We start from the raw sequence: 55,165 nt of genomic DNA on the forward strand, positions 1-55,165 counted from the left end.
GAAGGCGCGTTGCTCACCGTGCTGATCGTGTTCCTGTTCCTGAACTCGTGGCGCTCCACGGTCATCACAGGGCTGACGCTGCCGATCGCGCTGATCGGCACCTTCCTGTTCATGTACGCCTTCGGCTTCTCCATCAACATGGTCACGCTGATGGCCCTGTCGCTGTGCGTCGGCCTGCTGATCGACGATGCGATCGTGGTGCGCGAGAACATCGTGCGCCACGTGCAGATGGGCAAGGGCTCCTACCAGGCCGCGATGGACGGCACGCAGGAGATCGGCCTGGCGGTGCTGGCGACCACCTTCTCGATCGTGGCGGTGTTCCTGCCGATCGGCTTCATGGGCGGCATCATCGGCAAGTTCTTCCACGAGTTCGGCGTGACCATCGTGGCGGCGGTGCTGATCTCGATGTTCGTGAGCTTCACGCTCGACCCGATGCTCTCCTCGGTGTGGCACGACCCGGAAATTGCGGCGCATGCCCGGCACAGGGCGCCCAGGACCTTCTACGAGCGCACGATCGGCCGCGTGACGGGCCTGTTCGACACGGCCACCGAGCGGCTCGCGGACACCTACCAGGCGATCCTGCGCTGGGCGCTGGCGCACAAGCTGGTCACCGTGCTGGGCGGCCTGGCCGTCTTCGTCGCCAGCGTCTTCATGGTGCCGCTGCTCGGCACCGAGTTCGTGCCCAAGGCCGATTTCTCGGAGACGAGCCTGAACTTCTACACGCCCGTGGGCTCCTCGCTGGAACTCACCGAGGCCAAGACACGGCAGGTGGAGAGCATCATCCGCGAGTTCCCGGAGGTGCGCTACACGCTGTCGACGATCAACACGGCCAACGCCGGCAAGATCTACGCCTCGGTGTACGTGCGCATGGTGGACCGCAAGGACCGCAGCCGCAGCGTCGACCAGATGGCCAACGTGCTGCGCGAGCGCCTCAAGCAGGTGCCCGGCATCACGGTCACGCACGCGGGCCTGCTCGACGCGGTGGGCGGCAACAAGCAGATCGAGTTCTCGCTGATGGGGCCGGACCTGCAGGAGCTGGAGCGGCTGTCGCGCCTCGTCACGCAACGCATCCGCGACGTGCCCGGCCTGGTGGACCTCGACTCCAGCGTCAAGCCGGACAAGCCGACGATCGCCATCGACGTCAAGCGCGATGCGGCCTCGGACCTCGGGCTGTCGATCGCCCAGATCGCCGGCTCGCTGCGCACGCTGGTCGCCGGCCAGACGGTGGGCAACTGGCGCGCCCCCGACGACCAGACCTACGACGTGAACGTGCGGCTCGCGCCCGACGCCCGCACGGCGCCGCAGGACCTGGAGCGCCTGCCCTTCGCCACCGGCACCAACGCGGACGGCAGCGCCCGCATCGTGCGGCTGAACCAGGTGGCCACCGTGCGCGAGGGCACCGGCCCCAACCAGATCAACCGGCGCGACCTGATGCGCGAGGTGGCCGTCAACGGCAACGCCTACGGCCGCGCCGCCGGCGACATCTCCGAGGACATCCGCAAGCGCCTGGACCAGATCGCCCTGCCCCCCGGCTACCGCTGGCAGTTCGGCGGCTCCACCAAGAACATGAAGGAGTCCTTCGGCTACGCGGTGTCCGCGCTGGCGATGGCGGTGATCTTCATCTACATGATCCTGGCCAGCCAGTTCCGCAGCTTCCTGCAGCCGCTGGCGCTCATGACCTCGCTGCCCCTCACGCTGATCGGCGTGGTGCTGGCGCTCATGACCTTCGGCTCCACGCTGTCGATCTTCTCGGTGATCGGCATCGTGATGCTGATGGGCCTGGTCACCAAGAACGCGATCCTGCTGGTGGACTTCGCGATCCGCCTGCGGGACCAGGGCATGCCGCGCAGCGAGGCGCTGCTGCAGGCCGCGCGCGTGCGGCTGCGCCCGATCCTGATGACGACGCTGGCCATGGTGTTCGGCATGGTGCCGCTCGCCTTCGCCCTCACCGAAGGCTCCGAGCAGCGCGCGCCCATGGGCCAGGCCGTGATCGGCGGGGTGATCACCTCCTCGCTGCTGACGCTGGTGGTCGTGCCCGTCGTCTATTGCTATCTGGATGACCTGGCTCAATGGTTGCGCCGCTCCCGCCGCCGTTCCGCCGGGGGTGGGCGGGCGGCCGCCGTGCCGGCTTCTAAAATCAGCGATTTGTCCTGACCGCCAGACGAGAGGAAGAGGAAACCCGCCATGACCGCGCCCGCCGACATCGAACAAGCCCGCTTCAACATGATCGAGCAGCAGATCCGCCCCTGGGACGTGCTGGACGTCGACGTCCTGGGCCTGCTGCACGAGGTGCGGCGCGAGGATTTCGTGCCCCTCGCGCACAAGGCGCTGGCCTTCGTCGACATGGAGATCCCGCTGCTGCCGGACACCGAGGAGGCCATGCGCAAGGGCTACAGCATGCTGCCGCCCAAGGTGGAAGCGCGCCTGCTGCAGGACGTGGCGCCCAAGGGCCACGAGAAGGTGCTGGAAATCGGCACCGGCTCGGGCTACATGGCCGCCCTGCTGGCCAGCCGGGCCCAGCGCGTGATCACGCTGGAACTGCACCCGGAACTCGCCCGCCTGGCGCGCGAGAACCTGCAGAAGGCCGGCATCCGCAACGTCGAAGTGCGTGAGGCCGACGGCGCGCGCGGCCTCGCCGCCGAAGGCCCGTTCGACGCGATCGTGCTGTCCGGGTCGGTGCACGAGGTGCCGCAGGTGCTGCTGCAGCAGCTGAAGGTGGGCGGCCGGCTGGCTGGCATCGTCGGCGATGCGCCCATGATGCGCACCACCATCATCCGGCGCACCGGCGAAGCCGAGTGGGAAACGAAGCAGCCGTGGGACTACGTCGCCCCGCGCCTGGCCAACTTCCCCGAAGCCTCGCGCTTCCACTTCTGACGCCGATGATCGAGCAGGTCCGCCCCGGCGACTGGGACGACTGGATGCGCTCGCAGAGCGCGCGGCCCCTCGTCCTCGACGTGCGGGAGCCATGGGAGCTGCGCACGGCCAGCGTGGCCCCGCAGGACTTCGACCTGCTCGCCATTCCCATGAACGAGATCCCCGGGCGGCTCGCCGAACTGCCGACGGACCGCCCCATCGCCTGCCTGTGCCACCACGGCGCGCGCAGCCAGCGCGTGGCGATGTTCCTGGCGCACCAGGGCTACAGCGATGTGGTGAATATCGCGGGCGGCATCGAGGCGTGGGCGCGCGACCGCGATCCTTCGGTGCCGCTCTACTGAGCTGTGTTACAAGGCGCTACAAGTCCAAGAGCAAGACCTGGAATAAGGACGGAGATCATGAAGCTGCTGCCCCTGTTGGTGGCCATGGGGCTCGCGCTGGCGGGCCCCGCGCGGGCGGAGGGACTGCTGGAGCTGTACGACGCCGCGCGCGCCTACGACGCCAGCTGGCAGTCGGCCAAGGCGCAGTACGACGCCAACGTGGCGCGCGGCGCGCAGGCCCGCGCCGGCATCCTGCCGCAGGCCGCGCTCTCGGCCGGCGTCACCCGCAGCCTGCTGGAAACCAACGTGAGCGGCGCGCCCGTGAACCCCGCGGTGGACCGCGGCTTCACGACGCAGCAGGCGACGCTGAGCGCCTCGCAGCCGCTCTATCGCCCGGCCAACCTCGCCACCTACCGCCAGGGCGAGCGGCAGATCGAGCTGGCCGAATACCAGCTCACCGCCGCCAGCCAGGACCTGATGATCCGCGTGAGCCAGGCGTACTTCGACGTGCTGGCGGCGCAGGACACGCTGGCCTTCGTGCGGGCGCAGAAGGCCGCCACGGCCGAACAGCTCGCCTCGGCCAAGCGCAACTTCGAGGTCGGCACCTCCACGATCACCGACACGCGCGAGGCGCAGGCCCGCTACGACCTGGTGCTGGCGCAGGAGATCGCCGCCGAGAACGACCTGCGCGTGAAGAGGATCGCGCTGGACACCCTGGTGGGCCGCAACGACGTGGAGCCGAGCCCGCTGGCCACGCCGCTGGCGGTGCCGCCGCCGCAGCCGCCCAACGCGGAAGCCTGGGTCGCGGCTTCGGAGCAGGCCAGCCCCGCGATCCTGCAGGCGCGCAAGGGCGTGGAGATCGCCGAACTCGAGACCGAGAAGGCCAAGGCGGGCAAGAAGCCCACCGTGGACCTCACCAGCAGCTACGGCATCACGCGCAATGCCGGCGGCAGTGCGACGCTGGCGCAGACCTCGCGCAACAACAACGCCAACGTGGGCGTGGCCTTCCAGTGGCCGCTATTCACGGGCTTCGCGGTGGAGAACCGCATCCGCGAAACCCTGGCGCTGGAGGACAAGGCCCGCTCCGACCTGGAGGCCACGCGCCGCCAGGTGGCGCAGGCCGTGCGCACGGCCTTCTTCGGCGTGCTGTCGGGGGAGAACCAGGTGCGCGCGCTGGAGTCCGCCGAGGCCTCGAGCCAGAGCGCGCTGGATGCCAACCGCCTGGGCTACCAGGTCGGCGTGCGCATCAACATCGACGTGCTGAACGCACAGAGCCAGCTGTTCCAGACCAAGCGCGACCTGGCGCAGGCGCGCTACAACGTGCTGCTGGGGCACCTGCGCTTGCGGCAGGCGAACGGGACGCTGCAGGCGGAGGACCTGGCGCGGCTGAATACGCTGCTGACGCGCTGACTTTGCCCCCGTAGGCTGGCGCTGGAGCGACAGCGAAAGCCCAGCGATGCGCGAGCGCTGGGCTTCGCGCGCTGGCGCGGCTCAGCGCCAGCCTACGAAATCAGCTTCAACACCGCCGCCGCCGTCTTCTCCGCCGCCCCCCGGTGCGCCGCGGCGAATTCCTCGCTCGCCTGGACCGCCTGCACGCGCGCATGCCGGTCGCGCACCAGTTCCACCGCCACCCGCACGCCCTCTTCCATCGAACCCACGCGCCGGGCCGCCCCCGCCTCCTGCGCCAGTTCCGCCGCCTCGCTGAAGTTGAACGTGTGCGGTCCCATCACCACCGGGCAGCCGCAGGCCGCCGCCTCGATCAGGTTCTGCCCGCCCAGGGGCGCGAAGCTGCCCCCGAGCAGCGCCGCATCGGCCAGCGCGTAGTACAGCGGCATCTCGCCCAGCGAGTCGCCGATCCACACCTGCGCCGGCGCCGGCGCGTCGTCCCAGGTGCTGCGGCGCGCCACCGTGAAGCCGGCCTGCGCCGCCAGCGCCGCGACCTCGTCGAAGCGCTGCGGATGGCGCGGCACCAGCAGCCACTGCACCTCGGGATGCGCGGCGATCGCCTGCAGGAACTGCGCTTCCTCGCCCTCGCGCGAACTGGCGAACATCACCACCGGCTGCGGCGAGGTGGAGCGCCAGTCGCGCCCCTGCGCCAGCTGCGCCGGATCCGGGCTGGCGTCGAACTTGAGGTTGCCGAACACGCCCTGCACCGTGGCGCCGGCCTCGGCGAGGCGGCGCGCATCGTTGCGCGTCTGCGCCCACACCGCGCGCAATGCGCCATAGGCCGGCCGCGACAGGCCGCCCAGCCGCCGTGCCTGCGACAGCGACTTGGGCGACAGGCGCGCGTTGGCGAGCGCCAGCGGGATCGCGCGCGCCTGGCATTCGGCGGCGATGTTGGGCCAGACCTCGGTCTCCATCAGGATGCCGGCGCTGGGACGGAAGTGGTCCAGGAAGCGCCGCACGGCGCGCGGCGTGTCCCAGGGCAGCCAGGCCTGCGCATCGCCTTCGCGCAGCAGCCGCTGGCCTTCGGCGCGGCCCGTCGCCGTGCCGTGCGTGAGCAGGATGCGCACCTCGGGCCGGGCGCGCCGCAGGGCCTCGACCAGGATCGCGGCGGCGCGCGTCTCGCCCAGCGAAACGGCGTGGATCCACAGGCGGCCCGGGTCGGTCGGCGCTTCGTAGCGGCCGAAGCGCTCCTCGACGTGCTCCAGGTAGCCCGGCTCGGCCACCCCCCGCCGGCGCAGCTTGCGGCGCAGCAGCGGCTGGGCGCCGATCAGCACCAGGGAGTACAGCGGCCGGATCATCCCGGGATTGTGACCGCCCGCCACGCCTCCCAGACCGCGTCCACCTCCGGTGCCGGCGCGGCGTAGACGCTGCGCTGGCGCACCGCATCGAGCGGGCCGGTGCGCCAGGCCGTGTCGAAGTTGTAGATCTGCACGTGCGGCAGGCCGAGCGCCACGGCAATGTGGCTCAGGCCGCTGTCGACGCCGATCGCGCCGGCGCAATGCGACATGCGCTCGGTGAGCGCGTCGAGCGACAGCCGCGGCCACACCTCGGCGCGCGCGCCCAGCGCCTGCGCGAGGCGCACGCTGCGCGCGCATTCCGCGTCGCTGCCGTGCGGCAGGCCCAGGCGATGGCCCTGTCCGATCAGCCGCCGACCCAGCGCGATCCAGTGCGGCTCCGGCCAGCACTTGTCCTCGCGCGAGCTGCCGTGCACCAGGACCACGGTGTCGTCGTGCCCGCGCCCCGCGGCCCCGAGCCCGAAGCGCGGCGGGCCCTGCACCTCGTAACCGAGCGCACTGGCGCACAGGGCGCGCGAACGCTGCACCGCATGCGATTGCGCCTCGACGGGAATGGCGACGTCCGCGACCCAGCGCGTCGGCGCCTCGTAGCTGGAGCCTTCGGTGCGGTTGGCCATCGCGTAGCGCCGGCCGCCGGGCGCCAGCTGCGCCATGTGCGCCACCAGCGCGGATTTCGTCAGGCCCTGCAGGTCGATCACCGCGTCGTAGCGCTCGCGGTGCAGGTCGTTGCGGAAGTCGCGCCACTCGTGGCGCGTGCTGTGCGCCAGCGGCGCCTTGCGCCAGCGGCGCAGGTCGCACGGGATGGGCCGCCGCACGCCCTCGCAGCGCGCGACCAGGGGGGCGAAGCCGCGCTCCACCACCCAGTCGATGCGCGCATCGGGCAGGGCCGCACGGATGTCCTGCACCGCCGGCATGGCATGCACGACGTCGCCGAGCGACGAGAGTTTGACGATGAGGATGTTCAAGGGGTAGTGGAGAACGTCATCCCGTGCGCTGCCCTCGTCATTCCCGCGCAGGCGGGAATCCAGGGCTTCCGGGACGGCGCCGCGCGCCGCCCTGGATCCCCGCCTGCGCGGGGATGACGGTCACGGCGCGGGGAGGACGGTCACGGCGCGGGACGGACGATCACGGCGCTGGAACGACGGCCAGGCGCCGATTATCTCAGTGCGCAGCCTCGGCGATCTGCGCCTCCGGTTTCACCGTGCGCAGCAGCGCCAGCATCTCGCCCTCGATGCGGTGCATCGCCTCCTGCGTGTGGCCCTCGAAGCGCAGCACCAGCACCGGCGTCGTGTTGGACGCGCGCACGAGGCCGAAGCCGTCCGGCCAGTCCACCCGCAGGCCGTCGATGGTGGACACCTGCGCGTTCGGGAAGCTCGCCTTCCTGACCAGCTCCGCGACGACGCGGTGCGGCTCGCCCTCCTCGCACTTCACGTTCAGCTCCGGCGTGGAAAAGCTCGTGGGCAGCGCGTTGAGCACGGCGCTCGGGTCCGGCGAGCGCGACAGGATCTCCAGCAGCCGGCAGCCGGCATAGGTGCCGTCGTCGAAGCCGTACCAGCGCTCCTTGAAGAAGATGTGGCCGCTCATCTCGCCGCCCAGCGGCGAGCCCACTTCCTTCATCTTCGCCTTGATCAGCGAGTGCCCGGTCTTGTACATCAGCGGCTTGCCGCCGGCCGCGGCGATCGCGGGCGCCAGCCGCTGCGTGCACTTGACGTCGAACAGGATCGTGCCGCCCGGCACGCGCGAGAGCACGTCCTGCGCGAACAGCATCATCTGCCGGTCCGGGTAGATGTTGTGGCCGTCGCGGGTGATGATGCCCAGGCGGTCGCCGTCGCCGTCGAAGGCGAGGCCCAGGTCGGCGCCCGTTTCCTTGAGCTTCGCGATCAGGTCGCGCAGGTTCTCCGGCTTGCTGGGGTCGGGGTGGTGGTTGGGGAAGTTGCCGTCCACCTCGCTGTACATCTCGATCACCTCGCAGCCGATCGCGCGGTAGATCTGCGGGGCGGAGGCACCGGCCACGCCGTTGCCGCAGTCGACGACGATCTTCAGCGGCCGCGCCAGCTTGATGTCCTTGGTGATGCGGTCGCGGTACGGGGCGAAGATGTTGACGTTGCGGATCGTGCCCTGCCGCGGCGCCCGGTCCCAGGTTTCGCCCTCGATCATCTGGCGCAGGGCCTGGATCTCGTCGCCGTAGATCGCCCGGCCGGCCAGCACCATCTTGAAGCCGTTGTAGTCCTTCGGGTTGTGGCTGCCGGTGACCTGGATGCCGCTCGTGGCGAGCGTGTTGGCGGCGAAGTACAGCATGGGCGTCGTCACCATGCCGACGTCGACCACGTCGACGCCGGCGGCGGTGAGGCCGCGCACGAGGGCGGCGGCGAGCGAGGGGCCGCTCAGGCGGCCGTCGCGTCCGACGGCGACGGCCTGCTCGCCTTCCTTGCGGGCGATGGTGCCGAAGGCGCGGCCGAGGGCTTCGGCCACCTCTTGCGTCAGCGTCGCCGGAACGATGCCGCGGACGTCATAGGCCTTGAAGATGCTGGGGCTGAGCTGCATGGATCTGCTTGCCTGTTGGGATCGGTGTCGGGGCATTCTAGGTGCGCGGCGCGCGGGAACATGTCCGAAAACGGCCAGTCCTGCCCGGGGCGCTGCGTATCATCGGCCGCATGACCCCCGTCGAGCCCGCCCTGCATCCGGACGCCTGCTACCTCGCGCTGAAGACGCGCGACGCGCGCTTCGACGGCTCGTTCTTCACCGGCGTGACCTCGACCGGCATCTACTGCCGCCCCGTGTGCAAGGTGCGCACGCCGCGGCGCGAGAACTGCCGCTTCTTCGCGCTGGCCGCGCAGGCCGAGAACGCCGGCTTCCGGCCCTGCCTGCGCTGCCGGCCCGAACTCGCGCCCCAGGGGCTGCGCTGGTCGCTCCACGACGCCAGCGCCGTGCTGGCCCAGCAGGCGGCACGCCTGCTCGACGAGCCGGAAGCCTGGGGCGTGGAGGCACCTTCGGTGGAAGGGCTGGCACGGCGGCTGGGCATCAGCGACCGGCACCTGCGGCGCATCTTCGACGCCCAGCTGGGCGTGTCGCCGCTGCAGTACCTGCAGACGCGCCGGCTGCTCAGCGCCAAGCAGCTGCTGGCGGATACGGCGCTGCCGATCACCGAGGTCGCGCTGGTGAGCGGCTTCGCCAGCGTGCGGCGCTTCAACGCCGTGTTCACGGCGCAGTACGGCATGAGCCCCAATGCGCTGCGGCGCGAGGGCGCGGCGGGCGAGGCGAGCTGCGCAGTGCGGCTCGGCCTGCGGCCGCCCTACGACGTCGATGCCATGCTGGGGTTCTTCCGCACCCGCGCCATCGAAGGCGTGGAGGCGGTCGGCGCGCGCCAGCTCGCGCGCACGCTGGCGCTGGACGCGAACGGCCGGCGCTGGGAAGGCTGGCTGAGCGCCGACTTCGACGAGACGCAGCCGCAGGTGGTGCTGCGCGTGAGCGAATCGCTGCACGGCGTGCTGCCGCTGCTGATCCGCCGGGTGCGCGCCGCGCTGGACCTCGACGCCGATCCGCACGCGATCAATGCGCGCCTGCACGGCAGCTTCCCGCTCGGCGACGGGCTGCGCGTGCCGGGGTCGCTGAGCGGCTACGAGCTGGCGATCCGCGCGGTGCTCGGCCAGCAGATCACCGTGGCCGCGGCGCGCACGCTGGCGCAGCGGCTGGTGCAGCGCTTCGGCGTGCCCATCGCCACGCCGCACCCGGGCCTGCACCGCCTGTTTCCCGCCCCGGAGGTGCTCGCCGCGGCCGAAGGCGATGCGCTGGGTCAGATCGGCATCGTGCGCCAGCGCCAGGCGGCGATCGTGGCGATCGCCCGCGGAGTGGCGGAAGGACGCCTGTCGCTGCACCCGGGCGCCGATGTGCCGGAGACCACCGCCGCATTGAAGGAGCTGCCCGGCATCGGCGACTGGACGGCGCAATACATCGCGATGCGGGCACTGCGCTGGCCCGATGCCTTCCCGGCCGGCGACGTGGCCCTGCACAAGGCCCTGGGCGTGCAGCAGAGCCGGCAGCCGGCGCGCGAAGCCGAGGCCGCGTCGCAGCAATGGAAACCCTGGCGCAGTTACGCCGTGGTGCGCGCGTGGAGCGCGCTGTCGCAAGGAGGATGAGATGAACGCCGTGATCGAGCGCGTGTGCGCGCAATACGAAAGCCCGCTGGGCACCATGCTGCTGGCCGCCACCGACCGCGGGCTGGCGGGCCTGTGGTTCCTCGGCCAGCGCCACGGCCCGGACAGCAGCGGCTGGCGCGAAGACCCGGCGCATCCGGTGCTGCGCGAAGCGATGGCGCAGCTGGCCGCCTGGTTCGCGGGCGAGCGCACCGGCTTCGAGCTGCCGCTGGACCTGCAGGCCGGCACGCCGTTCCAGCAGGACGTGTGGGCGGCGCTGCTCGCGATCCCGCATGGCGGCACCACGAGCTATGCGGAGCTCGCGCGCCGGCTGGGGCGCCCGAGCGCCGCCCGCGCGGTGGGCGCCGCGGTGGGCCGCAACCCGATCAGCATCGTGGTGCCCTGCCACCGCGTGGTGGGCAGCGGCGGCAGCCTCACGGGCTACGCGGGCGGGCTGGAGCGCAAGACGGCGCTGCTGAAATTCGAAGGGGCCAGGGCCTAGGGACGAGGGGCCAGGGACTGGCGTCCGGATAATGCGCCGCTCTTGCCGCTCCCATCCCTAACCCTAGCCCCTAGCCCCTAGCCCCTAGCCCCTTGGCCCGTCCCCGACCCCATGCCCTTCGCCTCCCTCATCGACTTCATCGCCCTGGCGGCGATCTGGGGCTCGTCCTTCCTGTTCATGCGCTTCGCGGTGGTGGAGTTCGGGGCCGTGCCGACGGCCGCCGTGCGCGTCACCATCGCGGCCGCCTTCCTGGTGCCGCTGATGCTGTGGAAGGGCCATGCGCGCGTGTTCCGGCGCCACTGGCTGGCGGTGTGCCTGGTGGGCGTGATCAACTCCGCGCTGCCGTTCGCGCTGTTCTCCTTCGCGCTGCTGGCGATCACGACGGGGCTGTCCGCGATCCTCAATGCCACGGTGCCGCTGTTCGGGGCGCTGGTGGCCTGGGCCTGGCTGAAGGACCGCCCCACGGGAACGCGCGTGCTGGGCCTCGCGATCGGCTTCCTCGGCGTCGCCCTGCTCGCGTGGGATGGCGCCAGCTTCAAGCCCAATGCCTCGGGCATCGCGCCCGCATGGGCGGTGCTCGCGTGCCTGCTGGCCACCGTGTGCTATGCGATCGCGGCGAGCGCGACCAAGCGCTACCTGGGCGGCATGCCGCCGCTGGTGACGGCCACGGGCAGCCAGGTAGGCGCCGCGGCGGCGCTGCTGCTGCCGGCCGCGTGGCTGTGGCCCGCGCACCTGCCCGGCACGCGCGCGTGGCTCGCGCTGGCCGTGCTGGGGCTGCTGTGCACCGGGGTGGCCTACGTGCTGTATTTCCGCCTGATCGAGCAGGCCGGGCCGGCGAAGGCGCTGGCCGTGACCTTCCTGGTGCCGGTGTTCGCGATCGTCTACGGGCTGCTGTTCCTGGGCGAGCACGTCACGCCGTGGATGCTGGCCTGCGGCGCGATCGTGGTGTGCGGCACGGCGCTGTCGACCGGCCTGGTGAAGCTGCCGGCGCCGCGCGTGCGCAAGCCCCTGAAGGACCTGTAGGCTGGCGGTGGAGCGCCAGCGAAACCCCAGCGTTGCTGGCGGTGGAGCGCCAGCGAAACCCCAGCGTTGCTGGCGGTGGAGCGCCAGCGAAACCCCAGCGTTGCTGGCGGTGGAGCGCCAGCGAAACCCGGCGTTGCTGGTGGTGGTGGAGGGCGCGCCAGAGAAAAGCGCTGGGGTTCGCTCCGCTCACCTGCGCCTTCGGCCCAGCCTACGACGCGAGCATCGCGAAATCAGGTGCCCGGCTAGAACCGCGGCAGGTCCATCAGCCGCCGTCCCGGCCGCTCCTCCGCGAGGGCGAGCGTCTCGGTGCCTTCGGGCAGCACGTCGACCTTCACCTCCGGCCCCATCTGCAGGGTGCCGCGTTCGGTGGGGAACAGGGTCACGACGGTGTCGCCTTCGACCAGCCGGTCGACCACTTCCACCAGGCGCGTGGGCGCGGGGCGCAGGTCCCAGTGTTCGAGGCTGGGATCGACCATGCCCATCATCACCTCGCTGACCTGGGTTCCTTCCAGGCGCACGGCAGTGATGCCGTACAGCACGGACGGCAGCGGCGACGCGTTCAGGCCCGCCAGCGGGATGCTGGTGCGCGAGGGCTCCATCGATTTCTCAACCATGCGGCTCATTCTGGGCACCCACTCAGGCGCCTCGATAAGCCGAGCGCGCGTGAAGGCGTGGGAGAGTGCCTACCGTTCTACACTGGCACGCTCCGATGGCCCCTGACGATGCTACCCCTTCCGGCCCCGCCGCGCTCACCCGCGCGCACGCACGGCGCCTGCGCGACATCTACCGTTCGGCAGGCTGGCCGATGCAGGATGCGCTGGAGATCGACTTGCTCGCCGCCGGCCTGCTGGAGCGTGTGCGCTCCGCCGCCGGACACGAGACGCTGCGCGTCACCGACGCGGGCGTGCAATGGCTGGCCACCGTGCTGGCCCGCAACCGCGCCGCCCTGTCGGCGCACGAGGCGCTGGTGCAGCGCGTCGCGCAGGAAATGGCGCGGGCCGGCCGGCTGGCGTGGACGGGCCTGAGCCTGCGCGCGCAGGTCGCCACCGGCGACGAGGCGAGGCCGCTGCGCTGGTGCGTGGCGCGACCCGACGTGTTCTCGATCCGCCACACGTCCGTGGAAAGCTACGTGGAACCGATCGTGCACGAGATCAAGGTGCGCCGCGCCGACCTGCTGGCCGACCTGCGGCTGCAAGCCAAGCGCGCGGCCTACCGCGACCTGGGCGAATGCTGGTACGTGCTGGGCGCCGACGCCCGCGGGCGCGCGATCGGCGAGCCGGAAGAAGTGCCGCCCGAGTGCGGGGTGATGCTGGCCGGCGCGCAGGGCCGGCTGGCGGTCGCGCGGCCGGCGCAGCGCCCGGCGCGCGCGGCCCTGCCCTTCGGCGTCTGGATGGCGCTGGCGAAGGCCACGCCGCTGCAGGGCCCGGACGACGACGCCCAGGGCCTGCTGGCCGCCTCGAACTGAACTACTGCTTCGGGTGCTCGGACTTGCCCTGTTCGGGCGTCTTCACGCGGCCCTTTTCCGGATCGATCGGAGCGGCCGTGGGCTCCGGGTTCGCCGGCTTGGGCTCCGGGGGCGCCGGCACCGGGGACGGCGCCGGCGCCTGGGCCGGTGCGCCTGGAGTCATTCCCGCTCCGGCTTGTGCAGCGGCCGCTCCTCGCGGGCGCCCTTGCGGTCCGTCACCGCGCTGGCACTGCCGTCGCTGCCGGGGATGTCGTCCTCGGCCGGGACGAACTCCGGCTCCTCGTGCTCGAGGCCGGGCGCGGGCGGGGTGATGCCGGAAGGCGTGCGGATGTAGGGCATGGAGACTCCTGCGGTTCGGGAATTCAGATCGTCGGCTTGTGCACGCCCGGGTCTTCCGGCTCGGCCTGCGGCAAGGCCTGGCCGAACTCGGGCTCCACGGGGAGCTGCGTCGGGTTGGACGGATCCTGGTCGGAACTGTCGTCGGACGAGGGGTCGGGCTCGACCGGATGGGTGGGCTGGGTGCTCGTGTTCATCGCATCAGAACGGGCTCTGGGTGCCGAGCGAAAGCTCGGGCGGCTGGCCGGGCTCGGCGGTCGGCGCGGCAGCGCCGTCGGCATCGCGCGGCGGCGGCGAAAAGCCGTCGTCCAGGCTTTCGAGCAAGGGCTCCCCCGTGCACAGGCTCGGGTCGACATCGTTGGGGATCATGCGAACCTCCTTGGCTCCATCGTGCGCGGGCGCGCGCGACGCGACCTTCGGAAGCGGGGCCGAGTGCCTGTAGTCGGGCACCGAAGCGCCCGTCAGTGCTTGTCGTCGACGGGGCGCTGGGCCTCGCGGCGCATCACGGCGCTCGGCTCGTGGGTGAACGGCAGCCGCGGCAGCCCGATCAGGGCCTGCAGGCGCGCATGCGCGCGGTCCATGTCGGCGCCGATCATGGCCAGGGCCACTTCGTGCGTGGGTTCGTTCTGCGCGATGCCCAGGTAGGCGTTGCGCAGGCGCTGGTAGTCCGCATCGGCGCGGGCCACTTCGTCCTGCAGCGCCACCACCTTGGCGTATTCGGCACGGCTGTAGCGCGTCGGGGGCTTGCGGATCTCGGCAGGCCGGCCCGGACGGTCGTCTTCGTTCGCGTGGGCCCTGGCGTGCGGCCCGTTGCTCTTGCTCATGCAAGGATGCTAGGAAGTACCGCACGCCCCGGCTGTAGGACGGGACGCGGTTTGCGTCCTGTTGCGCGCCCACGGCAGGGAAGAATTCACGCGTTGGCCCGCTCATGGCGTGCTCGGCACCCACTCGCTGACGGAGGGTTCCGTGATCCCGCCGAAGCTCAGCGCCTCGAAGTTCAGCGTGAAGAGGTTGCGGAACAGGTCGATCGTGAGCTTGCCGCTGTTCACGCCGGAGGTGGCCGCCAGCCAGGTGCCGGCAGGGTCGTAGATGTCGAGCGTGTAGAGGTTGTCGCCCTGCTTCACCCACAGCACGTAGATGTAGCCGACGGATTCCATGGCGACGTCCAGGAACCTGGCCCCGCGGCTGGCCTCGCGCAGCGGCATCGACGACGAACGCGTGCCCGGCGGCGTCGATGCGCCGAAGATCAACGCCGGATTGGCGCCTGTGTCGAACGCCTGGATGCGATTGTTGTCCTGTTCGAGCACCAGGATCGCGCCGGCGGGCGTCACGCACATGCAGGCCGGTCCGAGCAGCAGCCCGTCCCGCGTGCCTGGCCCCGAATACGCCTGGGCCAGCGGTGCGTTCGCGTCCGCCACCGGCACATCCAGCGGGTCCAGCACCTCCAGCTTCGCCAGCGCAGTGTTGAGGCTCACGAGCTTGCCCGTGGGGTGCACCAGGAACGCATCCGAGGAATGATTGAAGCGGCCCACGGCCTGCCCCGATGCGGGCAAGGCGATCGTCGGTGGCTGGTCGACGCCCGCGAAAGTGATCTGCCGCACGAGGCAGTCGCCGCCGGACGCATCGATGTAGAAGCCGCGGCCCGCGGTACTGGTGCGCTCGTACGCCACGCGCGCCGGCGTGGCGAAGCCGACGCCCGCGAAGCGGTAGCCATTCTGGGGCGACTGCGTGAACGAGAGGTTGGCGAACTGGTACAGCTGGCCCTGGTCACCGGTGACGGCGTCGCGCACGTTCGCGCTGAAGGACTTCCACGCGTAGCCGAGCGCGCCGAACGGCTCGCTGAGCGTGATGCCGACGAGTTCGCACAGGCCGCCCGCCGTGTTGTCGCACGCCGTGCGTACCACGGGAGCCACGTCGGTCGCCTGCCAGCGATGGGCGCCCCCGGCATCCAGCATGATCTTCTGCTTGTGCCCGTACACCGTGCTGCCGGTGAGCGGGACGAGCCGCTCCTCGATCGTGATCCCGCACGCATCGACGGTGTTCGCGATGGGGCCCGTCGACCCCGCGCCGGCGAGCCAGCCGTTGCGCGCGTAGAAGCTGACCGCGATGTTGACCTTGCCGCCGGCAGGCAGCGCCGGGAACACGTAGACCAGCGGCTCGGTCTGCGTGGTCGCCGGCATGGCGATCTCCCCGGAGTCCCAGGGCGCGCTGCCGTCGCACACCGCGAGCAGGCGATAGTGCGTCGCGGTCGCGGGGAAGCCGGCCACGTTGCGCGGGTCGTGCCGGATGGTGACGGCCATCGGGTGCGTGCCCTTCACCATGTGCCGGTAAGTCCAGGGGGAGTTGGCCACCTCCGAGCTGGTTTCGGCGATTTCCGCGGCAGTGCCCGCCGCCAGCACCGCCTGCAGCGCCAGCCCGACGCCGAAGGGCAGGAACGATGCGGCGGCGCCCTTGGCCTGCCCGTTCGCCAGCGCCGCCTTCAGCTCCGGGTACAACCACGTGGCTCCGCTCTTGAGCACGCTCACCAGCGGGCCGCAAAGGTTCTTGAAGGTGGCGGTGTCGTAGTAGGACCCGCCCAGAATGCTGTCGGCAATGGCAAGGACGAAGACCTGCGCCGTGGCGACCATGAGGTCGCGCGAGGCCGGCGCATTCACCTTCGTCTTGAACGCCTTGTACGCGGAACTGGCGGCCATCGCGAGGAACACGCCGGGGATGGCCAGGTCGAGCACCACGGTCATCACGGCGCCCGCGGCGATCGTCTTCGGCTCCGACGGGGTGCCGGCGCCGAGCCCCCCGGCCAGTACCTGGAAGGAAGAAGCGATCTCCGGCACCTCGACGGAGAACCACTGTTCGTCCTGCTTCAGGGGGATCCCGAGCAGCACGAACTCCGGGTTCACCATCCCCAGGAAGCACTCGTTCGGTCCCGAAAGTTCCCCCTTGTAGTTCAGCTGGATCGCGAGCGGCAGGTCCTTGAGCGCGATCGGCTTGCCGGCGCCATCGAGATAGCGGATGAACAGGCCCAGGTAGCGCACGAACCAGTTGCACACCCTGAACTTCACCGTCCGGCCGTCGGTGCGCACGCTGTCGACCTTGTAGCCGGTCGCGTTCGACGGGTCGGAGAGCGCCCAGCTGGCGGATGCGCCCGCGCCCAGGCCCGCGAGCAGCGCGTCCAGGCCGCCCGTAGGCACCCCGTTGTTCACGACCCAGAGCTTGCCGGCGAGCGCCGGGTTGTCGCTGTCCACGCCCAGGTCCGTGATGTTGGCGCCGAGCACCGGGTCGTTCTTCACCGCCCGCAGCACGCTGCGGATCGCCTCGCCGGTCAACGCCAGCGTTTGCGCGGAGTGTTGCGTGAAGTACCGCAGCTGGCCGTCGTCGTCGCGCTCGGGCTGCCCTGTTTCCGGGTCGATCACGGGCACCAGCGTCGCCCATCCGCCGCTCGTGGTCGCCGGGCCCTGCGCGATGAGCGAGCGCACGAGCTTGAGGAGGTGGACGTCGCGGCAGATGATCGCCTGCTGCACGTAGGCCAGGGTCGGGGCGTCGAACGAGCCCACCTCGGGATGGTGCGAGACGAGCGCCACGGCCTGGTCGAAGTAGTTGCGGTAGGCGTCGAAACGCGGATCCGTGCACAGGTCCGGCGCGTCGACAGCGGCAGCGGCGGCGGTACGCACGCCCAGCGCCGCGGTCAGCAGCGATTCGGTCCGGCGCCGCAGGGCCGCGTACTTCAGGGAACGCGGCGCGCGGCCGCATGCGACCAGCGCCTGCGTCACGCGCGCCGTGACCTTCGAGGGCACGTGATAGAACATCATGTGCATCGACCACTCGCCGGAGCTGTCGCCGGGGCGCACGCCCTTCACGTAGCACATCTGCAATTCCGTCGCCGGCAGCAGCGCGGTCACCACGTGGGTCGCGCCTTCGCTGCCGGCCGGCAGCGGGGCCCCGCCGGGCGCCGCGAATTCGGAGCGGCTGACGGGCGTCAGCGGATGCCGCGCGCCACCGGCCACCAGGAAGAAGTCGTGCGCGGGGTCGGCATTGGACAGGTCGAAGAAATGCGTGCGCAGTTCCAGCGCGTCGGTCGTGCCCTCGTCGCCGGACCCGCAGCCCGCGAGCCAGCTGCCCACGCCGAGCGCGAGCCCGGCGCCGGCGGTGCGCTGAAGGAAGCGCCTGCGCTGCAGGTCGAAAGCCAGGCCCGGTCCGTGTGTCATGGTTGCTCTCCCTGGTTCCAGCAGAGGTTCTCGGTGCCGAACAGGGGATCGCCGCACAGCGGAGCAGGCGCAAGGCAGGACGAGTTCGGCTGGTCGGAGCGCGCCGGATCCGTGGCGGTCCATGCGCCTTCCGTGCACGGTCCCGGGCTGAGGTCGGGACAGGTGTTGCTCTTGCCCGTGGGCGGCCGCAGGGCCCGCCTCTCGTAGCTGGCGGAGACGCAGGTATCGGCCACGGCGTCGGTGGGCGGCGCGCACGGGTCTCCCACCGTGAAGCCCGGGAACGCGAGGTACTTCCTGGGCAGCTTCGTCTGCATGCACTGGTTGTCGGTATCGCGATCGACGAAGGCGCCCTGGAAGGTGGCCCCGTCCAGGTTCGCGCCGTCGAACTGCGCGCCCTGCAGGAAGGCGTAGATGAAACTGGTCCGCTTCTTCAGGACGGAGCTGGTGCCGAACGTCGCGCTCCTGAACGAGGCGCCGAACAGCATCGCGCCGGAGAAGTCGGTGCCGTTGCCGGTGACGTGGTTCATGTCCACGTTGGCGAGATAGGCGCCATTGAAGGCGGTGTCGTCCAGGCTGGCCTCCTGGGCCGAGGCACACGTCGGCCGCCGCGCGCCGCTGCAGTCCGCCACGCAGGCGCCATCGGTGCTGCTGTAGAAGCTGCTGAAGGAGAGGATCGCGCCGTCGAGGTGGGCGCCGGCGAGGTTCGCGTTCTTCAGGTGCGCGCCCACGAGATCGGCTGCAGCCGCTCCCACCTGCGGCGCGGCGTTCAGGAAGGAGCGGCACAGGTTCGCCTGGTCGAGGTTCGCATTGCCGAAGTGCGCGCCGCTCAGCGTGGTGAAGCGCAGGTCGGCGCCGCTGAGGTCGGATCCGCCGAGGGAGGCGCCCGTGAGATTCGCGTGCGCGAGCTTCACGTTCTTCAGCCCGGTCTTGCGGCCGGAGAGGTCGATGCCCGCCAGGTTGCAGTATTCGCAGCTGTTGGTGGTCACGTCGATCTGGGTGGTCTGCGCCAGTGAGATGCCGGCGCCATCGAGCACGAACGGGATGCACCCGGACTGGTTGAACCTGGTGGTGGTGCCGCCCTTCGTCACCGTCGCGACGGTGTTGGGCCCCAGCTGCAGCGACAGCGTGGGTTCGAGGTACATCCCTTCGGTGAACGCGAAGTCCTCGACCGCAAAGTCCTTGAGGATGGTCGCGGGCCCCTGCTGCTTGAGGTTGCAGTCCTCGGTCTTCCAGAACAGCGCGGCTTCTCCGGCAGCGAGCGCCCAGTTGCCGTTGGCGTCCCGCGCGTGCGGCAGTCCGTTGGGGAAGAAGCGGGCGGCGAGTGCGAACCCGTCAAGGGCCAACGAACGCAGGCCGCCGTACGCATCCACCGGCGCGTCCATGTAGCGGCCCAGCGCCCCATCGTCGATCGGGGGCAGCGCCGTGCTCTCGGGGCGGGTGCCGAAGCCGGCGAAGCCGTAAGGCATGCAGATATCCTGGGTCGACCCGAAGCACAGCGATTCGTCCCGATACATGAACATGACGGGGTTGCCCGCGCCGGAGAACAGACCGACTTGCGACGCGTAGCCGTAGCCGGCCGTGCCCACCATCACCGGGCCCGGAGGCTTGCCGTGCACCATCCAGTACTGGGCAAGAGGCTCGTTCCTGCACGCGTAGGGCGGGCCGAGCACCCCATAGGACGCCGCGCGGAAATAGGCCGTCTCGCTCGGATAAGAGGTGGCGTGCCCCCCTGCGGATCGTGTGTAGCTCCCGAGCACCTGGGGTGCCGCGTCGAGCAGGCCGCGGCATTGCGGCGTGCCACCGCGGAGCACGGGGTTCAATGCGAGGAAGCCGCCGGGTCGCGTGTAGACGTCCCAGTTTCCGAACTGCTCCGGCGGCAGGTACAGGGCCCAGTACTCCGGGTACGCGTCGTCGTTCGCGAGCGTCGGCGGGCCGGCCGCCGCCTGCGCAGCCGCGGGGTGCACGAACACGGTCCGCGCCGCCCCGCTGCCGCCATACGCGTGCTGCAGGGTGTAGCGGCCGGCCGGCAGCTCGGCTTCCACGCAGGGGTCACCCGCCTTCAACTGCGCCTGTGTCGCGCCCTGCGCATCGAGCAGCCGGATCGTGTCCGCGCCGTCCTCCTGCCGTTCCATGCAGAAGCGGTACCGCTGCGCCTGCAACTGCAGCGGAAACGCCTGCACCGGTTCCTGCGGGCCGGTATGCAGCACCGCGTGATGGGTCGCATCGGCCACGAGGCCGGCGTTGGCACGGAAGTCGGCCATCGTCAGCGCCTTGAGCTCGCGCAGGTCCCGCGTGTCCGCGCCGGGCTGGAAGTCGTGCCCCCAGTGCCACGTGCTCCCCGCCAGCTGCAGCGGCACGTCGCCATAGACCTTCGCGCCGATGTGCAGCCTGTGGATCGTCAACGTGGCCGCGGCCGGCCGCCAGCCGGGGCCGAATCCGGCCGTGTCGCCGCCCAGCACGGCCTGCGGCGCCTCGCCGACCGCGGGCGCGCGAGCCGTCCCGGCGGATTGCAGCTGCCAGGCCCGGTCACCCGCGAGCCGCAGCCGCACGCGCTCGTACACGAGGTCCCCCACCTGCAAGGTGCCGATCGCGAGTTGTTCCTCCGAGGCGTCGTAGCGCAGGACCGCGAACTCCTGCGCGGCCGCGGACTCCGGCTCCGCTCCCCCCGTGCACGCCACGGCGGTGAACATCGCCGCAAGCAGCAGCAGGAACCGGCGCGCGGTCTGGACCAGCATCGACCTCCCCTTGCCCGAAATCTCCTTCGGGCCCATCGGTTCTAGTCCGCATTCCCGTGCCTGCAAGGAAGGCAGGGTGCGAACTTGCGCGCCATCAAGTTCGCGCCGCGATCGGCGTCGCCTCGGCGACTCGGGCGCGGCAGGCAGCGCTTTCCTTGATCTTTCGCCAGGCCGCGATCGCGCGCACCCCTGCGCGAAGGCATGCGACGCATCCGCGCGCGGGTCGCGCCCGGGCTCGCGCACGGGAGCACAATGAACGCGGAGGAATCCGCCGTGCCGGTGGGCCGTATCGAGGGCGAGGTGGGAACGATCGTGGCGAACTGCAAGCTGCCGCCGCAGCCCGATGCGGCGCTGCATGCGATCCTGTCGGAGCTGCTGGCGGGCACCGGTGCGATGGCCGGCCGCACGCCGGGCGCCGACCGCGCGCACGGCCTCGTCCAGGTCGCCGCGGCGGTCAACGACCATGGGCGCAGCTTCGAGCATCCCGGCTTCCGTCCCCCTCGCGCACGCCACTGAGCGGCCCCGGGCGCCGCGCGGGCGGTCCGCCGAGGCGCTGCTCAAGGCGCTGCCGCTGTTGCGCGCGATCGAGCCGGCGGCGCTGGCGCGGCTGGCCGCCGCCGCGCAGCGCCGGTCCCTGCGGGCCGGCGAGCGCGTGTTCAGCCGTGGCGACGATCCCACCGGCTTTTACGTCGTGGTGTACGGCCGCATCCGGCTGCTGGGGCGCGCGCGGCATGGCGAGCGCCTCGCCGGCACCGTCAACGCCGGCCAGAGCTTCGGCGAGCCGGTGCTGTTCCTCGAGCGGCCCGCGCTGGTCGATGCCGAAGCGGCGACCGACGCGCTGGTGCTGCACCTGCCGAAGGAGGCCGTGTTCGCCGAGCTGGAACGCAGCCCCCTGTTCGCGCGCCACCTCGTCGCCGGGCTGAGCGCGCGGGTGGAGGCGCTGGTGCAGGAACGCGAGGCGCACGATCGCCGCGACGGCCGCGCGCGGCTGGCCGATTACCTGGGGCGGCAGGCCGGCGGCGCGGCCGAACACAGCTTCGTGCTGCCGGCCACCAAGGCCGCCGTCGCGGCCCACCTGCACCTGACGCCCGAGCACTTCTCGCGCCTGCTGCACGGCATGGCGCAGGAAGGGCTGCTGCGGGTGGAGGGCCGGCGCATCACCGTGCTGCAGCCGCAACGCCTGGCCGCATCCGCGCGTTAACGCGCATCGACGCGGATCGGCGGCAGGCTAGCATTGCGGCCGATGTCCGTCGCCCCCCGCATCGCCCTGATCCACGCCACCCCGCTCGCCATGGAGCCGATCCAGGCGGCCTTCCAGCGGCAGTGGCCGCAGGTGCGGACCCTGAACCTGCTGGACGACAGCCTCTCGCACGACCGGGCGCAGGCCGGCCGGCTCACCGACGAACTGGTGCGCCGCTTCGAGGAGCTGGCCCGCTATGCGCAGCACGCCGGCGCCAGCGGGATCCTGTTCACCTGTTCCGCCTTCGGCCCCGCCATCGAGGCCGCCGGGCGCGCCACCGGCCTGCCGACGCTCAAGCCCAACGAAGCGATGTTCGAGCAGGCCCTCGCGCTGGCGCGCGGGTCGCGGCCGCTGCACCTCGGGCTGGTCGCCACCTTCCAGGCTTCGCTGCCTTCCATGACCGAGGAACTGCAGGACATGGCGCGCCGGCGCGGCATCGCCATCGACCTGCGCACGGTCTTCGTGCCCGAGGCGATGGACGACCTCGCGCAGGGCCGTCCCGCGGACCACCACCGCAAGATCGCGCAGGCCGCACGCGCGCTGGCGCATTGCGACGCCGTGATGCTCGCCCAGTTCTCGATGGCCGCGGCGCTTCCCATCGTGCAGGCGGAACTGCCCTGCCCCCTCTTCAGCAGCCCCGATTGCGCCGTGCGCGCGCTCATGCAGAGAATGTCGAATGCCCGATAACCGCATCCCCGTCGCCAAGGTGTGCCGCTTCGTCAACGCCGCGATGGAGCGGCTGGGCCTGCCGGCGGAGGACGCGCTCACCGTCGCCCAGCTCATGACCGAGGCCGAGGTGCAGGGCTCCGACGGCCACGGCGTGATCCGCCTCGTGCCGTATGCGCGGCGCATCCGCGCCGGCGGCGTCAACGTGCGGCCGCACATCCGCATCGTCAAGGAGAAGCCCGCCATGGCGCTCCTCGACGGCGACAACGGCATGGGCCACCTGGTGATGCAGAAGGCCACCCAGATCGCGATCGCCAAGGCCCGCCAGTGCGGCGTGGCGTGGGTCGGGGCCCGCAGCTCCAACCACGCGGGGCCCGCCTCGCTGTACGCGCGCATGGCGCTGGAACACGACCTGATCGGCATGTACTTCGCCGTCGGCAACGCCAACCACCTGCCGCCCTGGGGCGGGCTGGACATGCTGCTGTCCACCAACCCCATCGCCGTGGCCGTGCCGGCCGGCGACGAGCCCCCGGTGGTGCTGGACATGGCGACCACCGTGGCCGCCTACGGCAAGGTCAAGGCGAAGGCACAGCGCGGCGAGTCCATGCCGGAAGGCTGGATGATCGACCGCCAGGGCCAGCCGCTGACGGACCCGCGGCGCGCCGAGGAAGGCTTCCTGCTGCCCATCGGCGGCTACAAGGGCTACGGGCTCGCGCTGGTGATCGGCATGCTCGCGGGCACGCTCAACCAGGCGGCGATGGGCAGCGAGGTGATCGACTTCAACCACGACGACACCACGCCCACCAACACCGGCCAGGCGATCCTCGTGATCGACCCCGACGCCTTCGGCGAGGTCGACGCGTTCAAGGCCCGCGTGGACAAGCTGGTGCGCGAGATGCGCGCGAGCGAACGCCTGCCCGGCGTGGAGCGCATCTGGCTGCCGGGCGAGCAGAGCCACGAGAAACGCATCGTCAACGAACGCGACGGGCTCGCGCTGCCGCCCACGCTGCGCGCGCAGCTCGATGCGCTGGCGCGCGAACTCGCGATCCCGCCGCTCGCCGACATCTGAAGACTGCAAGAGGAGACCGCCATGCCGCACCCCACCCGCCGCTTCGCCCTCGCCCTGCTCGCGGGCCTCTGCGCAGCCCCCTGCGCGCAGGCGCAGGCGCCCTGGCCCGCCAAGCCGATCCGCATGATCGTGCCGCTGGCCGCCGGCAGCGCGGTGGACAACGCCGCGCGCATCGTGGCGCAGAAGATGGGGCAGAACCTCGGCCAGTCCATCGTGATCGACAACAAGCCCGGGGCGGCCGGCCTGATCGGCGCCGGCGAGGTCGCCAAGGCGGCGCCGGACGGCTACACGCTCGGCGGCTTCAACGACAGCATCATGACGATGCTGCCGAACATGAACGCGAAGATGCCCTGGGACATCGTGCGCGACTTCGAGCCGGTGTCGCTGGTGGCGACGGTCGAATGGGGCCTGGTGGTGCCCACCGACGCACACGAGAAGACGGCCGCCGACCTGATCGCGGCGGCGAAGAAGGCCCCGGGCCAGATCAACTACGGCTCCGGCGGCAACGGCAGCCCGCAGCACATCGCGATGGCGCTGTTCGCCTCGCAGTCCGGCGTGCAGATGAAGCACGTGCCCTACAAGGGGGCGACGCAGGCGGCGATGGGCGTGGCCGGCAAGGAGGTCGACACGGCCTTCCAGGGCATCGCCACCGTCACGTCGCTGATCAAGGCGGGCAAGGTGCGGCTGATCGGCGTGACGACGCCCAAGCGCATGCCGCAGTATCCCGACGTGCCGACCGTCTCCGAATCGGGCCTGGCGGGATTCGAGTTCAATTCCTGGTTCGCGATCATGGCGCCGGCGGGCACGCCGAAGGACATCGTGCAGCGCCTGTCCACCGAGGTCGCGAAGGCGCTGGCCGACCCGGAGGTGCGCGACAAGCTCAACGCGCAGGGCCTCACGCCGCGTGGCACCACGCCCGAGGACCTCGGCACCGCGATGAAGGCGCAGCTGGCGAAGTACGGCGCGCTGATCCGGCAGAACGGGATCACGGCGGACTGAAGCGCCCGGCGCGCCTTCAGAAGCTCGCGCGGTAGCTCACGCCGGCGGAAAGATCCGGGAAGCCGGGCGTGAAGGCCCGCCGGACATACGCCTGCCAGCGATGATCGCCCTGCGCCAGCGCGGTGTAGAGCGTCGCCTCGGGCAGCATGGCGTCGCCGCCCACGGCCTGGCGCCAGGAGGCGTAGCCGCCCGCCTCGATGCGCGCGCCGACCATCCGCCAGGCGCCCAGTTCACCCTGCCAGGCATTGCGGCCGGGATCGGTGCCGGGCAAGGTGCCGGCCCGGCGCCAGCCGACGTACCCGAACAGGTTCCAGTCGCCGGCCGGCCGGCGCAGCGAGACGCCCATGGACTGGCCGGCTGCGCCCATGTCCACGCCGCCCACCGCGAGGCCGCTGCCGGTCTGCAGGCGCAGGACCAGGTCCGCGGCGATGGCCCCGGGCGCCGCTTCGCGCAGAGGCACCACCAGCTTCAGGCGTGCCTCGCCGACGCCCTGGTCGGCGGCCCGGCTGCCCGGCACCGGCGGCGTCGCGACGTCGGCGAGCCCGGCGACGCGCCGCCACGGCAGCTCGAGGCGGGCCGCCCAGCCGTCGGCGCGGTAGCGCACGCCGAGCATGGACTCCCGCACCGGCACGCCGGAGGGATAGTCGAGGCCGCCGGTCGAGACCTCGCTCGTGACGTCCACGGCGAGGCGCTCGTCCACCGCCGGAGCGCCGGCGGCGGCAGCGCAGGCCCATCCGGCCGCGAGCAGGAACACGCCGGCGCCGCGCATGGTGGCCTCGCTCAGACCCCGCCCTTGCCGGCCGGGCGGCGCTTGCCGCCGTGGCTCGTCTCGGCGCGCGCGACCAGTTCGCCGCGGACGTCGTCGCTCAGGCGATGGCCCTTGGGATCGTCGCGGCCCTTGCCGCCGGACTCGGCTTCACGGGCAAACTTGTCGTCGCCCTGGGGCGCGGCGTGCGGGTCGCCGCCACGGCGGCCTTCGGAGGCTTCGCGGGCCATCTGGTCCTCGCCCTTGGGCGCGGCGTGCGGGTCGCCGCCACGGCGGCCTTCGGAGGCTTCGCGGGCCATCTTGTCCTCGCCCTGGGGCGCGGCGTGCGGGTCGCCACCGCGGCGGCCTTCGGAGGCTTCGCGGGCCATCTTGTCCTCGCCCTGCGGCGCGGCGTGCGGGTCGCCGCCACGGCGGCCTTCGGAGGCTTCGCGGGCCATCTTGTCCTCGCCCTGGGGCGCGGCGTGCGGGTCGCCGCCACGGCGGCCTTCGGAGGCTTCGCGGGCCATCTTGTCCTCGCCCTGCGGCGCGGCGTGCGGGTCGCCGCCACGGCGGCCTTCGGAGGCTTCGCGGGCCATCTGGTCCTCGCCCTTCGGCGCGGCATGCGGGTCGCCGCCACGGCGGCCTTCGGAGGCCTCGCGGGCCATCTGGTCCTCGCCCTGCGGCGCGGCGTGCGGATCGCCGCCACGGCGGCCTTCGGAGGCCTCGCGGGCCATCTGGTCCTCGCCCTGCGGCGCGGCGTGCGGATCGCCGCCGCGGCGGCCTTCGGAGGCCTCGCGGGCGAGCAGTTGGAGCGCGACCGGCGCGATACTCGCCTGGCGCTCGAGCTGCGACGGCACGGGGGTGGCCAGAGCAGCGGTCGATAGCACGGCAGCGCAAACGGCGGAGAGGGAGAACAGGGTCTTCATGGATGGGCCTCGATGGTGTGTGGGGTTTGCTAGCGGTGCTGTTGCACTCGCTCCCTCTCCATTGCGACTCCCGTGCCATGCCCCTTTATGCCTATTAGTTCTCATTTGCACGGGTGCGCGGCCCGAAGGTGCGGGTGTGCGCCCCCAGGCCGGCACTTCCGCGTGGGGCTCTACACCCCCCGATTCCGTATCAACACCCTACGGTGTAACGCCGATGGCTCGACGGATGGCCGCCCGCGCCAGCAGCCGCGTGGAGTCGAGCGTGGGCAGCGGCGAGTTGCCGTCGTCGAGGATCAGCGGCAGTTCGGTGCACCCCAGCACCACCGCATCGCAGCCCTGCGATTGCATGCGGCGGATCACGCCCTGCAGGTAGCTGACCTGCTGCGGGCGCTGCACGCCGCGCACCAGCTCGTCCATGATGAGGCGGCCGAGCTCGTCGCGCTCCTCGCCGGTGGGCCGCAGCCATGCCAGGCCCTGCAGCTCGAACTGCTCGGGATAGACCTCGCTGTCCACCAGCCAGTGCGTGCCCAGGATGCCGATGCGGCGATGGCCGCGCGCCGCCGCCTCGCGGGCGACGACCTCCGCGATGTGCAGCCACGGCAGGGGCGAGCGCGGCGCCACCCGCGCGAAGGCCTGGTGGATGGTGTTGTCGGGACAGATCAGGAAGTCGGCGCCGCAGCGCGCGAGCTTGTGCGCCGACTCCAGCATGAGGTACGCGAGGCCCTCGGTGTCGCGCGCATCGAGGCACTCGACATAGCGATGCAGCGAGGGCGTGTGCATCGAGACTTCCGGATGGCGGTGCGCGCCGAGCGCGGCGGGCGCCTCGCCGCAGATCGTGCGATAGCACAGCGCCGCGCCTTCGGCGGAGCAGGCGACGATTCCGATGTGCTGCGGCATGCCGGCCTCCGTGGGAGGAGTCATGGTGCCACAGCAGCGCGCCGCGCGCGACGCGGAGCACGCCCTCCTGCGCCACTCGCCTGCAGCACGCCGAACCCACGAAACCAGCGGCGGGCTGCATGCGCATGGCGCAGGAGGTCATGACCAGTCGAAGCCCGGATGCGCCTCTGGTGGACGTTGCGGGCTGCAAGCCGAGGGGAGGAACCGTGCCGCGGCGGTTTCCGCCTGCGGCACACGGCGCGGAACTGCGCGCGTCACCATCCTCTGCAGCTTGCGTGCCAGCGCGTGGACGGCCCATTTCGGCGCTCCGGAGCGTCGCATTCGTGGAGAATCTCACGCCCGCGCGGCGCGGCTGGGTGTGCTCACCCAGGCAGGGTGCGCGCTGGCGCACACCCAGGTTGTATCAAGGCATTTCAGCGCTCGTTGCGCTGCAGTCCGTGCTTGGCCATGCGATAGCGCAGCGTGTCGCGCGTGACCTGCAGCGCGCGCGCGGCGAGGCTCACGTTCCAGCCGTGCGCCTCCAGCGCCTGCAGCAGGTGCTCGCGCTCCACCGAGTCGAGCGGCGCCACCGACGGCGCGCGGGTGGAGATCGGGGGCGGCGGCACCACGGTGCGCACGGGCGCGGCCGGCATCGGTGCCTCGGGCGCGGACAGGCCGAGGTCCTCCGGCAGCAGCACCGGGCCGCGCTGCATCAGCACCGCCCGCTCCAGGCAGTTGCGCAGTTCGCGCACGTTGCCCGGCCACGGATACCTGCGCAGCGCCGCCGCGGTGGCGGGCTCCAGCTTCAGCGGCGGGCGCGCGTAGCGCGTGGCCAGCCGCTGCAGGAACTCCTGCGCCAGCAGCAGCACGTCGTCGCCGCGCTCGCGCAGCGGCGCGATGCGCACCTGGAACACGCTCAGGCGGTAGACCAGGTCGCTGCGGAAGCGGCCGGCCCGGGCCTCGGCCGCGAGGTCGCGGTTGGTCGCGGCCACGATCCGCACGTTGATCCTGCGGTCGTGCACGGAGCCGATCGGGCGCACCTTGTAGTCTTCCAGCACCCGCAGCAGCTTGCCCTGCAGCGACAGTTCGAGCTCGCCGATCTCGTCGAGGAACAGCGTGCCGCCGTCGGCCGCCTCGATCAGGCCCACCTTGCGCGCGTGCGCATCGGTGAAGGCGCCCTTCTCGTGGCCGAACAGTTCGTCCTCCATCAGGTTCGCCGGCAGGGCCGCGCAGTTCACCTCGATGAAGGGGCCGCTGGCGCGCGGGCTGGCGAGGTGGCAGGCGCGCGCCACGAGTTCCTTGCCGGTGCCCGTCTCGCCCTGCACCAGCACCGGCGGCGCCGGCGAGTTGTCCGTCGGCTCGGAAGCCGCCACGGCCTGGATCATCTCGCGCAGCTGGCGCATCTGCGGGCAGTCGCCGATCAGCGCGTGCACGCTCGCATGCTGGTTGTCGCGCTCCTGGTAGTAGCGCAGCATCGTGCGGCCGGCGCGCTCGCGCACCGCGCGCTGCACGACCTCGTCGAGCGAAGCCAGCGACAGCGGCTTGGTCAGCAGGTCCATCGAGCCGGCCTTCATCGCCTCCACCGCGAGGTTGATGGTGCCGTGGCCGGTGATCATCACGATGCGGATCTCGTCGTCCATGCGCCGCAATTCGCGGATCACTTCGAGGCCGTTGAACCCGGGCAGCTGGAAGTCGACGATCACCACGTCGGGGCGCAGCTCGCGCGCGGTTTCCACGCCCGTCTCGCCGTCGTGCACGACGGCCACGGTGTGGCCCTGGCGCTCGAAGTAGCGCGCGATGTTCTTGGCCAGGACCAGTTCGTCCTCGATGACCAGCAGTTGTGCCATGACTTCAGCTTCCTTCCCTGGGGGCGACCGGCAGCGTGATCGTCACGCGCGTGCCCGCGCCGTTGCGCGAGAATAGGTCGATCGTGCCGCCCCACTGGGCCAGCGTGCGGCGCGCCAGCGCCAGCCCGATGCCCAGCCCGCCGCTCTTGGTGCTGAAGAACGGGCGGAACAGCGCCTGCCGCACCTCCTCGCTCACGCCGGTTCCCTTGTCGTCCACCGTGATGTGCAGCTGGCCCTCCTGTTCCTGCCAGCCGACCGCCAGCGGGCCGCCGCGCGGCATCGCCTCGATCGCGTTGGCGAGCACGCTCAGGAGGATCTGCCGCAGCATGGGCGCATGCGCCAGCACTTCCGGCGCCTCGCCCCCCTGCAGCTGCCACGCCACGCGCTGGCGGGTCATTTCCGGCTGCAGCTCCTGCAGGCAGTCGCGCCACATCGGCGTGGTCGCCACCGGCGCGAGCGGCAGCTGGCTGGCGTGCGAGACGCGCACCAGCTCCGTGATCCAGCGGTTGGCCCGGTCCACGGACTGGATGATGTCCTCGCGGTGCTCCGCCTGGTCGGCCTGGTGGGCGGGGCTGCCGTCCATCATTTCGGCCGCCGTGCGGATCGAGGCGAGCGGATTGCGCAGGTTGTGCGCCACCGCGCCGGCCAGTTCCACCGCGCTGGAGAGCGCCTGCGATTCCGACAGCTTCTTCTGCTGCTCGCGCATGATCCGGTCGGCCCGCCCGACCACGCCGTTGAGCGCGAGGAACAGCACCACCGCGGAACCCGCGCAGGCGACCCAGAGCTGCAGCACGGCCTCGCGGATCGCCGCACTGAGCTGCACGGGCACCTTGTACAGCTCGATCACGCCCAGCACCTGCGGCGACTTGTCGTCGGCGAGGATCGGGATGTAGCTCTCGACGTAGTAATGGGTCTGCTGCGACAGGCCCTGGTGCTCCAGCTTGTCGTGCTGGCTGCCCAGGGTGCCGCTGTGCACGACGAGGTCGCCGTGCAGGGCCTCCTGCAGTTCGGGGTTGTCGGCGTCGCGCCGGCCGATCAGGTCGCGGTCGGTGGACCAGAGCATGGTGCCGTCGGCGCCGAAGGCGTTGGCCCGCACCGGCTCGGTCATGGAGGACAGGTGCTCCATCGAGCCGAGGAAGCGCTGGCGCAGTTCGTCGTCGCGCGGGCTGCGCAGGAAGTCGGCGGACCGGTCCGTCGACAGCAGGTTGCGGATGAACTCCATGCTCACCTCGCCCTCGCGCCGCAGCATGCGCTCGGTGAGCATGTCCGACAGCAGCCAGCCCAGGCCCAGCGCGATGCCGACGATCACGATCAGGCTCGTGACGGCGAAGCGGCGGCGCAGGCTGAAGCCGGCCGTGTACGGCATGGTGGCGGAAAGCACGTCCCCGGTCCCCTGGATGAATCCCTTGCGGGCATTGTGCAGAAGCCCCTGCGGCCGCGCCAGCCGGGGAACTCCCGGGGCCGCCGAACGGCGCCGGGCCAGGGTTTCAGCCCCGTCGCCGGGGCCGGTTCACGCCGGCAGGTCCTTGCGCTCGCCCAGCACTTCGGGCTCGTACGCGTGCAGGGACGGCAGGCCGCCCGTGTGCAGGAACAGCACGTTCTCGTCGGGTGCGAAGGCACCCTCGCGCGCCAGGCCGATCAGGCCCGCCATGATCTTGCCGGTGTAGACCGGGTCCAGCGGGATGCCTTCGGTGCGCGCCAGCAGTTGCACGGCCTCCACCATGCGGGCGTTGGGCACCGAGTACTTCGGCTGCCAGTAGCCGCCGACGCACTGGACGTCCTCGGGCCGGACTTTCAGGCCGACCCCCAGCAGGTCCAGCACCGCCTGGGCTTCCTTGAGCACCAGCGGCTGCTGGTCGGCCGGGTCGCGGCTGACGCCGATACCGGTGATCGGGATGCGGATGTTGTTGCCCAGGAAGCCCGCCACGAGGCCGCCGTGCGTGCCGGAGCTGCCGGAGCCGACCACGATGCGGTCGATGCGCACGCCCTGCTCGAACAGCTGCTGCTGCAGTTCCTGGGCGCAGGCCACGTAGCCCAGGCCGCCGATGGCGTTGGAGCCGCCGCCGGGAATGATGTAGGCCTTGCGACCGAGCGCAGCGACCTCCCCGGCCACCTGCTGCATCGCCGCGGCCATGTTGCTGCCGCCGGGAACCACGGTGATGGCCTCGACGCCCAGCAGGCGGAACATGAAGTTGTTGCCGCTGGCGTCCTCGCGGTAGCTGTCCGGCACGCGCTCCTCGATCACGAAGCGGCACTTGAGGCCTTCCCTGACGGCGGCGGAGAGCGCGATGCGGCAGTGGTTGGACTGCGGCGCGCCGCAGGTCACCAGGGTGTCGGCGCCTTGCGCGAGCGCGTCGGCGACGAGGAACTCCAGCTTGCGCGTCTTGTTCCCGCCGGGGAACAGCCCCAGCATGTCATCGCGCTTGATCCACACCCGCGGCCCCTTGCCGCCGGGGCAGCTGGCGGCGAGCGCCCGGGTGAAATGGGGCAGGAATTCGAGCGGCGTCTCGAACGGCGTATACCGCCGACGGGGAAAGCGTGACAGGTCCATGGCGGAAGATGGTAGTGCATCCGCAGTGGCGGCCTGTTCGAGCCGCGTGTGGAACAGCCGGACGCAGAGGACGCAGAGGACGCAAAGGGTACGCAGAGGACGCGAAAGAACATCCAGAAAATTGTTCTGGTAATCCTTTTTGCGTCCTCTGCGTACCCTTCGCGTCCTCTGCGTCCGGAAGTCCTGTCTTCGGCTGTTTACGCCGCCTTCAGCTTCGCGATCAGCGGCAGGATCTCGTCCTTCAGCGCTTCGGGCGTGATCGGGCCGATCTGCTTGTGGCGGATGACGCCGTTCTTGTCGATGATGAAGGTCTCCGGCACGCCGTACACGCCGAAGTCGATGCCGACGCGGCCGTCGAGGTCGTACGCCGACAGCATGTACGGGTTGCCCTGCTGCTCCAGCATCTTCAGGGCGTCCTCGCGCTTGTCCTTGTAGTTCAGGCCGATCAGCGGCACGGTGTTGGATTTCGCGATCTCGACCAGCAGCGGATGCTCCACCCGGCACGCCACGCACCACGAGGCATAGACGTTCAGCATCCAGACCTGGCCCTTCATGTCCTGCGGCGAGAAGGTCTTGTCCGCGGACACCACCTGCGGCACGCGGAACTGCGGCGCCGGCTTGTCGATGAAGGTGGACGGCAGCTTGCGCGGGTCGCGCGTGAGGCCGATGCCCAGGAAGATCGCGATCACCAGGAAGATCGCGAGCGGGATGAGGTGCTTGACTTTCATTGCTGTTGCTGGAGCGTCGAGGGGCTCAGGTGCTTCGTCTGCGCATCGACCTTCTTGGCCTGGTCGATCGCGTGCTGCGCCTCGGCCGGCATGTAGTTCTCGTCGTGCTTGGCCAGCACCTCGGTGGCCACGAACTTGCCGGAGGCGTCCATCTTGCCCTGCACCACCGCGCCCTTGCCTTCCTTGAACAGGTCGGGCAGCAGGCCGGTGTAGGCGACGTTGACGTCCTTGACGGTGTCCGTCACGACGAAGTAGGCGGTGAGGTTCTCGCGCTTGAGCGAGCCTTCCTTGACCAGCCCGCCGATGCGGAAGGCGCGGCCTTCCGGCGCCTTGCCCGCGAGCACCTCGGTGGGCGTCACGTACAGGGCGATGTTGCTGTTGAGCGCGTTGAGCACCAGCGCCGCGGCGGTGCCGACGGCAGCGACGCCGGCCAGGACGATCGCGCCCCTCTTCTTCCAGTTTTTCATGCCAGTTCCCGGTCCATCTTTTCCGCCCGCGCACGCCGCCGCAGGCTGCGGAGGATCGCTTCGGTGCGCTTCCTCAGCGCCACCTGCTCCCATACCAGCGCCACGGCACACACGCCGAGGCTGCCCCACACATAGAGGCCGTAGCCTCCCATGTGCCAGAAATCGCTCATCGAGTTCCAGATCATGCCGTGGCCTCCGGCAGGCGCAACACCCAGTCGGTGTGCGCTTCGCGTTCGAGGATGATCGCGCGCAGGCGGATCAGCGCGGCGGCGATCGAGTACATCCAGAAGCACAGGGCCATCAGCAACATACCCCAAAGCATCGTCTGTGCCATCGAAGGGGCCTTGGTCATGGAGACCGAGGAGCCCTGGTGCAGCGTGTTCCACCACTTCACCGAGAAGTAGATGATCGGCACGTTCACCACGCCGACGAGCGCCAGGACGGCCGCGGCGCGGTCGGCGCGGCGGGGCTCGTCGATGGCCGCGTGCAGCGCCATGAATCCCAGGTACAGGAACAGCAGTATCAATTCCGAGGTGAGGCGCGCGTCCCAGACCCACCAGGTGCCCCAGGTCGGCTTGCCCCACAGCGCGCCCGTCCACAGCGACAGGAAGGCCATCAGCGCGCCGGTGGGCGCCAGCGACAGCGCCCACATGGACGACAGCCGCGTGTTGAACGCCATGCCCATGCCGGCCCAGAAGGCCATCACGATGTAGATGAACATCGACATCCACGAGGCGGGCACGTGCAGGAAGATGATGCGGTAGCTGTCGCCCTGGGTCGCATCCGTCGGGGCGACGAAGAAGCCCACGTACAGGCCCGCGATGCCGAACAGCACCGTCAACGCCCAGAACCAGGGGATCAGGCGTCCCGCCACCGGGAAGAAGCTGTAGGGGCTGGCCAGCTTGAACCAGTTGATCAGTCTGAGACTCATTCCAGCGAAATCCTCAGGGCGGCGGTTGTCGCCCATGGCACGAAAAACAAGGCCAGCGCAAGAAGCGCGCCCAGCAGGGACAGGTGCCCGGCGGCACCCTGTCCGGACAGATGAGCCTGCACCGCACCGGCCCCGAAGATGAGGGTGGGAATGTACAAGGGCAAGACCAGCAGGCTCAGCAAGGCTCCCCCTCCGCGCACCCCCAGCGTCAGCGCCGCGCCCACCGCCCCGATCAGCGACAGCACCGGGGTGCCGATCAGCAGGCCGAGCGCCAGGATCCACAGGGCGCCCGGGTCCAGGTCGAACTGCAGCCCCAGCACGGGCGCCAGCACGACCACCGGCAGGCCGGAAACGATCCAGTGGGCGATGATCTTTCCGAACACCAGCAGAGGCAATGGAGCGCTCGAGAGCACCATTTGTTCCAGCGTTCCGTCCAGATGGTCGGAATAAAACATCCTTTGCAGGCCCAGCATGGTCGCCAGCAGGGCGCCGACCCACAGCACGCCGGGGCCGATCTTGCGCAGCAGCGCCGGCTCGGGGCCGATGCCCAGGGGGAACAGGCTGCTCACGATCAGGAAGAAGAACAGCGCCGTCAGCACTTCGGCCTTGCGCCGCATGGCCAGCAGCAGGTCGCGCTTGAGCACGGCCACCAGGGCCTTCATGGGGTGGACGCCGGCATGCGCCTGCACCGGGGCGGCGATAGGGGGACGCACGGCGCTCACAAATCCACCACCTGTCCGGGCGGCAGCGGGATGGCCTGGTGGCTGGTCATCACCGCGATGCCGCCGGCCTTGACGTGGTCGGAGATCAGGTTGGACAGGAAGTCCACCGCCTTCACATCGAGCGCCGTGAAGGGCTCGTCCAGGATCCACAGCTGCGCGGGGCGGGCGACGGTCTGCGCCAGCAGCACGCGGCGCTTCTGGCCCGCCGAGAGGAAGCGCACCGGCAGGTCCTCGCGCCCGGCCAGGCCGAAGCGCGCCAGCGCATCCTCGGCCTGCTCGCGCGTGAGGTCCACGCCGTCCATGGACGCCGAAAATTCCAGGTTCTCCAGCGCGGTGAGGTCCTCCTTCACCGCGGCGCGGTGGCCCAGGTACATCAGTTCGCGGCGGAAATCCTCGCTGCCCACCTTCTCGCCGTTCCAGCGCACCTCGCCCTCCTCGGGCTTGGCGAGGCCGGCCAGGATGCGCAGCAGGCTGGTCTTGCCGGCACCGTTGGGGCCGCGCACGTGCGCCCAGGTTCCCGGGCCCACGGAGAACTCCAGGCCGGAGAACAGCGGGCGCGTTCCGCGCACGCAGGTCAGACGATGGGCAGTGAGCATGACCCGGATTCTGCTGCACCCCGGACCCAGGGCGACATTTACCCCGGCGCGAGCGGTTGAGCGAGGTCAATCGGAGCCAACGCCGCGGCCCGTCTTCCCAATCGCAGGAAAACGCAGCGCGGCCATTCTTTCCAGCGGGAGAGCCGGCGCTGGCGACTGAAAGTTTCCTGTCAGCCCCGGGTCCGGAACCTTGATGCCGGTCAAGGTTTGGCGGGGCCGGGGCGGTTTCCGGCCTGTCCGGCCCGGCCGGCATGTGGCTTGCAGTGTCGTCCTCGGTCTTTTCAACCTGCAACCGTGGAGAGTGTGAGATGAAGGTGATTGCTGGGGGACTCCTGGTCCTCGCGACGATGGGTGTGGCTTCGACGGCCTTCGCGGCCGACGGCAAGGCCGTGTATGACGCGACCTGCGCGATGTGCCACGCCGCCGGCGTGGCCGGTGCCCCGAAGTTCGGCGACAAGGCGGCTTGGGCGCCCCGGATCGCCACCGGCAAGGCGGCCTTGGTCACTTCCGTGACCAAGGGCAAGAACGCCATGCCCGCCAAGGGTGGCAATGCGGCCCTGACCGATGCGGACATCGCCGCCGCGGTGGACTACATCACCGCCGCCGCCAAGTAATTCCAGGGCGCCCACCAGCGCCCTTTTCCAGCCCACTTTGTTCATGCGGCCTTCGGGCCGCTTTTTTTTTTGAACTGCCGAAGGCAAATTGCCGGACGCAGAGGACGCAAAGGGTACGCAGAGAGCGCAAAAGAAAACCATCTAAAGTTTTCTTTGTCTTCTTTGCGTCCTCTGCGTACCCTTCGCGTCCTCTGCGTCCGGCTGTCCGGTCTTCGCTACTTCCCAGCAGCCTGCGACGTGCGAATCCCCTCCACGGGATGGAACGCCCGCGCGATGTACGCGGCCAGGGCCTCGATTTCGCTGTCGGTCAGGACGCTCTTCCACGCCGGCATCGAGGTGTCCGGCAGGCCTTCGCGGATGGAGCGCAGCAGGCGCTCGCGGGTCATGCCCTTCATCTGCTCGTCGCTCGTGAGGTCGCGCGGATGCGGCTCCAGGAAGCTGCCGATCCAGCCCTTGGCGGTGCCGTCGCCCGCATGGCAGAAGGCACAGTTCTTCTGGAACAACTGCTCGCCCTTCAATTCCTGCGCGCTCGCGCCCACCAGCACCGGCGGCTTGTCGTGGATCACGTAGTTGGCGCCGATCTGCGCCTCCGCCCGCGCGGGCGAGCGCACCGGCACCGTGCCGTCGCGCTGCGCGAAGGTGTGGGTGGCCGGCCGCTGCGGGTGCGACACGCCGGTCGGCTCCGAGCGCGGCACGTCCTGGTGGCAGCTGGTGCAGTACGCGTCGCGCGGGAAGCTCACCGGCCGCGATTCCCAGACCTTGCCGGGGTCGTTCACCTTGGCGTGGTCGTGGCAGGTGATGCAGGCGCTCTTGAACAGGCGCAGGCCCTGCTGCTGCGGCGGGGTGAGCTGCTCGAACGGCGTGTCGATGGCGATCTCGCCCTTGGCGAACGGGAAGGCGGCAGCGTTGCGCTCGTGGTCCGGCCAGCCGTTTTCCTTCGTGTGGTAACGGGTGTTGGGCGCCCGCTTGACGAGGAATTCGTCGCGCACGAATTCGGAGACGGCCTTCATTTCCTCGTCGTTGAGGATGCCCGTGAAGCCCTTCATGGCGGTGCCCGGCCGGCCGTTCTTCACCGCCGCGAGGATGCGCTCGACCGGCATTTCCTCCGGCTTCGTGCCCTGGAAGTCGCGCGGCTTCGGGTCGAGGTAGGTGGCCGCCAGCGTCTTCGCGTCGCCGGAGTAGCCGTGGCAGAAGTAGCAGCGGAAGTTGTAGACGTCGCGCCCGAGCTTGAGCGTGGCTTCGCTCGGGGGGGCGGCGGCGGCAACGGGGGTCTGGCGGGAGGCGGCGCCCTGGGCGCCGCCGGGGGCTTCGCCGCAGCCGCCCAGCGCGGCGAGGCCGGCAAGCAGGAGCGGCGCCGCCAGACTGCGCAGCACCTGCCCCCACTCACTTGTTCGCGACATTCTTCTGCGATCCTGGCTGGATGAAGGCGCGGAACACGTATTCGGACACGTTGGCGATTTCCTGTTTCGTCAGCACCTTGTCCCACGCCGGCATCTCGGTGCCGCGGCGGCCCAGGGACACGGCGTCGAAGATCGTCGGCCGGTTGAACGAGGCGCGCGACTTGGGCGTCGTGAAGACTTCGGGCTTCGGGTTGATGAAGTAGGCGCGGGGGCCCTGGCCGTCGCCCTTGACGCCGTGGCAGGTCGCGCAGTTCGCATCGTAGAACTTCTTGCCCGCCACCGCGTTGCCGACCAGGCCGTGCGGCATCGGCGCGCGCATGTCGATCTTGCCGTCCTTGTCCAGCGTGCCGCCGCCGTGGCCGTGCGCGGCATGGTCCTCGCCGCCGCCGGCCGCGTGGTTGTGCTCGTGCTTCTCGGCCCCCTTCTTCGGCTCCGCCGCCGGGGCGCCGCGGGCATGGGTGCCGGAGATGTTGGCGTTCTGCTCCGGGATGCGCATGAAGGCGCCGCGGATGTAGTCGACCACGCTCTCCATGTCGTCCTTGCTCAGGCGGGCGCCGTAGCCCTGCATCGCGGTGTTGGGACGGCCATTGGCCACCGCGGCCAGCATGCGGTCGCGCGTGAGTTCGTTCTTCGCCCCGGGCGAGGAGAAGTCGCGCGGCGCCGGGTTCAGGTTGGCGCTGGCCCACATGGAGCCGGAGCCGCGGTCGCCGTGGCACACGGAGCAGATGCGCGCGTAGATCTGGCGGCCGCGGCTGGCGTCGGCGGCCACGCTCGGACGCATGAAGGTGTCGCGCACGTAGTCGACCACCTTGGCGATCTGGTCCTCGGTGAGCTGGGAACGCCAGCCGACCATGGCCGTGCCGGGCACGCCGGTGGTCACGGCGGCGATCATGCGCTCGCGCGTGAGCTCCTGGGCGGACTGGGCGCTGGTGAAGTCGCGCGGCGCCGGCTTCAGGCTGCCCTTGGCGCGGCTGTTGCCGTCGCCCTGGTCGCCGTGGCACACCGAGCAGTAGTTGTGGTACAGGGCCGCCGGCGTCTGCTGCGCGGCGGCGGGCCCGCGGTCGCCGGCAAGGGCCGAACCGCCGAGCCAGCCCGCGGCGAGCGCCAGGGCGGCGGCCAGCCAGCGGCGGGCGGAACGGGACGAAATCGAGGCTGTGAACATGCTGTCTCCGAACAGATGGCGTCTGCCGTGCAACTTCGGTGCCAAGGCGGCCGCGTCATGGCATGGGCCTTGCGTTTCGCTCCCATACGCCGGCCGGAGGGGCCGGCCCTGCCCCCGTGGAGGCCCACCCGTATGTACCCCCGATTCTCGAAAGCGAGCCGCATCCTTGCGGTTCTGGGAATGTGCAGCCTGCTGCTGTTCGCCGGCTGCGCGGAGGCGCCCAAGGCTCCGCCCAGGAAAGCCGAGATTCCCGTCTATCCGCCGGCGCCGGACACGCCGCGGTTCTACTACGAGCGCACGATCCGCAGCAGCGCCGACGTGACCGCCGACGACAAGGACAGCTCGCTGCGCCGCGCGCTGACCGGCGAGAACCGCACCGGCGAGGGCCTCGACAAGCCCTATGGCGTCGCCGCGCGCAACGGCCGCATCTACATCGGCGACACGGCCGCGCGCAACGTGATCATGTTCGACCTCAACGCAAAGAAGTACAAGCGCATCGGCACCGAGGATCCGGGCGCCATCCGCATGCCGCTGGGCATCGACCTCGACGCCGACGGCAACCTGTATGTGCTGGACGCCACGCTCAAGAAGATCTTCGTCTACGACGGCGAGGGCAAGTACCTGCGCACCATGGCCCAGGACATCAAGTGGAGCCGCCCGGTCGGCCTGACGGTCGACAGCGCCAGCAAGCGCATCTACGCGGTCGATGCCGGCGGCGTGGACAGCACCGAGCACAAGGTGCGCGTGCTGGACCTCGCCACCGGCAAGCTGCTGCTGGAAATCGGCAGCCGCGGCAACGGCCCCGGCGAGCTGAACCTGCCGCGCGACGTGGCGATCGGCCACGACGGCCTGGTGTACGTGGTCGACGGCGGCAATTTCCGCATACAGGTGTTCGACAAGGACGGCAAGTTCGTCAAGACCTTCGGCGGCATCGGCCGGCGCAGCGGCCAGTTCGCGCGCCCGAAGGAGATCGCGGTCGACCGCGAGGGCAACCTCTATGTGGTGGACACCGCCTTCGCCAACGTGCAGATCTTCAACCCCGACGGCCAGCTCCTGCTGGACCTGGCCGCGCGCGGCGACAACGACGGCCCCGGCCGCTTCATGCTGCCCTCCGGGGTGGCGGTGGACGCCGACGGGCGCGTCTACCTGGTCGACCAGTTCTTCCGCAAGATGGATGTCTTCCGCCCGGCCGGCCTGCCCGCCACCGCGCGCTACGGCGATCCGCTGGCCCCGCAAGCCCCCGCCACCGCCGCCAAGACGGCCCCGCCGGCGGTCCGCTGAAGGCCCTCGCGGCTGCCTGCTTCCGGGAATGGAAAAGTTCCGTTTCCCGGTTGCGGGAAGCCCACCCCTGGAAAGCTTGACGGGCGTCAAAGGAATGTCCCCGCCAAGGCCCAAAAGCGGCTGTGCGGGGTTGGCACACAAGATGCGTCCAAGCCCGGCAAGGGTTGCGGGAGGGTTCCGCGGCTGCTTACCCCGAACTTCAAGGAGATGGATATGGGCTGGAATTGGGTCGCTAGCGCGACGACTAGAAAGGGCATCGGATCCCTGGCCGGCGCGATCGTGCTGGTGGCGGCGGCGCTGATTCCCGCGGCGGCTTCGGCACAGACCGGCATCGCCGGCACGAAGCACAACCTGCGCGGCACCCTCGCGGGTCAGAACAAGTTCACCTCGAACGACGGCAACACGGAAATCTGCGTGTTCTGCCACACGCCCCACGGCGCGGACACCAGCGCCTCGGTGCCCCTGTGGAACCGCGTGCTGGCCGCCCCGAGCACCTACAGCACGTACGACGAGCTGAAGACCTCCACGCTGGACGGCAAGGTCATGGCCGTCGGCTCCGTGTCGCTCGCCTGCCTGTCCTGCCATGACGGCGCGACCGCCATGAGCACCGTCATCAACGCGCCGGGCTCCGGCAACTACGACCCGGCCGGCTTCGCGATGCAGGGCACCTGGAGCGGCGGCAACGTGAAGACCACGGGCGAGATCGCCGGCGGCATCACCCTGATCGGCAAGGACCTGAAGAACGACCACCCGATCGGCATCCAGTACGCGGGCGGCGGCTACTTCAGCAACGCCGGCGTGGCCGCGGGTGCGAAGGTCGACCCCGACTTCAAGGAGCCCCAGAGCGCCACGCTGAACAACTCGCTGGTGTGGTGGGTCGACACGACCGCCGGCACCGCGGGCAGCCGCCAGAAGACGGACATGATCCTCTACACGCGCAACTTCGAGAGCAAGGACCAGCCCTTCGTCGAGTGCGCCAGCTGCCACGATCCGCACAGCGAGAACACCACGTTCCTGCGGATCAAGAACGATGGCAGCGCCGTCTGCCTGGCCTGCCACACGAAGTAAGCACGACGACAGCGCCACTCCAGCGAGTGGCGCGCTTATTGCAGATAAGGGGCCGCAAGGCCCCTTTTTTTTCATTCGTGAGGAACGTGCCCATGAACATCGAGCAACAGCCGGCAGTCATCGCTCGGCGCCCCGCGCACCCCTCGCTGCGCCTGGCCCTCGCCGCCGCCTGCATCGCCGCTGCCTGCAACATGGCGTACGCGCAGCATGCGCCCGCCGCCGCGGCGCCGCCTCCCGTGTTCGCGAAGATCGGCGACAGCGTCATCAGCGGCGAGCAGTACGACGCCGCCTTCGCGCAGGCCGCGCGCGGCAAGTTCTATCACGGCAATCCCTCCGAAGCGGCCATCGCGCAGCTGCAGCGCGAAGTGGGCCAGAAGCTGGTCGACGAGGCCCTGCTCTACTCGGAAGCGCAACGCCGCAGGATCCAGCCCGATGCGGCCGCGGTGCAGAAGGTGATCGACGGCTACGACCAGCGCTACAAGGACAGCGCGCAATGGAAGGCCAATCGCGAGAAGGTGATGCCCGGCCTGAAGGCGAAGCTGGAACGCGACAACGTGATGGAGCAGCTCACCGCGCAGGTGAAGAACGTGCCCGCGCCGGGCGCGCAGCAGCTGCAGAAATACTACGACGACCACAAGGACAAGTTCACCTCGCCCGAGCAGGTGCACATCCGCCTGATCCTGCTGAAGGTCGATCCCTCGGCCCCCAAGGCCCAGTGGGACGGCGCCAGGGACGAAGGCGCGGCGATCACCAAGCGCCTGCGCGCCGGTGCCGACTTCGCCGAGCTCGCGCACCTGCATTCGGGCGACGACTCCGCCAAGCGCGGCGGCGACATGGGCTACATCCACCGCGGCATGCTGCCCGAGCCCGCCGAGAAGGCGATCGATGCGCTCAAGCCCGGCGAGACGAGCGAGCCGGTGGTGCTGCTCGAAGGCGTGGCCGTGATCCGGCTGGAAGCGCGCAAGGAACCCGTCCTCAACAGCCTCGAGTCGGTGCGCCAGCGCGCGCAGGAGCTGTTCCAGCGCGATGGCGGCGAGCAGGCCTGGACGGAACTGCTGGCGAAGCTGCGCCGCGACACCCCGGTGCAGCTCGATGAATCGCGCTTCCTGCCCCTGGCGGCGAACGCGTCCGGGGCCTCCCCGGCCCGTTGAGCGGCCGCGACAGGCAGTGAATGCACCCGGCCCGATGGAAGCTCACCCTCATCGCCTGTGCGGCCGCGAGTGCGGCCGCACAGGCGCAGGTGACGGCGCCGTCGGATGCGGGGCACATTCCGTCGACGGCGCCCCCCGCGGCGGAAGAAGCCGGGACGCCTGAGCGCAGCTGGCGGCTGCCGCCGCTGCGCGTCTCGGGCACCCTCTCGTACGACATGCGGGCCGCCCGCAGCGCCGGCGAGCCGTCGAGCATCGCCCACGTGCTCACGGGAACGCTCGGCACCAGCACCTACATCTACGCGCCCTGGCTGGCCACGGTCTCCGGTTCGGTGGGCCTGAGTTCCAGCATCTCGCACGCCGGCTCGGGGCTGGGCTCCGGCCTGGGCACCGGCGGGTTCCAGGACGGCGAGCTGCACGACCGGCTGCGCACGCGCGAGAACTTCATCACCGGCAATGCGCGCATGGACCTGTTCCCGCGCAGCCGCTTTCCCTTCGAGCTCCATTTCGACCGGCAGGACAGCCGCACCGACACCAACCTCGCCTCGGCCATCGAGTTCCAGCGCCAGGGCTTCGGCGGCTCGATGCGCTACCGCCCCGAGTCCGGCCTCTACAACCTCACGGGCGCCTACGACCACCGCACCCAGAGCGGCTTCGGCTTTCGCAGCAAGCAGGACTCGCTGTCGGCCGACTTCACCACGCACTGGAAGGCCAACGAACTGGCCCTCGGCGGAACGTTCAACCGCGCGCTCAACGAAGGCCTCGACGACGAGAGCCGCTTCACCAGCCTGGTCGCGCGCCACAACTACGCGCCGTCCACCGCGCTGTCGATCAACAGCACCGCCAACCTCACCCGCACGGAGCAGAGCGGCATCGGCACGTCCGACCTGCGGGTGCTGCAGCTGAGCAGCGTCGGCATCTACCATCCCGAGCTCTCGCCGCTGACGCTGACCGGCACCGTGCGCGGCGTGGCGTTGCGCGATCCGGTCTCCGATACCGGCAACGACGCCGTCGGGGCCACGCTGGGCGCCAACTACCAGTTCAATCCCAACCTGCGGCTCACCGCCAGCGGCGGTGCGCAGGTCACGCGCACGGACGGCGGCACCACCACCTTCTTCACCGGCAGCGCGGGCGCCACGTACCAGGGGGATTCGCTCGAGTTCCGCGGCATCCACTACGACTGGTTCGCCAGCGGCAACCTGGCCAGCTCGCTGGCGGACAACAGCACGCAGGGATCCGTCACCGAGCGCACCCTCGGCCTGCAGCTGGGCCACACCGCCAACCGCAGCTGGCGGCTGTCGCAGTATTCGTCGGTCGGCATCAGCGGGAGCCAGTCGCTTTCGGTGACGAATTCGCACTCCAGCCGCGACGAGACGGGCATCGGCATCGGCACGACCAAGACGCTGCTGAATACGGTGGCCCTGAACTGGCAGCAGACCGGCGACGGCAGGCAGGGATACGCGCGCGCGTCGTACAGCGACTCGATGGAGCTCGGCGGCGGCAGTGCCCGCTTCCAGTTGCTGAATTTCCAGCTTTCCGGAAACTTCGAGCTCGGCTACGGCCGCTCCGTCACCGCCGACTTGACCTACCAGCGCTCGATGCAGCGCTCCGGCAACCTGCCGACATCGCTGGATCCCCTGTCGGGCGCCGTGCTGCGCACGCGTTCCTCGGGCGCTTCCGGCGAGGTCTCGTTCCGGCAGAACCAGTTGTTCGGCATTCCGCGCCTGCGCTTCGTCTCGCGCGTGAGGCTGGCCCAGGATGTGCTCAAACAGCCGGGCCAGCTGCTGTCGATTCCCGATCGTGAGACGCGACTGTGGGAGAACCGGCTGGAATGGAACATCGGCCGCCTGACGTCGCAGCTGGAACTGCGGCTGTCGCAGATCGACGGCAGGCGCGTGGATTCCCTGTGGCTGCGGGTGCAGCGCAACTTCGGCGACTAGCGCGCGGCGAAAGACAACGATTCATAAGGGTGTGAGATGTCGCTTTCGAGGATGAGAATGGGCCCCGCCACGCTGGCGGGAGCGGCCGTGCTCGCCAGCGCGATGCTCGCCGGCCTGCTGGCCAGCGGCGACGCGCGCGCCGAGTACGGGGACGTCGTGATCAACAACTACTCGGACAAGGCCGGCATGCGGCCGGTGGTGTTCCCCCACTGGTTCCATCGCATCCGCTTCCGCTGCAAGGTCTGCCACGCGGACCTCGGCTTCAAGTTCAAGGCCGGGGGCAACGAGATCAACATGGTGAAGGTCATCGACGGCCAGTTCTGCGGCGCCTGCCACAACGGCGAAGTCGCCTGGAGCATCGAGAACTGCAACATGTGCCACTCGGCCAAGCCGGGCACGCCCACGCAGGTCCACGAAAGCACCACCAACTCGCTGGTGGCGCCCGCGGCCGGGGAGAAGAAGTGATGAAGGCCCGTCAAGCCCTCGCGGCCTTCGCTGCCGCCGCCCTCGCGCTGCTCGCCGGCCCCGCCCCGGCCCAGGACCTCGCCGCCGGCAAGGCGGTCTACGAAGGCGCCTGCGTCGCCTGCCACGGCACCGGCGTGCTCGGCGCGCCCAAGGTCGGCGACGCCGCGGCCTGGAGCGCCCGTTCCGCCGGCGGGATCGGCCCGCTGCTCAACAGCGCGAAGAACGGCCGCGGCAACATGCCCCCGCGCGGCGGCAATCCCGCGCTGAGCGACGCCCAGCTGCAGAACGCGATCGGCTACATGCTGGCGCAATCGAAGGGCGCAGCCGCCGCAGCCGCCGCACCCGCGGCCCCGGCTGTCGCTGCCGCCAAGCCGGCTGCCCCCCAGGCGGCCGCGAAACCGGCCACGCCGGCGCCGGCCGCCCCTGCTGCCGCTGCTGCGGCCAAGCCCGCGCCGGCCACGGCCGCCGCACCGGCTCCCGCGCCGGCCGCACCGGCCGCCGCCGCGCCGGCGCCTGCGCCCGCCGCAGCCGCCGCTCCCACGGCCGTCACCGCCGCCGCGCAGCCCGCCGCCGGCGTCAACACCTTCAACCGCCTGCTGCGGCCCACGCTGCGCAACCGCGCACCGGCGGAGGACGGCATCCACGATCCCGCCAACGACGGCACCATGGCCCTGCAGCCGCCGAACACCGCCTTCACCGAGCTGACCCGCAGCAACGCCGGCAACCGCGTGGACTGGGTCAAGTCGCTGCGCGAAGGCAAGATCGCGCCGCGCGCCGACCGCGTCGACCCGAAGGTCGCGCCGGCCGTGATGGACCTGAACATCGTGCGCGAGGTCAAGGGCTCCATGCCGGACGTGGTGTACCCCCACAAGCAGCACACCGAATGGCTGGACTGCTCCAACTGCCACCCCGCGATCTTCAAGCCCCAGAAGGGCGCCAACCAGATCAGCATGGCGGGCATCCTGCTCGGGCAGCAGTGCGGCGTGTGCCACGGCAAGGTCGCCTTCCCGGTGTCCGAGTGCCGGCTGTGCCACTCCAAGCCGAAGGCGACGGCCACGGCGGGTGCGCCCGAAGCCGCGCCCAAGCAGTAACGCCAGGGCCGCGCAGCAGTATGAGCCGCCTGTTCCTCACCCCCGCCGCCCTGGTGCTCGCCTCGGCGCAGATCGCCTGGGCGCAGGGTGCGGCGCCCCCGCGCAGCGCGGCCAGCGAGCCGGCACGGCAGATCTCGCCGCAGCAGGTGGAGCAGAAGGCGGCCATGCTGCAGCGGGTGCTCAACGAGTCGCCGGTGGCGGCGCGCATCGCCAACAGCCAGAACGAGGAAGCGCGCAAGCACTTCGCCAACGCGCGCGACCTGACGCAGCACGCCAAGCACCTCGCGGCCGAAGGGCAGGTGCGGGCCGCCGACGGCCTGCTGAACGAGGCCATCTTCGAGATCAGCAAGGCGCAGCAGCTGGTGCCCGACCCGGGCACGCAGCAGGCCGCGGAGCGCGCGCGCTTCTCGCAGCTCGAAGACAGCGTCACGGCGCTGCGCCGCACGGCGCAGATCGCGCTGCCGAACGCGCAGCCGGGCAAGAAGGCCGAGACCGAGCAGAACCTGCGCGCCGCCGACGCGCTGGTGGACCAGGCCGTGGCGCTGGCCAAGGCCGACAAGTACATCGAGGCCAACCGGCAGCTCGATCGCGCGCTGATGCTGCTGCTCAAGGACGCTTCCCAGCGCCTGGCCGGCCACACCATCGTGTACGACCACCGGTTCGCCAACCGGCGCGAGGAATTCGACTTCGAACTGAACCGCCATCGCGATTTCGAGCGGCTGGTGCCGCTGGCGCTGCTCGAATTCCGCCCCTCGCCCGAGGCCCGCGCGCTGGTGGAGCGCAACGTGGCGCAGGCCCGCGAGCTGCGCGAACGCGGCGAGGCGCAATACGCGCGCGACCCGCTGGCGGCGATCCGGGATATCGTGGAGGGCACCGACGCCCTGCGCCGCGCCCTGCAGGCTGCGGGTTTGTCGGTTCCCCAATCGATGGGCACACCATGAAGCACCTGCACGCCTCGCGAATCCTGCGCGCCGCCGTCTCGGCGGCCTGCCTGTGCATGGCGGCGGCCACCGCGCAGACGCGCGTCCCGCCCGACCGCGACCAGCTCGAACGCAAGCTGACCTCGACCTCCACGCTGATCGAGCAGTCCACCGCGGCCAGGCAGATCGAGGCCAGCGGCAGCACCGAGGCGGCGCAGCGGCGCACCAAGGCGCGCGAGCTGCATTCGAAGGCCGGCGAGGCCCTGCGCGCCGGCGACCTCGAAGGCAGCTCGAAGCTGCTGGACGAATCCTCGCGCGCCTTCATCGAGGCCGTGCGGCTGTCCAGGCCGGACCAGATCGCCGACGCCAAGCAGCGCACCGATTACCAGGCCCGCGTCGAGTCCACGCGCGCCCTGCTGGATGCGCAGAAGCGCATCGCGGCGGAGAAGAAGGACGCCCGCGCCGGCGAGACCACGCGCCAGGTCGAGGGCCTGATCGCCGAGGCCGAGCGCCACGCGCAGGGCGGCCGGCTGCCCGAGGCCAAGCGCGCGATCGACCAGGCCTACCTCACGGTCAAGGCGGCGATCGGCTCCATGCGCGGCGGCGAGACGGTGGTGCGCTCGCTCAATTTCGCCACGCCGCTGGAGGAATACCACTACGAGATCGACCGCAACGACACGCACCGGATGCTGGTCGACATGCTGCTGAAGGAAAAGCGCGGCGGCAGCACCGACGCCATGGTGGACCAGGCGGTGGCTGCCTCCACGCAGCTGCGCGCCCGCGCGGAAGCCGAAGCGGGCCGCAAGGACCACCCGGCGGCGATCAAGACGCTGGAAGAATCCACCCGCGAACTGGTCAAGGCGATCCGCGCCGCCGGCGTGTACATCCCGGGGTGACGTGTGGCCCGGGCGCGCTGGCTGTTGCTCCTGGTCCTCGCCTGCGTCTGCGCCGTGGCGCTCGCGGCCGGCCAGAAGTGGCTTGCCATCGCGAAGGACGACCTGCACGATCCCCAGAGCCCCGGCGTCGGCGTGCTGCAGGAGCCGGCGGAAGCGCTCGGTGCGCTCGGTGCGCAGGTGCCCGACGCCGTGGGCAACCAGGTGCGCTGGGTGCAGGCGCTCGATCGCGGGCTGATCCAGCCGCGCACCAACATCCTGCCGGAGACCAAGGTCAACCTGCGCACCACCGAAGTCCTGCTGGTCAACACGGCCCACATGGGGCTGGTGAAGTTCCCGCACCGCCAGCACACGGCCTGGCTCGATTGCAGCAACTGCCACGGCGCGGTCGGCCTGTTCGAGCAGAAGGCGGGCGCCACGAAGATCGGCATGTTCCGGGTGCTCGCGGGCGAGAAGTGCGGCCTGTGCCATGGCGCCGTCGCCTTTCCGCTCACCGAGTGCGACCGCTGCCACAGCGTCAAGCGCGACGGCCCCGAGCACGCGGCCTTCAACGGCGCCCTGGTGCGGGAGGCCGGCTCCCCATGAAGGCGTTGTGGTGCGCGCTGCTGCTGGCGCTGGGACTGCTCGTCGCCCTGCCGGCCGCGGCGGAGTATGGTGACGTGGTGCTCGATCGCAATTCGACGAAGCAGGGGATGCGCGCCGTGGTGTTTCCGCACTGGTTCCACCGCATCCGCTTCCGCTGCAAGGTGTGCCATTCCGAACTGGGCTTCAAAATGCGGGCGGGAGCCAACCTGGTACAGATGAACGACATCATCAACGGCAAGTTCTGCGGCATGTGCCACAACGGCCAGATCGCCTGGTCGCCCGACCGCTGCGACCTGTGCCACACGGCGAAGAAGGGCGTGAAGCCGGGCATCTACGGTTCGTCGGAAACGACGGGGCCGTCGCGATGGTGAGGCCGCCCCTCACCCGCCGCGCCTTCGCCCTCGGCGGCCTGGGCGCCGCGGCGCTGGCCGGCTGCGCCATCGAGGAAGGCGAGGTGCGCCGCACGCCGCCCGACGCCGCCAACGCGGTGCTGCGCCCCTGGCTCAGCATCACGGGCGGCTGGCGGCTCGATTCCGCCTCGCCCCTGCTGCCGCAGCTGCAGCGCCCGGCCGGCGCGCGCACGAACTTCATCCAGCCGGTGGGCGTCGCCGCGCGCAACGACATCGTGCTGGTCGCCGACGCCGGCGCGCGCACGATCTGGCGCTACGACCGCGTGCGCGACGGCGTGGCGCCCTTCGTCAACTTCACCGGCTCGGTGCCCGAGGCCGGCGCTTCGCTGCAGCTCGGGAACGACTTCAGCGCCTGGGTGGCGCAGCCGGCGGAACACGTCGTGGTGCAGTACGACCTGCGCGGCCAGCCGGTGCGGCGCTGGGGCAGCGAGTTCGACGCCCCGCGGCCGGTGGCCGTCGTGGTGCCGGAAGACCGCTCCGAGATCCTGGTCGGCGACGCCGCCACCGCGCGCGTGCTCGTGTTCGACCCGCTCGGCCGAGCGCGCGAGGTGCTGGGCGGCACGCATCCCGCCCTGCTGCAAAGCGTGACGGCGATGGCGCTCGGCCCCGGCGGCCTGTACGTGCTGGACCGCCTCGCCCAGCAGGTCGTGGTGCTCGATCGCCGCGGCGTGCCCGTCGACGTGATCGGCGAGCACGAGCTGGTGCAGCCGCGCGCCCTGGCGGTGGATGCGAGCGGACGCGTCTTCGTGAGCGACGAGATGGAGCAGCGCATCAAGGTGTTCCGCGACGGCAAGCTGCTCACGAGCTTCGGCGGCACCGGCAACGCACCGGGGCGCTTCGGCCGCATCGAGGCCATGGCGCTGGACGGCAACCTGCTGTACGTGGCCGACAGCCTCAATGCGCGCGTCGAGGTGCTGCTGGTCTCCCCGCCCTCGATGGAGACGCCCGAGGCGCCGCGATGAAGCGGCTGCTGCTCGCCTTCGCCGTGCTGCTGCTGGCCGCCTGCGCCAGCGAGCCCATGGTGATGCGGCTCGAGCAGCCCGCGGGCGCGTCCGCGCCCCTCTTCCCGGCGCCCGAAACGCAGGAGGTGCCGCGCTACCGCTTCGTCGGCGACCTGCGCGGCGAAACCAACTTCCGGCCGAAGGACGGCAGCCGCAGCGCCGGGCGCAAGCTGCTGGCGTGGATCGCCGGGCTCGACGCCACGCCGGAGGACGCGCTGATGCTCGTGCGCCCGCAAAGCGGCGTGGTGGACCGCCTCGGCCGCGTGCTGGTGACCGACGTCGGGCGCGCCGCGGTCCTGGTGTTCGACGAGGCCAACGGCAAGCTGCAGGCCTGGGAGAAGGCCACCCGCGGCACCCGCTTCGAGTCGCCGATCGGCATCGCCCTCGGGCGCGAGGGCGAGCTGCTGGTCACCGACTCCGACCTCGGCCGCGTGTTCCGCCTGGCCAGCGACGGCTCGCCGCTGGGCGAATTCGGCGCCGGCGTGCTGCAGCGGCCCACGGGCATCGTGCGCGATGCCGCGCGCGGCCGCATCTACGTGGCCGACACGCATGGCCACTGCATCCAGGTGTTCGACGACGAGGGCCGGCACCTGGCCACCTGGGGCCGGCGCGGCGACGCGCCCGGCGAGCTGAACTACCCCACCCACCTCGCCCTGCACGATGGCGTGGTGGTCGTCGCCGATTCCATGAACGCGCGCATCCAGGGCTTCGATGCCGACGGCAAGCTGGTGCTGCGCTTCGGCCAGCGCGGGCTGTACGTGGGCAACCTGGTGCGGCCCAAGGGCGTGGCGGCGGACGACGAAGGCAATCTCTACGTGGTCGAATCCATGCACGACACGCTGCTGGTGTTCGACCGCACCGGCCGGCTGCTGATGTCCCTCGGCGGTACCGACAGCAACAACGGGAACGGACGGTTCCAGCTGCCCGCGGGCGTGTGGGTCGACGCACGCAACCGCGTCTACGTCGCCGACATGTTCAACGCGCGGGTGGCGGTGTTCCAGTTCCTCGGAGGCAACTAGAAGAATGAAAGCCGCACGGCTCGCAACCCTGATCCTGCTCGCGCTGCTGGCGCTGGCGGCGTGGCTCGCGCCCGCCGGCCCGGCCGCCGCGAAGAAGGTGCCGGACATCTCCAACACCCGGCACAACCTGTCCGCCTCCGGCCCCGGCACGGTGAAGGCCACCACCGAATCGCAGATCTGCGTCTTCTGCCACACGCCCCACAACGCCGAGGCCCAGACCGGCGCGCCGCTGTGGAACCGCCAGCTGAATAACGCGACCTACGCGGCCACCTACAGCTCCAGCTCGATCGAGGCCAACGTCGACGAACTCGCCAAGGGCCCGGGCGGCCTGTCGCGCCTGTGCCTGTCCTGCCACGACGGCACCATGGCGATCGGCAACGTCAACGTGCTGGGCGGCAAGGCCAACGTGAGCATCGCGATGACGGGCACCGGCCCCGGCGGCACCATGCCGCCCGGCGCGGGCACCACCAGCGGCTTCACGCGCAACCTCGGCACCGACCTGAGCAACGACCACCCGATCTCCTTCACCTACGACAGCGCGCTGGCCACGGCGGACGGCGAATTGCGCGCGCCCGACGGCACCGTGGTGGGCACGCGCGTGCGCGGCCAGCCCAAGCCGAAGCTGCCGCTGGAAAACGGCCAGCTCCAGTGCACCACCTGCCACGACCCGCACCTGAAGGAGGACGACCCCACCAAGCCGTCGGCCAAGTTCCTGCGCCTGAACCGCCTGCAGGAAACCGCGACGGCCGGGGCCCAGTTCTCGGAGACCGGCGACATCATCTGCCTGGCCTGCCACGACAAGGGCGGGCAGGAGTGGGCGCTGTCGGCGCACGCGAACTCGCAGGTGGCGGACGAGCAGTTCCTCGACGCCGCGGCAGCCCAGCGCGAATTCCCCACCGGCCTGCCGGTGTGGCGCGCGGCCTGCCTGAGCTGCCACGACACCCACACCGTGCAGGGCGCGCGCCGGCTGCTGCGCGAGGGCACCGACAGCCTCGCCAAGCCCAAGGCGGGCGGCAATTCCGCGATCGAGGAAACCTGCTACCAGTGCCACTCGGCCACGGGCGAGACCATCCTGCAGACCACCACGCAGGTGCCGAACATCAAGACCGACTTCGCGCTGGCCACGCACATGCCGATCACGTCGACCGACCAGCGGGTGGCCAAGGAAGTCCACGACATCGGCACCGGCAGCACCGCGGTGGGCGGCACCCAGCGCGGCAAGGACTTCTACGAAGACCCGGCCCTGCTCGGGCGCACCACGCCCGCCAACCGCCACGTGGAGTGCACCGACTGCCACAACCCGCACCGCGTGATCAAGAACCGCGTGTTCAACGGCAATGCCGCCGTGCCGGACACCGCGGGCACGCACAACCACGCGGCGGGCCACACCAACATCGCCTCCGGCGTGCTGCGCGGCAGCTATGGCGTCGAGCCGGTCTACGGCGGCGCGGCCTTCGGCACGCCGCCCAGTTCCTTCGACGTCAAGCGCGGCATCCCCGGCCCCTCCAACGCGGCCGGCAGCGCCTGGGTGACGCGCGAGTACCAGGTGTGCCTGAAGTGCCACTCGACCTACGCGTACACCACCCCGCCGAACCTGGGCAACAGCGGCGGCGGCACCGCCTCGGGCACGAACTCGGTGACCCGGTACACCGACCAGTCGATGGAGTTCCAGCCGCCGCACCCCGGCACCGCCAGCCGCAGCGACAGCGGCGCCTACCGCGGACTGCGTCCCGGCTGCGCCACGACCAACGCGGCGGAATGCGGCACCGGCGCCTGCTCCTGCCGCACGACGGAGGTGAACTGGCAGACCGGCAACTGGCGCGCCTGGCACCCGGTGATCGCTCCGACCGGGCGCACCATCGCCCTGCGCAACGTCGGCACCAACGCCTGGAAATGGCCGTGGAACAACGACGTCGGCACCCAGTCCATGTACTGCAGCGACTGCCACGGCACCAACACGCCCACCGGGACCGTGGACCCGAACTGCACCGCCAACATCACCAACACCACCGTCAACCCGAACTGCGGCGACAACGGCAGGCCCTGGGGGCCGCACGGGTCGACCAACAACTTCATCCTCAAGGGCGAGTGGGCCCAGACGACCAGCAACAACACGGCCAATGCGCTGTGCCTGAAGTGCCACAACCCCACGACCAGCAGCGCCTTCAGCGGCGGGGGCCGGGGCAACCTGCACGCCTACCATTCCGACAAGATCGGGCGCATCCAGTGCACGTGGTGCCACATCGCGGTGCCGCACGGGTGGAAGAACCGGTCCTTCCTGGTCAACCTCAACGACGTCGGTCCCGAAGTGGGCCTGCCGCCCGGCACGCAGGTGCGCAACAACACCGGGGCGAGCTACACCAACGGGCCGTACTACCTCAACGCGCTGCTGAAGATCCGCACCTTCGGAACCAGCGGCAACTGGAGCGACACCAACTGCGGCTCCTCCGGCGCGCCGGGCAACGGCGCATCGGGCCGCAGCTGGATGCGCGACTCCAGCGAGAACTGCGCCAACCCGCCCTGAACCATCGCATGCGCAGGATCGCCCGCCCGCTCGCCTCCACGCGCCTGACCATGGCGGGCTTCGCGCTGCTCGCCGCCGGCACGCTGGCCTCCTACAACCTGCCCCAGGCGCCCGCCGCCTTCATGGTGGCGCCGCTCGCGCTGCTGGCCCTGAACCTGGCCGCCGCCATCGCGCTGCGGCCCGCCCTGCGCACGGGCGGCCTGGGCGTGTTCCACGTCGCCCTGCTTGCGTGCCTGCTGCTGGTGGGCTGGGGCCGGCTGACGCACATGGACGGCCGGGTCGAGGTCACCGAAGGGGCGGCGCTGGATCCGCAGCAGATCGAGGTGACGGGCGCCGGGCCCTGGAACGACGGCGCCTGGCGGCAGGTGGAATTCATGCAGGGCGCCTGGGAGGTGGACTACGCGCCGGGCCTGCGGCGCGGCCACACCCGCAGCGAAGCCTGGCTGCCCGGGGAGGCCACGCCGCGCCAGGTGGGCGACGACACGCCGCTGGTGCTGGCCGGCTACCGCTTCTACACCACCTCCAACAAGGGCTTCGCACCGGTGCTGGGCTGGCAGCGCGACGGCGAGGAAGCCGTGGCCGGCGCCCTGCACATGCCTTCGTACCCGGTGCAGGACTGGAACCAGCAGAACACCTGGACCAGCCCGGACGGCCAGGCCCTGAAGTTCTGGCTGCGCATCGAGCAGGCCGTTCCCGAGAACACCGCCTGGACGCTGGCAGCCCGCACCATCCCCGCGACGCTGGTGGTGGAGGCGCAGGGGCAAAGGCATGAACTGCGCCCCGGGCAAGCGCTCCGCCTGCAGGGCGCCACCCTCCGCTACGAGCGCCTGACCGGCTGGATGGGCTACCGCATCTTCCACGACCCGACCCTGCTGCCGCTCCTGGGCATCGCGCTGGCGGGCATCGCCGGCCTCGCCTGGCACCTCTGGGGCCGCTCGGCGCGGCTGCTGCCCCTGGCCGAGGAGGCCGCCGCATGAACGCGCCGTGGTCCCTCGAATACGCCTGGTTCTGCGCCGGCGCGCTGCTGTTCACCCTGGCGGCGCTGCTGGCCTGGCGCCGCAGCTTCGTGCCGGTCGCGGCCGCCGCGCCGCGCGCGGCCCTGCTGCCGCCGCTGCTGGCAGACCTGGCGCTGGCCGCGCTCGCGGCCGGCATCGGCATGCGCTGGCTGCGGCTGGGCCACGGGCCCTTCCTGAACATGTTCGAGATCCTCGCCAGCAGCCTGGTGAGCCTGGGGCTGGCCTGGCGCATCGCCAGCTGGCGCCTGCCGGCGGTGCGCGAGGGCGCCCCCGTGGCGCTGACCCTGCTGGCCGTGATGGGCGCCTGGCTGGTCACGGTCAACCCCGCCGACACCCACCTGCCCGCGACCTACGAGATGGGGATCATGTGGTTCCACATCCTGCTCGGGAAGATCTTCCTGGGCTGCGCGCTGGTGGCCACCGCCCTGGCCGGCGTCCTGCTCGCCCGCGCGCGGCCCTGGGGGCGCGAACGCTTCGCCCGCATGCCCGGCGACGCCACGCTCGATGCCCTGGCCTGGCGGCTGATGCTGGCCGCCCTGGTGTTCGAGAGCCTGATGCTCGTCGCCGGCGCCATCTGGGCGCAGGACGCCTGGGGCCGCTTCTGGGCCTGGGACCCGCTGGAGACCTGGGCCTTCATCACCTGGCTGGCGCTGTCCGCGGCCGTGCACGCGCGCCTGACCTGGCGGCTGGGCCCGCGCGCCGGCGCCGCGATGATCGTGGCCGTCTTCGTGCTGGCCTTCCTCACCTTCTTCGGGGTGCCCTTCGTCACCCTCGCACCGCACAAGGGGGCGGTATGAACAAGCCCAACACGACGCTGATCGGCGCCATCCTGGTCGTGGCCCTCGCGCTGGTCGCCGGCCTGGTGAAGTGGGCCGGCGAGCCCGGCACCGTCAGCCGCCTGGACCACCAGCGCCAGATGCAGGACCGCGAGATCAGGCAGCGCTTCGAGCAGGCGGTGGTGATGCTGCACGCCAGGCAATACGACCACGCCATCACCGCCCTGCACCGCGTGCTGGAGATCGCGCCGCGCATGCCGGAAGCGCACGTCAACATGGGATACGCGTTGATGGGCCTCGAAAAGCCGGACGCCGCCCGCGGCTTCTTCAATGCCGCGATCGAGCTCAATCCGCGCCAGGCCAATGCGTATTACGGGCTCGCCCTCACGGAAGAGGCCCGCCAGGACTACGAGGGCGCCCTCGGCGCCATGCGCACCTACCTGCACTTCGCCCGCCCCGACGATCCCTACCGCAACAAGGCCCGCGCGGCCCTGTGGGAGTGGGAGGAAAAGCTCGGCCGGCACGCGCCGGCAGCGGCAGCCGCCGCGCCTGCAGCGCCGGGCACGCCCGCGCGCCAGTAGCAGTAGCGGGACTTCCTGTTTCCGGGAAACAACGGCGCCCGGGTCCTGCCGGCGGGAAGCTTTTGGCGCTTTCTCACCCCGGGCAGGCGCATCCGGGCTGGCACAGTCCGTGCGACTCCTGCCGTTCAGGAGTCCGTCTTGCCCGCCCTTCCGTCCCCCGCTGCCTGCCCCAGCCGCTCGATGCGTGGCGTCGTGCGCGGCCTCGCGGCGGTCGCAATCCTGCTCAGCGCCATCGCGGCGATGATCGGCTGGCGCGCCGCGGAACCTCTGGGCGATTACACGATCGTTTACATCCATGTGCCCGCCGCGTGGCTGTCGCTGCTGCTCTACGGGGTGGCGGTGGCCGCCGCGGCGGCTACGGTGCAGGGCCCCGCGCTGCTGCCGGCCTCCACCCTCGCGGCCATCGCGCCGGTGGGCGCCGCGACCGCTTTCGTGGCCCTGTGGACAGGGCTGACCAGCCAGCAGGCACGCGGCGCGTGGTGGGGCTTTGACGCACGCCTGATCTGCGAGCTCGTCCTTTTGCTACTCTTCGTGGGTCTGATGGCCCTTCGGCATGGAGCCCGGGAACCGGCCCGCG

Annotated in this window: 55 protein-coding genes and 1 pseudogene (2 of these 56 running past the window's edge); 31 read left to right on the forward strand and 25 right to left on the reverse strand. The window is 70.9% G+C overall.

Features of this window, described 5'->3' with window-relative positions:
• The 4 genes in view from WG923_RS09970 to WG923_RS09985 are tightly spaced (at most 57 nt apart) and all read left to right on the forward strand, a layout consistent with a single transcriptional unit that may run on beyond the window.
• On the forward strand, positions 1-2,154 hold the 3' portion of the coding sequence (locus tag WG923_RS09970) for an efflux RND transporter permease subunit (protein ID WP_340350799.1). It extends 1,029 nt beyond the left edge of the window; 2,154 of the gene's 3,183 nt are visible here — the last part of the coding sequence; the start codon falls outside the window, past its left edge; its stop codon occupies positions 2,152-2,154.
• A 30-nt stretch (positions 2,155-2,184) separates the two neighbouring features.
• Entirely contained in the window at positions 2,185-2,874 is a 690-nt protein-coding gene (locus WG923_RS09975) for a protein-L-isoaspartate O-methyltransferase family protein (RefSeq protein WP_340350800.1), read from the forward strand.
• 5 nt (positions 2,875-2,879) lie between these two features.
• Entirely contained in the window at positions 2,880-3,215 is a 336-nt protein-coding gene (locus WG923_RS09980; protein ID WP_340350801.1) for a rhodanese-like domain-containing protein, read from the forward strand.
• A 57-nt stretch (positions 3,216-3,272) separates the two neighbouring features.
• Entirely contained in the window at positions 3,273-4,604 is a 1,332-nt protein-coding gene (locus WG923_RS09985; protein WP_340350802.1) for a TolC family outer membrane protein, read from the forward strand.
• A 92-nt stretch (positions 4,605-4,696) separates the two neighbouring features.
• On the opposite strand, the gene WG923_RS09990 is transcribed toward WG923_RS09985, so the two are convergent.
• From WG923_RS09990 to WG923_RS10000, 3 genes are all read right to left on the reverse strand, one after another.
• Positions 4,697-5,938 carry a 3-deoxy-D-manno-octulosonic acid transferase gene (locus WG923_RS09990; RefSeq protein WP_340350803.1) on the reverse strand — a complete coding sequence of 414 codons (1,242 nt, stop codon included), beginning with the start codon at positions 5,936-5,938 and terminating at the stop codon, positions 4,697-4,699.
• Positions 5,935-6,900: a lipopolysaccharide heptosyltransferase I gene (gene waaC / locus WG923_RS09995; protein ID WP_340350804.1), complete on the reverse strand. Its 966-nt coding sequence runs from the start codon at positions 6,898-6,900 to the stop codon at positions 5,935-5,937. The genes WG923_RS09990 and waaC overlap by 4 nt, the downstream gene beginning before the upstream one ends.
• A 196-nt stretch (positions 6,901-7,096) precedes the next feature.
• The gene (locus WG923_RS10000; protein ID WP_340350805.1) at positions 7,097-8,479 is read right to left on the reverse strand and encodes a phosphomannomutase/phosphoglucomutase; all 1,383 of its coding nucleotides are present in this window, start codon (positions 8,477-8,479) and stop codon (positions 7,097-7,099) included.
• 110 nt (positions 8,480-8,589) lie between these two features.
• On the opposite strand from WG923_RS10000, the gene WG923_RS10005 reads away from it, so the two are divergent.
• The 3 genes from WG923_RS10005 (at position 8,590) to WG923_RS10015 (ending at position 11,593) form a co-directional block, all read left to right on the forward strand.
• Positions 8,590-10,071 carry a DNA-3-methyladenine glycosylase 2 family protein gene (locus WG923_RS10005; protein WP_340350806.1) on the forward strand — a complete coding sequence of 494 codons (1,482 nt, stop codon included), beginning with the start codon at positions 8,590-8,592 and terminating at the stop codon, positions 10,069-10,071.
• 1 nt (position 10,072) lies between these two features.
• Entirely contained in the window at positions 10,073-10,570 is a 498-nt protein-coding gene (locus tag WG923_RS10010) for a methylated-DNA--[protein]-cysteine S-methyltransferase (RefSeq protein ID WP_340350807.1), read from the forward strand.
• 111 nt (positions 10,571-10,681) lie between these two features.
• A complete protein-coding gene (locus tag WG923_RS10015; protein ID WP_340350808.1) occupies positions 10,682-11,593 on the forward strand; it encodes a DMT family transporter in 912 nt (303 codons plus the stop codon).
• Between the two features lie 242 nt (positions 11,594-11,835).
• On the opposite strand, the gene WG923_RS10020 is transcribed toward WG923_RS10015, so the two are convergent.
• Positions 11,836-12,207 (reverse strand): hypothetical protein, encoded by a 372-nt coding sequence (locus WG923_RS10020; RefSeq protein WP_340350809.1) that lies wholly within the window; start codon positions 12,205-12,207, stop codon positions 11,836-11,838.
• A gap of 95 nt (positions 12,208-12,302) precedes the next feature.
• Between WG923_RS10020 and WG923_RS10025 the strand changes: the two genes are divergently transcribed.
• On the forward strand, positions 12,303-13,058 hold the full coding sequence (locus WG923_RS10025) for a hypothetical protein (RefSeq protein ID WP_340350810.1): 756 nt from the start codon (positions 12,303-12,305) through the stop codon (positions 13,056-13,058).
• 1 nt (position 13,059) lies between these two features.
• Here WG923_RS10025 and WG923_RS10030 read toward each other — a convergent pair whose 3' ends face one another.
• From WG923_RS10030 to WG923_RS10060, 7 genes are all read right to left on the reverse strand, one after another.
• Positions 13,060-13,221 carry a hypothetical protein gene (locus WG923_RS10030; protein WP_340350811.1) on the reverse strand — a complete coding sequence of 54 codons (162 nt, stop codon included), beginning with the start codon at positions 13,219-13,221 and terminating at the stop codon, positions 13,060-13,062.
• Positions 13,218-13,397 (reverse strand): hypothetical protein, encoded by a 180-nt coding sequence (locus WG923_RS10035; RefSeq protein ID WP_340350812.1) that lies wholly within the window; start codon positions 13,395-13,397, stop codon positions 13,218-13,220. The genes WG923_RS10030 and WG923_RS10035 overlap by 4 nt, the downstream gene beginning before the upstream one ends.
• 23 nt (positions 13,398-13,420) lie before the next feature.
• Positions 13,421-13,591, reverse strand: coding sequence for a hypothetical protein (locus WG923_RS10040; RefSeq protein ID WP_340350813.1), 171 nt, complete (start codon positions 13,589-13,591; stop codon positions 13,421-13,423).
• Positions 13,592-13,595: 4 nt separating this feature from the next.
• Positions 13,596-13,763: a hypothetical protein gene (locus tag WG923_RS10045; protein WP_340350814.1), complete on the reverse strand. Its 168-nt coding sequence runs from the start codon at positions 13,761-13,763 to the stop codon at positions 13,596-13,598.
• 92 nt (positions 13,764-13,855) lie between these two features.
• Positions 13,856-14,218, reverse strand: a complete 363-nt coding sequence (locus tag WG923_RS10050) for a hypothetical protein (protein WP_340350815.1) — start codon at positions 14,216-14,218, stop codon at positions 13,856-13,858.
• Between the two features lie 102 nt (positions 14,219-14,320).
• The gene (locus tag WG923_RS10055; protein ID WP_340350816.1) at positions 14,321-17,596 is read right to left on the reverse strand and encodes a hypothetical protein; all 3,276 of its coding nucleotides are present in this window, start codon (positions 17,594-17,596) and stop codon (positions 14,321-14,323) included.
• Complete coding sequence (locus tag WG923_RS10060; protein WP_340350817.1) at positions 17,593-20,331, reverse strand: pentapeptide repeat-containing protein; 2,739 nt, start codon at positions 20,329-20,331, stop codon at positions 17,593-17,595. The genes WG923_RS10055 and WG923_RS10060 overlap by 4 nt, the downstream gene beginning before the upstream one ends.
• 252 nt (positions 20,332-20,583) lie before the next feature.
• Here WG923_RS10060 and WG923_RS10065 point away from each other — a divergent pair, with 252 nt between their 5' ends.
• Genes WG923_RS10065 through WG923_RS10085 form a run of 5 tightly spaced genes read left to right on the forward strand, consistent with a single transcriptional unit; the run spans position 20,584 to position 24,305 of the window.
• Positions 20,584-20,847 (forward strand): hypothetical protein, encoded by a 264-nt coding sequence (locus WG923_RS10065; RefSeq protein ID WP_340350818.1) that lies wholly within the window; start codon positions 20,584-20,586, stop codon positions 20,845-20,847.
• Positions 20,795-21,532: a Crp/Fnr family transcriptional regulator gene (locus WG923_RS10070; RefSeq protein ID WP_340350819.1), complete on the forward strand. Its 738-nt coding sequence runs from the start codon at positions 20,795-20,797 to the stop codon at positions 21,530-21,532. The genes WG923_RS10065 and WG923_RS10070 overlap by 53 nt, the downstream gene beginning before the upstream one ends.
• A 42-nt stretch (positions 21,533-21,574) precedes the next feature.
• Positions 21,575-22,258, forward strand: a complete 684-nt coding sequence (locus tag WG923_RS10075) for an aspartate/glutamate racemase family protein (protein ID WP_340350820.1) — start codon at positions 21,575-21,577, stop codon at positions 22,256-22,258.
• Entirely contained in the window at positions 22,248-23,306 is a 1,059-nt protein-coding gene (locus WG923_RS10080) for an Ldh family oxidoreductase (protein ID WP_340350821.1), read from the forward strand. The genes WG923_RS10075 and WG923_RS10080 overlap by 11 nt, the downstream gene beginning before the upstream one ends.
• Before the next feature lie 21 nt (positions 23,307-23,327).
• The gene (locus WG923_RS10085; protein ID WP_340350822.1) at positions 23,328-24,305 is read left to right on the forward strand and encodes a Bug family tripartite tricarboxylate transporter substrate binding protein; all 978 of its coding nucleotides are present in this window, start codon (positions 23,328-23,330) and stop codon (positions 24,303-24,305) included.
• 16 nt (positions 24,306-24,321) lie between these two features.
• Here WG923_RS10085 and WG923_RS10090 read toward each other — a convergent pair whose 3' ends face one another.
• The 12 genes from WG923_RS10090 to ccmA all read right to left on the reverse strand — a co-directional run bounded on the left by WG923_RS10090 (position 24,322) and on the right by ccmA (position 34,694).
• Positions 24,322-25,074, reverse strand: a complete 753-nt coding sequence (locus WG923_RS10090; RefSeq protein ID WP_340350823.1) for a hypothetical protein — start codon at positions 25,072-25,074, stop codon at positions 24,322-24,324.
• Between the two features lie 11 nt (positions 25,075-25,085).
• Complete coding sequence (locus WG923_RS10095) at positions 25,086-25,976, reverse strand: hypothetical protein (RefSeq protein WP_340350824.1); 891 nt, start codon at positions 25,974-25,976, stop codon at positions 25,086-25,088.
• Between the two features lie 198 nt (positions 25,977-26,174).
• On the reverse strand, positions 26,175-26,873 hold the full coding sequence (locus tag WG923_RS10100; protein ID WP_340350825.1) for an aspartate/glutamate racemase family protein: 699 nt from the start codon (positions 26,871-26,873) through the stop codon (positions 26,175-26,177).
• Positions 26,874-27,286: 413 nt separating this feature from the next.
• Positions 27,287-28,699 (reverse strand): sigma-54-dependent transcriptional regulator, encoded by a 1,413-nt coding sequence (locus WG923_RS10105; RefSeq protein ID WP_340350826.1) that lies wholly within the window; start codon positions 28,697-28,699, stop codon positions 27,287-27,289.
• 4 nt (positions 28,700-28,703) lie between these two features.
• A complete protein-coding gene (locus tag WG923_RS10110) occupies positions 28,704-30,080 on the reverse strand; it encodes a sensor histidine kinase (RefSeq protein ID WP_340350827.1) in 1,377 nt (458 codons plus the stop codon).
• A 129-nt stretch (positions 30,081-30,209) separates the two neighbouring features.
• Complete coding sequence (locus WG923_RS10115; RefSeq protein WP_340350828.1) at positions 30,210-31,250, reverse strand: D-cysteine desulfhydrase; 1,041 nt, start codon at positions 31,248-31,250, stop codon at positions 30,210-30,212.
• A gap of 197 nt (positions 31,251-31,447) precedes the next feature.
• Positions 31,448-31,978: a DsbE family thiol:disulfide interchange protein gene (locus tag WG923_RS10120; RefSeq protein ID WP_340350829.1), complete on the reverse strand. Its 531-nt coding sequence runs from the start codon at positions 31,976-31,978 to the stop codon at positions 31,448-31,450.
• Complete coding sequence (ccmE, locus tag WG923_RS10125; protein WP_340350830.1) at positions 31,975-32,445, reverse strand: cytochrome c maturation protein CcmE; 471 nt, start codon at positions 32,443-32,445, stop codon at positions 31,975-31,977. Before ccmE ends, WG923_RS10120 begins: the two co-directional genes overlap by 4 nt.
• The gene (gene ccmD / locus WG923_RS10130) at positions 32,442-32,630 is read right to left on the reverse strand and encodes a heme exporter protein CcmD (protein WP_340350831.1); all 189 of its coding nucleotides are present in this window, start codon (positions 32,628-32,630) and stop codon (positions 32,442-32,444) included. The genes ccmE and ccmD overlap by 4 nt, the downstream gene beginning before the upstream one ends.
• Positions 32,627-33,376 (reverse strand): heme ABC transporter permease CcmC, encoded by a 750-nt coding sequence (gene ccmC, locus WG923_RS10135; RefSeq protein ID WP_340350832.1) that lies wholly within the window; start codon positions 33,374-33,376, stop codon positions 32,627-32,629. Before ccmC ends, ccmD begins: the two co-directional genes overlap by 4 nt.
• Positions 33,373-34,038, reverse strand: a complete 666-nt coding sequence (ccmB, locus tag WG923_RS10140; protein ID WP_340351063.1) for a heme exporter protein CcmB — start codon at positions 34,036-34,038, stop codon at positions 33,373-33,375. Before ccmB ends, ccmC begins: the two co-directional genes overlap by 4 nt.
• 56 nt (positions 34,039-34,094) lie before the next feature.
• Positions 34,095-34,694 (reverse strand): cytochrome c biogenesis heme-transporting ATPase CcmA, encoded by a 600-nt coding sequence (gene ccmA, locus WG923_RS10145; RefSeq protein ID WP_340350833.1) that lies wholly within the window; start codon positions 34,692-34,694, stop codon positions 34,095-34,097.
• A 356-nt stretch (positions 34,695-35,050) separates the two neighbouring features.
• Between ccmA and WG923_RS10150 the strand changes: the two are divergent.
• Positions 35,051-35,308 (forward strand): annotated as a pseudogene (locus WG923_RS10150) (c-type cytochrome); the annotation flags it as partial.
• 215 nt (positions 35,309-35,523) lie between these two features.
• Here WG923_RS10150 and WG923_RS10155 read toward each other — a convergent pair.
• Entirely contained in the window at positions 35,524-36,708 is a 1,185-nt protein-coding gene (locus WG923_RS10155) for a c-type cytochrome (RefSeq protein ID WP_340350834.1), read from the reverse strand.
• Positions 36,692-37,870 carry a c-type cytochrome gene (locus WG923_RS10160; RefSeq protein WP_340350835.1) on the reverse strand — a complete coding sequence of 393 codons (1,179 nt, stop codon included), beginning with the start codon at positions 37,868-37,870 and terminating at the stop codon, positions 36,692-36,694. Before WG923_RS10160 ends, WG923_RS10155 begins: the two co-directional genes overlap by 17 nt.
• A gap of 180 nt (positions 37,871-38,050) precedes the next feature.
• Between WG923_RS10160 and WG923_RS10165 the strand changes: the two genes are divergently transcribed.
• The 17 genes from WG923_RS10165 to WG923_RS10245 all read left to right on the forward strand — a co-directional run.
• The gene (locus tag WG923_RS10165) at positions 38,051-39,151 is read left to right on the forward strand and encodes a 6-bladed beta-propeller (protein WP_340350836.1); all 1,101 of its coding nucleotides are present in this window, start codon (positions 38,051-38,053) and stop codon (positions 39,149-39,151) included.
• Between the two features lie 213 nt (positions 39,152-39,364).
• Complete coding sequence (locus WG923_RS10170; protein ID WP_340350837.1) at positions 39,365-40,219, forward strand: cytochrome c3 family protein; 855 nt, start codon at positions 39,365-39,367, stop codon at positions 40,217-40,219.
• A gap of 92 nt (positions 40,220-40,311) precedes the next feature.
• Complete coding sequence (locus WG923_RS10175; protein ID WP_340350838.1) at positions 40,312-41,370, forward strand: peptidylprolyl isomerase; 1,059 nt, start codon at positions 40,312-40,314, stop codon at positions 41,368-41,370.
• Positions 41,371-41,390: 20 nt separating this feature from the next.
• Complete coding sequence (locus tag WG923_RS10180) at positions 41,391-43,307, forward strand: hypothetical protein (protein ID WP_340350839.1); 1,917 nt, start codon at positions 41,391-41,393, stop codon at positions 43,305-43,307.
• A gap of 57 nt (positions 43,308-43,364) precedes the next feature.
• Positions 43,365-43,772, forward strand: a complete 408-nt coding sequence (locus WG923_RS10185; protein ID WP_340350840.1) for a c(7)-type cytochrome triheme domain-containing protein — start codon at positions 43,365-43,367, stop codon at positions 43,770-43,772.
• Positions 43,772-44,863 carry a c(7)-type cytochrome triheme domain-containing protein gene (locus tag WG923_RS10190; protein WP_340350841.1) on the forward strand — a complete coding sequence of 364 codons (1,092 nt, stop codon included), beginning with the start codon at positions 43,772-43,774 and terminating at the stop codon, positions 44,861-44,863. The genes WG923_RS10185 and WG923_RS10190 overlap by 1 nt, the downstream gene beginning before the upstream one ends.
• A 20-nt stretch (positions 44,864-44,883) precedes the next feature.
• Positions 44,884-45,804 (forward strand): hypothetical protein, encoded by a 921-nt coding sequence (locus WG923_RS10195; RefSeq protein WP_340350842.1) that lies wholly within the window; start codon positions 44,884-44,886, stop codon positions 45,802-45,804.
• Entirely contained in the window at positions 45,801-46,679 is an 879-nt protein-coding gene (locus WG923_RS10200; protein WP_340350843.1) for a hypothetical protein, read from the forward strand. The genes WG923_RS10195 and WG923_RS10200 overlap by 4 nt, the downstream gene beginning before the upstream one ends.
• A 24-nt stretch (positions 46,680-46,703) precedes the next feature.
• Positions 46,704-47,261, forward strand: coding sequence for a c(7)-type cytochrome triheme domain-containing protein (locus WG923_RS10205; protein WP_340350844.1), 558 nt, complete (start codon positions 46,704-46,706; stop codon positions 47,259-47,261).
• Positions 47,258-47,632 (forward strand): c(7)-type cytochrome triheme domain-containing protein, encoded by a 375-nt coding sequence (locus WG923_RS10210; protein WP_340350845.1) that lies wholly within the window; start codon positions 47,258-47,260, stop codon positions 47,630-47,632. Before WG923_RS10205 ends, WG923_RS10210 begins: the two co-directional genes overlap by 4 nt.
• Positions 47,626-48,633: a hypothetical protein gene (locus WG923_RS10215; protein WP_340350846.1), complete on the forward strand. Its 1,008-nt coding sequence runs from the start codon at positions 47,626-47,628 to the stop codon at positions 48,631-48,633. Before WG923_RS10210 ends, WG923_RS10215 begins: the two co-directional genes overlap by 7 nt.
• Positions 48,630-49,691 (forward strand): 6-bladed beta-propeller, encoded by a 1,062-nt coding sequence (locus WG923_RS10220; RefSeq protein ID WP_340350847.1) that lies wholly within the window; start codon positions 48,630-48,632, stop codon positions 49,689-49,691. Before WG923_RS10215 ends, WG923_RS10220 begins: the two co-directional genes overlap by 4 nt.
• 4 nt (positions 49,692-49,695) lie before the next feature.
• Positions 49,696-52,215 carry a cytochrome c3 family protein gene (locus tag WG923_RS10225; protein WP_340350848.1) on the forward strand — a complete coding sequence of 840 codons (2,520 nt, stop codon included), beginning with the start codon at positions 49,696-49,698 and terminating at the stop codon, positions 52,213-52,215.
• 8 nt (positions 52,216-52,223) lie between these two features.
• Positions 52,224-53,192 (forward strand): hypothetical protein, encoded by a 969-nt coding sequence (locus WG923_RS10230; protein WP_340350849.1) that lies wholly within the window; start codon positions 52,224-52,226, stop codon positions 53,190-53,192.
• Positions 53,189-54,028 (forward strand): cytochrome c biogenesis protein, encoded by an 840-nt coding sequence (locus tag WG923_RS10235; protein ID WP_340350850.1) that lies wholly within the window; start codon positions 53,189-53,191, stop codon positions 54,026-54,028. Before WG923_RS10230 ends, WG923_RS10235 begins: the two co-directional genes overlap by 4 nt.
• Complete coding sequence (locus WG923_RS10240) at positions 54,025-54,588, forward strand: tetratricopeptide repeat protein (RefSeq protein ID WP_340350851.1); 564 nt, start codon at positions 54,025-54,027, stop codon at positions 54,586-54,588. The genes WG923_RS10235 and WG923_RS10240 overlap by 4 nt, the downstream gene beginning before the upstream one ends.
• 138 nt (positions 54,589-54,726) lie before the next feature.
• Positions 54,727-55,165, forward strand: the 5' portion of a protein-coding gene (locus WG923_RS10245; RefSeq protein ID WP_340350852.1) for a cytochrome c biogenesis protein. It continues 296 nt past the right edge of the window; 439 of the gene's 735 nt are visible here — the first part of the coding sequence; it begins with the start codon at positions 54,727-54,729; its stop codon lies beyond the right edge, outside the window.

The organism is Ramlibacter sp. AN1133 (assembly GCF_037890035.1).
Classification (GTDB): domain Bacteria; phylum Pseudomonadota; class Gammaproteobacteria; order Burkholderiales; family Burkholderiaceae_C; genus Ramlibacter.

Coding starts and splice junctions, on each gene's coding strand:
- WG923_RS09975 (WP_340350800.1), top strand. CDS start 2,185: ATGACCGCGCCCGCCGACATCGAACAAGCCCGCTTCAACATGATCGAG.
- WG923_RS09980 (WP_340350801.1), top strand. CDS start 2,880: ATGATCGAGCAGGTCCGCCCCGGCGACTGGGACGACTGGATGCGCTCG.
- WG923_RS09985 (WP_340350802.1), top strand. CDS start 3,273: ATGAAGCTGCTGCCCCTGTTGGTGGCCATGGGGCTCGCGCTGGCGGGC.
- WG923_RS09990 (WP_340350803.1), bottom strand. CDS start 5,938: ATGATCCGGCCGCTGTACTCCCTGGTGCTGATCGGCGCCCAGCCGCTG.
- WG923_RS10000 (WP_340350805.1), bottom strand. CDS start 8,479: ATGCAGCTCAGCCCCAGCATCTTCAAGGCCTATGACGTCCGCGGCATC.
- WG923_RS10005 (WP_340350806.1), top strand. CDS start 8,590: ATGACCCCCGTCGAGCCCGCCCTGCATCCGGACGCCTGCTACCTCGCG.
- WG923_RS10010 (WP_340350807.1), top strand. CDS start 10,073: ATGAACGCCGTGATCGAGCGCGTGTGCGCGCAATACGAAAGCCCGCTG.
- WG923_RS10015 (WP_340350808.1), top strand. CDS start 10,682: ATGCCCTTCGCCTCCCTCATCGACTTCATCGCCCTGGCGGCGATCTGG.
- WG923_RS10020 (WP_340350809.1), bottom strand. CDS start 12,207: ATGGTTGAGAAATCGATGGAGCCCTCGCGCACCAGCATCCCGCTGGCG.
- WG923_RS10025 (WP_340350810.1), top strand. CDS start 12,303: ATGGCCCCTGACGATGCTACCCCTTCCGGCCCCGCCGCGCTCACCCGC.
- WG923_RS10030 (WP_340350811.1), bottom strand. CDS start 13,221: ATGACTCCAGGCGCACCGGCCCAGGCGCCGGCGCCGTCCCCGGTGCCG.
- WG923_RS10035 (WP_340350812.1), bottom strand. CDS start 13,397: ATGCCCTACATCCGCACGCCTTCCGGCATCACCCCGCCCGCGCCCGGC.
- WG923_RS10040 (WP_340350813.1), bottom strand. CDS start 13,591: ATGAACACGAGCACCCAGCCCACCCATCCGGTCGAGCCCGACCCCTCG.
- WG923_RS10045 (WP_340350814.1), bottom strand. CDS start 13,763: ATGATCCCCAACGATGTCGACCCGAGCCTGTGCACGGGGGAGCCCTTG.
- WG923_RS10050 (WP_340350815.1), bottom strand. CDS start 14,218: ATGAGCAAGAGCAACGGGCCGCACGCCAGGGCCCACGCGAACGAAGAC.
- WG923_RS10055 (WP_340350816.1), bottom strand. CDS start 17,596: ATGACACACGGACCGGGCCTGGCTTTCGACCTGCAGCGCAGGCGCTTC.
- WG923_RS10060 (WP_340350817.1), bottom strand. CDS start 20,331: ATGCTGGTCCAGACCGCGCGCCGGTTCCTGCTGCTGCTTGCGGCGATG.
- WG923_RS10065 (WP_340350818.1), top strand. CDS start 20,584: ATGAACGCGGAGGAATCCGCCGTGCCGGTGGGCCGTATCGAGGGCGAG.
- WG923_RS10070 (WP_340350819.1), top strand. CDS start 20,795: ATGGGCGCAGCTTCGAGCATCCCGGCTTCCGTCCCCCTCGCGCACGCC.
- WG923_RS10075 (WP_340350820.1), top strand. CDS start 21,575: ATGTCCGTCGCCCCCCGCATCGCCCTGATCCACGCCACCCCGCTCGCC.
- WG923_RS10080 (WP_340350821.1), top strand. CDS start 22,248: ATGCCCGATAACCGCATCCCCGTCGCCAAGGTGTGCCGCTTCGTCAAC.
- WG923_RS10085 (WP_340350822.1), top strand. CDS start 23,328: ATGCCGCACCCCACCCGCCGCTTCGCCCTCGCCCTGCTCGCGGGCCTC.
- WG923_RS10090 (WP_340350823.1), bottom strand. CDS start 25,074: ATGCGCGGCGCCGGCGTGTTCCTGCTCGCGGCCGGATGGGCCTGCGCT.
- WG923_RS10095 (WP_340350824.1), bottom strand. CDS start 25,976: ATGAAGACCCTGTTCTCCCTCTCCGCCGTTTGCGCTGCCGTGCTATCG.
- WG923_RS10100 (WP_340350825.1), bottom strand. CDS start 26,873: ATGCCGCAGCACATCGGAATCGTCGCCTGCTCCGCCGAAGGCGCGGCG.
- WG923_RS10105 (WP_340350826.1), bottom strand. CDS start 28,699: ATGGCACAACTGCTGGTCATCGAGGACGAACTGGTCCTGGCCAAGAAC.
- WG923_RS10115 (WP_340350828.1), bottom strand. CDS start 31,250: ATGGACCTGTCACGCTTTCCCCGTCGGCGGTATACGCCGTTCGAGACG.
- WG923_RS10120 (WP_340350829.1), bottom strand. CDS start 31,978: ATGAAAGTCAAGCACCTCATCCCGCTCGCGATCTTCCTGGTGATCGCG.
- ccmE (WP_340350830.1), bottom strand. CDS start 32,445: ATGAAAAACTGGAAGAAGAGGGGCGCGATCGTCCTGGCCGGCGTCGCT.
- ccmD (WP_340350831.1), bottom strand. CDS start 32,630: ATGATCTGGAACTCGATGAGCGATTTCTGGCACATGGGAGGCTACGGC.
- ccmC (WP_340350832.1), bottom strand. CDS start 33,376: ATGAGTCTCAGACTGATCAACTGGTTCAAGCTGGCCAGCCCCTACAGC.
- ccmB (WP_340351063.1), bottom strand. CDS start 34,038: ATGAAGGCCCTGGTGGCCGTGCTCAAGCGCGACCTGCTGCTGGCCATG.
- ccmA (WP_340350833.1), bottom strand. CDS start 34,694: ATGCTCACTGCCCATCGTCTGACCTGCGTGCGCGGAACGCGCCCGCTG.
- WG923_RS10155 (WP_340350834.1), bottom strand. CDS start 36,708: ATGTCGCGAACAAGTGAGTGGGGGCAGGTGCTGCGCAGTCTGGCGGCG.
- WG923_RS10160 (WP_340350835.1), bottom strand. CDS start 37,870: ATGTTCACAGCCTCGATTTCGTCCCGTTCCGCCCGCCGCTGGCTGGCC.
- WG923_RS10165 (WP_340350836.1), top strand. CDS start 38,051: ATGTGCAGCCTGCTGCTGTTCGCCGGCTGCGCGGAGGCGCCCAAGGCT.
- WG923_RS10170 (WP_340350837.1), top strand. CDS start 39,365: ATGGGCTGGAATTGGGTCGCTAGCGCGACGACTAGAAAGGGCATCGGA.
- WG923_RS10175 (WP_340350838.1), top strand. CDS start 40,312: ATGAACATCGAGCAACAGCCGGCAGTCATCGCTCGGCGCCCCGCGCAC.
- WG923_RS10180 (WP_340350839.1), top strand. CDS start 41,391: ATGCACCCGGCCCGATGGAAGCTCACCCTCATCGCCTGTGCGGCCGCG.
- WG923_RS10185 (WP_340350840.1), top strand. CDS start 43,365: ATGGGCCCCGCCACGCTGGCGGGAGCGGCCGTGCTCGCCAGCGCGATG.
- WG923_RS10190 (WP_340350841.1), top strand. CDS start 43,772: ATGAAGGCCCGTCAAGCCCTCGCGGCCTTCGCTGCCGCCGCCCTCGCG.
- WG923_RS10195 (WP_340350842.1), top strand. CDS start 44,884: ATGAGCCGCCTGTTCCTCACCCCCGCCGCCCTGGTGCTCGCCTCGGCG.
- WG923_RS10200 (WP_340350843.1), top strand. CDS start 45,801: ATGAAGCACCTGCACGCCTCGCGAATCCTGCGCGCCGCCGTCTCGGCG.
- WG923_RS10210 (WP_340350845.1), top strand. CDS start 47,258: ATGAAGGCGTTGTGGTGCGCGCTGCTGCTGGCGCTGGGACTGCTCGTC.
- WG923_RS10215 (WP_340350846.1), top strand. CDS start 47,626: ATGGTGAGGCCGCCCCTCACCCGCCGCGCCTTCGCCCTCGGCGGCCTG.
- WG923_RS10220 (WP_340350847.1), top strand. CDS start 48,630: ATGAAGCGGCTGCTGCTCGCCTTCGCCGTGCTGCTGCTGGCCGCCTGC.
- WG923_RS10225 (WP_340350848.1), top strand. CDS start 49,696: ATGAAAGCCGCACGGCTCGCAACCCTGATCCTGCTCGCGCTGCTGGCG.
- WG923_RS10230 (WP_340350849.1), top strand. CDS start 52,224: ATGCGCAGGATCGCCCGCCCGCTCGCCTCCACGCGCCTGACCATGGCG.
- WG923_RS10235 (WP_340350850.1), top strand. CDS start 53,189: ATGAACGCGCCGTGGTCCCTCGAATACGCCTGGTTCTGCGCCGGCGCG.
- WG923_RS10240 (WP_340350851.1), top strand. CDS start 54,025: ATGAACAAGCCCAACACGACGCTGATCGGCGCCATCCTGGTCGTGGCC.